We start from the raw sequence: 57671 nt of genomic DNA on the forward strand, positions 1-57671 counted from the left end.
GGGCGGGCTTGGCCGATCGGGCGGATCGGGTGGATCGGGTGGAGGCCCAGCCGGTGGATTAGGCGGCGCGTCGCCGGGCGCGGCCGCGTCCGATCGCTGCGGCCGGGGCGGGGGACCGTCCCATGTCTGCCACGAATCGGTGTCGCCTGCCGCCGGTGGCTGCGCCGGTGCCGACTGCGGCGCAGTGGACGCACCGTTCGCGCGCCGGCGCCTGAAGAGCTTGAACATGGCGATCTCCGCTAGGCTAGGCCGGGTGCATCAAGGCGTCGTGCTGGCCGGTTGCGGCTGTGCGCCGGCTGCTCCCTGGGCCGCGGTGTCGCTCTTCTGGCCGACGAGGGTGCCGTCGGTCGGCGTCGGCGGGAGCGGCTTGGGATTCTTCGATTTGTCTTCGGTCACGACGGGCTTGGTGGCGGCATCGGTCAAAAAATCGATGACGCGCATCAGCGCCTCGGGCGGCGGCTGCCGGCGCACCTGCGTGTGGATCGAGTATTTGGCGCGCGTATCGGTGCTGCGTGTTTGCTCGGACTTGTGCGAGACGCGCCCGGAAATACTGACGCTTACCGGTCCCCACCCTAGCTTGGCCTGGAATTCGCCGCCGGCTTCCGTCGAGGACGACGATTTCTCCGACTGCGTGATCTCGAGCTCGAAGTCGATCGTGCCTTCTTCGATGGCAATAATCGGGTGAACGATTGCCGCCAATAGTGGGATGCGCATCGTTTTTTGCACGATGCCCTTGGAGACACCATTTTCGTCGACGAGCGATTCGTCGTAATCGAACTGGACCGCAACCGCTTTGCCGTCTTGAATGCACACCTGCATCAGAAAATCGGCGTAGCTTTTGGCCGCCTGAGTTTGCGCCGTAATCATCGCTTTCAAGGGGCCGGCAATCATTTGGTCCATCGGCAATGCATTGATCACCGACCCGATAAAATTTGCATCCATGAGAAAACCCCCTTCGTGTTAGAAATGGCGCAGCGTGGGTACGCTGACGTCGTTCAGATTACGGGGTTCGAGTGGTCGAACGAAGGGGCCGCAGGTCATGGCCGGAGACACAGGACTATTGCGCCGCGCTGGGCCGCGCTGCCACGGGCCTTACGGATTAGTACGTCGGTCATGGACCTTCGGTGCTAGTGCGTACCGACGAAAACGGCGGTAAAAAGCAACCGAATGAGATGTGTTAGGCGTCGTTAATAGAACATCTCGCTACCGAGGGAAGCGCATAAATGAACGTCCTGATGATCGATAGTCTGCCCCTTTTCGTAGCTGGAGTAGCCGATGCACTCCTGAAGCTCGATAAAGATTGGAAAGTCTGGTCCGCGGAAAATCCCGACGATGTTTATCGGGTGCGCGACGAGTTGATTGGAGATGGTATCGATGCCATTACGCTCGAGTGGGATGACGAGGCGGCTCGGGTCGGATGGCCGGAAGTATTGCCGAGCGTTTTCGGCGCGGTGCCATGGCTGTTCGTCGTGCGAAATGGAGGGCGGCATGCTATCGCAGACGCACTATTGGCGGGGGCGGCGGGCGTCGTCGAGCGTCACGCGACGGCCGAGGAATTCGCGCTCGCGCTCAAGCAAGTGGCATCCGGTGCGATCTATGTGCCTTCTCGCTATCGCGACGAGGACGAGCCTTGCGCCCGCACGTTGTCGAGCGTCGGCGAACGGCGGCTCGATCGACTGACGCCGCGTCAACTCGAAGTGCTCCGGCTGCTCGCCGAAGGCAAATCGAACAAGCAGATCTGCCGTGCGCTGAACGTCGCCGAGGGCACGATCAAGAATCATTTATATGCGCTGTTTCGGCAGATCGGCGTCAGCAACCGAACCGAAGCCGCGTTGTGGCTCGCCCGGCGCATCTCGGGCGAAGCGACCCGGCTGCCGTTGCCGCTGCCGCGCGCCGCGTTCGCGGGCGCCGACTGACGGAGATCGAGCCGGCTCACCGCGCCGGTTCATCGCGCCTTGGCCTCGACGGGCGACGACGGATTCGACCGAGCCGCGCCGCCGCGAATGGGCTCGGCGCCGAGCATCGTGCGCGTCAGCGCCGCGAGCCGCCGCTTGACGTCGTCGGTCGAGGCCGTATCGTCGAGCGCCTGCTGCAGCTCGACGAGGCTCGCGGCGATCTCGCTTTGCATCTGTGCGCGAGTTTGCGCGGTTTGGGCGCGCTCGGCGCTGCGCATCGCCGCGATACCGGCCGCCGGATCGCCTTTGACGAGTGCATCGAGCGTATCGACCAATCGTTGCAACAGACGGTGCACTGCCGTGGCCGAGAAGCCGCCGAGCATCGCGAGCGCGGGCTTGCCGAAGCTGCGCATCCCGCCGCTGTCGAATAGATCGCGCGGCAGCATCTCGACGAGGATCAAGCCCGCGATCACACCGAGTATCAGCCGCGCGCCATAGGAGGCGTCGTACCGCGGGTCGTAAGTGGCATCGGCGATGTAGCGATGGGCCTGGAATAGCGCGGCGAACGATGCGCCGAGCCCGGCGCAAAAGATCAGAAACAGCGTGTTCCAGAGCAAACTGGTGCCGCTCGCGGTGAGAAAACCTTGTTCGATGTTTTTGGCCGAAACATCCGGGGAGAGGCCCGTCGCGATGACGGCGACGAGAAACGCGATCGCCGCGATGCTCAGCAAACGGATCAACGGCACGGGGCCGAGCCATGCAAGCGGGTGGGCCTTGCGATAGTGCGAGTCGAGCAGCAAGACGGCATGAGGCGTGGCCGGCGCGATTACGGCGGCCAGTTTGCCGTGCAGGGCCGCCAGTCTATGCCGCGCGTCGGGTTCGTCGGCGGCGGGCGCGGGCGATGGCGTGTCGGCCGAAATCAAACGGGCGAGGTCGGCGATCGATTCGGGTGCGACCGGCAGGCCATGGCGCAGCGCGAAGCGCGCCATGGCGTCGCACTCGTTGCGGAGCTGGGCGTCGAGCGTGTCGTTAGGGTCGGGCGATTCGAGCGCCGCGGGCAACGATGCGCCGCGCTCGCGCGCGCGAAAGAGAAACAAGGGCAGGTGCATGACGATCGTCCTCGAAAGGGAACCGAACGAACCGGCAACGGCCGGCATCGGCTGCACTGTGCGCCGAGGGCAAGGGCGCGAACAATGCAGCGGAAGTCATGCAAGCAGGAAGGGGAGAAACGTTCCGTGACGGGGCTGCCCCGTGACAGGAACTCTGCAGTCGGACGGGCCTGCACGCGAACGAGGTGCCCTCGCGCGCGCAGCCCCAGTCGATTACGCTTGGTTGCGGCGTTTCACCGGCCGCCAAGCCACGCGGCGGAAGCGCTCGCGCTTTTGTTCTTCCTCGAAGTGCATGCGCGAGGGCTTGACGAGATCGCTGCGCGAGACGATCCCGGCAAGCGTCATCGAATCGCGATCGGTCACGACCGGCACGCGCTCGAGCCCGTGCACGGCAAGCCGGGCCGCAACCAGCCGGCACGTTTCGCCGGGCAGGGCCACCGTGACCGACTTCGCGGCAAGCGCGTCGCCGATTTTCGTCAGCGCGGGGGCGCCGCTTTCGGCACCGGCCAACGCGGCGAGCGTCGCGCGATCGGCGATGCCGACGAGTCGATCGCCGCGCACGACCGGATAGGCGCGATGTGTCTGGCTGGGCCCGAAGAAAGTGGCCAGGGCCTCGCCTACCGACAACTGCGCATCGATGGTTTCGACGGCGCGCGTCATGACTTCGTCGACGTGATGGCGCTCGAGCGGATCGACGCCGTATTCGCGATAGATGTGATAGCCGCGCCGCGCGATCTTTTCGGTCATGATCGAGCGGCGCATGACCACCGTCGTGAACCCGTGCGCGACGAGTGTTGCCGCGAGCAACGGCAAGAGCGCGTTGGCGTCGTGCGTGAGACCGAAGGCGAACACGATGGCCGTCAGCGGCGCGCCGAGCGTGGCGCCCAGCGTAGCGGCCATGGCCACGAGCGGCCACAGCGCCGTGTCATGCCCGGGCAGAATCGGTCCCATCACGATACCAAGCCCCGCGCCGAGCATGAGCAGCGGCGCGAGCACGCCGCCGGACGTACCGGAGCCGAGCGCGATCACCCAAATGATGGCCTTCACGACCAGAATGGCGACGGCCACCTTGATCGCGAGTTGCTGATGCAGCAAGTCGCCGATGACGTCGTAACCCACGCCGAGTACGCGCGGTTCGATCAACCCGCCGAGGCCGACGGCGAGGCCGCCGATAGCGGGCCACCACATCCAGTGCAGCGGCAACTTGCCGAACAGATCCTCGGTGGCGTAAAGCGCGATCGACAATCCGGACGCCAACGCGCCGCAAGCCACGCCCAGGATCAAGCACGAGAGGAGCGAGATCGCGCCGGGCGGGGCGGTTTCGAGCGGAAACAGCGGACCGACGCCGAACCACGACGCGCGCAAGAACCCCGCGACGGCGCAGGCGAGCGCCACGGGCAGGAAGCTGCGCGGGCGCCATTCGAACAGCAGCAATTCGACGGCCAGCAGCACGGCCGCCACGGGGGTGCCGAAGACGGCGGTCATGCCGGCGGCGGCGCCCGCGACGAGCAGCGTTTTACGCTCGGCGGCCGTGACCCGCACGCACTGCGCGAGTAGCGAGCCCAACGCGCCGCCGGTCATGATGATCGGACCTTCCGCGCCGAACGGCCCGCCGCTGCCGATGACGATGCCCGACGACAGCGGCTTGAGAATGGCGACTTTCGGCGACATACGGCTCTTGCCGAACAAGATGGCCTCGATCGCTTCAGGGATACCGTGACCGCGAATCTTCTCGGAGCCGAAGCGGGCGATCAAGCCGACGATGAGCCCGCCAATCGCGGGAACGAGCACGACCCAGACGCCGAGCTTGTTCTCGGCCGGCGAGTGATTGACGAACGAAAACGTGCCGAAAAAGAACACGTTCGTGAACAAATAGATGAGCTTGAGCAGCACGACAGCCGCGATGGTGCCCATTACGCCGATGACGGCGGCCAATGCGCAGATGCCGGGTAACCGGGCGTTGGCGGAAAAGTCCCGCTTGTTTGGATCGATGTGGTCGGTGCTCATAGCTCTATCAAGGTCATAAATCGATTTGCGGCACGGTGAACGCGCCCTTGAGCGACTTCAGCTCGGCGCGGTGCAATGCCGCCAGTCTTGCCAATACCGTTTCGCCTGCTTTGAGCAAGTGGACTTCCACTTGCCGTCTATCCGTCTCGCTCACCTTGCGTTTGACAAGCTCGAGCGCTTCGCAGCGCGAGACGAGCGCGACGACGCCGTGATGCTGTGCTTGCAAACGTTCGGCCAACTCGCCGATCGTGGCCCATTCGCGGCCGGGGTATCCTTTCACGTGCAACAGCAGCAGGTACTGCAGCGGCGTGATGCCTTCGCCTTGCGCGGCGCGCTCGGAGAAGCGTTCGAAGCGCCGCATCTGATAGCGGAACTCCGACAGTTGCTCGAAATCGCTTTTGGCGAGCATGCTTGCGGCGGCTGTTTTCATGGGAAAGGCGAGGGTAGGATGAAATCGTAAATTATATCACATTGTGATATAAATGGCCGCGTAGCCTTTTGGGTCAAGGATTTCGAGGTTAGCACTGCTTACCGAAGCGGTAGGCCGGGTAAGCGGGCGACACGCGAAGCGCGGCGATGCGCGTTTCGTCTTTTGGACCTACGCCGTGCGAAGCTGGCGCGTTTGCGTTTGCCGATGCAACCCGCCGATCAAATCCGACTGCGTAATCATGCCGATCAAACGCTTGGCGCCGTCCACGACCGGAATGTGGTGGTGTCCGTAATGGGCGAATACCGGAATCAGTTCGGCGACGGGCAAGTGCGGATCGACGGTGCGCACATTGGGCGTCATCAGATCCTCGACGCGGTACGACTCGGAGGGATTGCGCCACAGCGGCCAGCGTTTGCCGCGCGGGCCGCGCAGCCCGAATGCGGTGCGGCCGACGAAATCGGTGCGCGTGACGATGCCGACGACGCGCTTCGCTTCGTCGATGACGGGCAATGCCTTGATGCGATGACGCTCGAGCAGTCGCCACGCGGCGGCGGCCGACGTTTCGCTGGACACGCTGACGGCGTCGCGCGACATGATGCCGGCGCAAGTCAGCTCACGAAAGCTGCGGGCGTAGGCGAGGAGTTGCGCTTCGTGCACGAGCGATTCGAGGTCGTCTGCGGCCACGTCGATCAATTCGCCGCGCTCGCGCACGATCGCTACGAGATCGGCGCGCGTCACGCCGGCGATACCCTGCGCGGCGGGGCGGCTCACGTGCGGATAGCGATGGCCCGTGGCGGTGTGATAGACGATCGCCGAGACGAGCAGCACGACCGATTGCAGGGCCACCGGTTCGATGACGAAGCGCAGGCCGAGCGCATGAATGGCGGGACCGCCGAGCACAGCCGTGAGCGCGACGGCACCCGAGGGCGGGTGGATGCAGCGCAGCGCGAACATGACGCCGATGGCGGCCGCGAGCGCAACAGCGGCCGCGACGACGGGATTGCCGATCCACATGGCGCAGAGCACACCGACCGTAGCCGCGACGAGGTTGCCGCCGACGAACGACCAAGGCTGCGCAAGCGGGCTGGCGGGCACGGCGAACAGCAGCACGGCCGACGCGCCCATCGGCGCGATCAGAAACGGGACTTGCGCTTGCGGGCCGAGCAGCCAATGCATCGACGCGCCGGTTGCCGCGATGCCGAGCAGCGCGCCGAGGCAAGCACGCAGACGTTCGCGCGACGAGACGGCGATGGGCTGTGGGGCGAAGCTGGCGAACCAACGTAAGGCGGCTTGACTAGGCACGGCGTATTTCTTCGGATCACATGACGAAAGCGCGGCGAAAGGTCGCATCGCCGCCTCGGGAGCCCGAGATTGTATCTCAATGTGATATATCCGTGCCAACCCTTATCGGGCCATAGCGTTGCGGCGACGCCGCATAGGCTCGGCGGCTCACTCGCGCAACGCTACGCCGCTCCCGTCGCATCCCCCTTTTCCACCTTGACCTTCAGACTGTTCAAGCCCTTGTCGAACTCGCCGCCCACCATCTTTTCCATGTTGAAGCAGACGCCGAATAACTTTTGCATATAGCTCGAGACGCCGCTCATTTCCCACGAAACGTCGGTGGCGGCGTCTTGCGGTTTCAAGGTGAACAAGACCGTGTTGTTCGCCTTCATGGGTTTTTCGAATTGGAGACTCATTGCGATGCGTTGCGGGGGAACGGTCTCCGTGATTTGCATGCGGCCTTTGCCGCTTCGGCCCGAGCCGTTCCAAACGTAGCTCCCGTCGCGTCCTTCCGACGATGCGCCGTAGGTGAGGTTGATCGTCGGGTCGCTTTTCGCAAAGGGGTTCCATTCGTTGAATCGGCGAAGGTCGTTGATCAAGGGATAGATGGCTTCGGGCGGGGCCTCGATCGTGACCGAACGAGCGATGTGGAACTCGTTCGGTCGCGTGGCGGTATAGACGAGCAGACACGCTGCCGCTGCGATGATTAGGAGTCCGACAATGAGAAATGCGCTGAACATGATGCATACCTCCTGTGGGAGATGTCTCGTGCTCAATCAGTTTTCCGGATGGCCGCGGGCTGTCGATCTGCCGTCGACATATCGCCCGCCGCGAAAACTAAGATAGACGCTAGGCGGGAAGATTGCTCCTACGAATAACCTCGAAGACGACCGATGCCGGTTCATGCACCGGCAAACCGTCCGGCATCACGCATCGTCGATGCCGGGTTGCGCTTCGGCGGGTGACGGCACGCCGGATAGGGCAGCGGCTTCCCGATAAAGCCGCGTTTGGTTGACGCGCGCAGCGATCGCTTCGTCATCGGATGCCGAGACGTTGGACTCGCGCAACAGTCCCCAGCGGCGATACTGCGCGAGGAACCAGCGGCCCTCGGCGACGTGCGGATAATTGACGGAGCCGCCGTCGAAAAACGCGACCGGTAGCGGTGCCCGGGAGTAGCGTTTTCCGCCTTCACGCCCCGTGAGCCGCGGCGCGATGAGTTCGCGCGGCACGTCGAGCGCATCGGGCTTGGCGAGCCACGCCGAGATTTCCTCGCGATGCTCGGGCGCATCGACCCATCGGCACGCTTCGAGCATGGTGCGCACGAGCGCGCGCGCCGTCGCCGGATAGCGCTTAACGAACTCGCGCCGGCAGGCGAGGACTTTCTCGGGATGATTCGGCCAGATCTCGCTCGTCGTGACGACCGTTTCACCGGCACCGCGCGCTTCGGCCACCGCATGCCACGGCTCGCCCGCGCAAAAACCGTCCAACGTGCCGCGCTCGAGCGCATCGACCATGCGCGGCGGCGGAATGACGACGCTTTCGATATCGTCGCGCGGATGCACGCCGTGCGTGGCGAGCCAATAGTAGAGCCAGAGCGCGTGCGTGCCGGTGGGGAACGTCTGCGCGAAGACGGGTGTTCGCCCTAGCGTCGCGAGCGCGGCTTTTAAGTTGCCCTCCCGATCGAGCGCCCGCGCGAGCGGCGTGGATACGGTGATGGCTTGTCCGTTGCGATTGAGCACCATCAAGATCGCCATCTCGTCGCGCGGCCCGCCGATGCCGAGCTCGATCCCGTACACGAGGCCGTACAACGCGTGCGCGCAGTCGATTTCGCCCGCGAGCAGTTTGTCGCGCACGGCCGCCCAAGACGGCTGACGGCATAGCTCGAGCGTGAGCCCGTGGCGATGTCCGAATTCGAGTACCTTGGCCGCGACGAGCGGCGCGGCGTCGGAAAGCGCGACGAAACCGATGCGCAGATGGGTTTTCTCAAGGGCGCCGTCGCTCGGCGTTGCGATATCCATGGCGTTGCTACCTCGAAGAGTCGGCCGCTTCGAGCACGCGGCGTGCGATTTCGGCCAGACGTACGCCCGCATCCATCGCGCGCTTGCGCAATGACGCGTAGGCGTCGTGTTCGGAGAGTTTGCCGCGCTCCATGAGCAGCCGCTTCGCCCGATCGATCGTCTTGCGGTCTTCGAGTTCGCTTTCCGCTTTGGCGAGCCGCTGGCGCAGCTTTTCCTCATGCGCGAAACGCGCGAGCGCGACTTCCAGAATCGGCGCGAGCTTATCGGCGGTCAGCCCCTCGGCCATGTAGGCGGTCACGCCGGCATCGACGGCGGAGCGGATCAACTGCTGATTGGCGTCGTGGCTGAACATGAGCACCGGTCGCGGCGCGGTTTCGTTCATGACCGCCAAGTGCTCGAGCGTATCGCGCGACGGCGATTCGGTATCGATGATGACGACGTCGGGCCGCTCGCGCTCGACGACTTTGGGCAGCGCATGCGGCGCGGCGGCTTCGGGCAGCATGTCGTAGCCGAGGCGAGCGAGCGCCTCGCGCAATTCGCCGATGGGTTTTTCGGTGTCGGTGACGAGCAAAATACGCAACATCTAAGCCGGTGTCGTCGCGGTCAGCAATCGCTTGATTTCAGGGACGCAGGAGCCGCAGACAGTGCCACAGCCCAGCGTCGATTTCAACTCGTCCAGCGCCGCGCCTTTGGCCACCGCTTGCTCGATCTGCGATTGCTTCACTTGCTTGCAGTTGCAGATCACGCGATCGCGCGGCGCGCGAACGCGCTGTTGCGGGGTATCGCCGCCAAGCAGAACGATCGCGTGGCGCGGGCCCTCCCACGGCGTCTCGCCGCGGATCTGCTCGATCAGCGCCGCGGCGGGGCTCGTGTCGCCCGTCAGCAAAAAGCCATCGACGAAATGCGCATCCCAGGCGATGCGTTGCGTGCGGCCCCGGCGCGGGTCGCGATATTCGAGCAGGTCGTCGCCACGCGCCAATCCTAGCGCATCGTGCAAGCGCTCGGTCCAAGCCGCGTCGGCATCGATGTCGGCGGCGGTGACGACGATCAATTCGTCGGCCTCCACGCGAATCGACGCATAACGGCGTTCGGCGAGCAGGGGCTGCACGGCGGCTCGCAACGCGAGCACATCGCCGCGCTTTGCGGCGGTCAGGCGCCACGGCAGTTTGGCCGGCTCGATGCGCACGGCCGCATGCTTCAGTTCAGGCTGCTTCGAATCGGGATCGACGGCCCCGATCGTCGTTTCGTTGATACCGCCGCTAGCCAGGAATTGCCCGCTCCAATGCATGGCCGCGAAAACCGTGCCGGGCGCGAGGTCGTCGCTCGTCTCGAGCGGCAGCACGAGGCGGCCGCGGCGGCTGGCGATCGTGACGAGCTCGCCTTCCTTCAAGCCGCGGCGTGCCGCGTCTTCCCGGCGCATGGAGAGTGTGGCCTGCGGGGCATGATTGAACAGCACGCCCGCACGGCCCGTCCGGCTCATGCCGTGCCATTGATCGCGCAGGCGTCCGGTGAGTAGGCGGAAGGGGTAGCGCGCATCGACGCTCTCGGCCACGGGCAAGTAGCTCGGCGCATGAAAGCGGGCCCGCCCGTCGGCCGTGGCGAACGTTCCGTCGACATAGCGCCGCGCGGCGCCGCGCTCGCGGCCCGCCGGAAACGGCCATTGCTGCGGGCCGTCTCGTTCGAGAACATCGTAAGAGAGGGCGCCGATGTCGAGATCGCGGCCGATCGTGAGCGAGCGGTGTTCGTCGAATACCGCTTGCGGCGATTCGAACGGGAACAAGCCAGCGTCATTATGCGTGTTCGGTGCTTCTTCGCTTTGCCGAGCGGATAGCCGTGCTTCGAGCCTGCGCGCGACTTCGTTGACGATCCACCAATCGGCCCGCGCCTCGCCGGGCGGCTCGACCGCCGCGCGCACGCGCGAGATGCGTCGCTCGGAGTTCGTGACGGTGCCCGACTTCTCGCCCCAACTGGCGGCGGGCAGCAATACGTCGGCGTAGGGCACCGTGTCCGTTTGTTCGAACGCTTCTTGTACGACGACGAATTCGGCCGTGCGCAGCGCCCGGCGAACGCGTTCGATATCGGGCATCGAGTGGACCGGGTTCGTGCAAGCGATCCAAACGGCCTTGATCTTGCCCTCGGCGAGCGCATCGAACATATCCACGGCCGGCAAGCCCGGACGCGCGGATAGCCCGTTCACACCCCATAGCGCCTCGACTTGGGCTCGATGCTCTGCATTGGCGATGTCGCGGTGCGCGGCCAGCATCGTCGCCATGCCGCCCACCTCGCGCCCGCCCATCGCATTGGGCTGGCCCGTCAGGGAAAACGGCCCCGCGCCGGGCTTGCCGATTTGTCCCGTGGCGAGGTGTAGGTTGATCAACGCCAGGTTCTTATCGGTGCCGTGGCTCGACTGGTTCAGGCCCATGCAATAGAGCGAGAGCGCGGCCGGGCTCGCGGCGAACCATTGCGCCGCCACCAGCAAATCCGATTCGGCGATGCCGCAAATCTCGGCGGCCATGCTCGGCGTATAGCCGCGCACGAGCGACTTGAGCTCATTGAATCCGCTCGTATGAGCCGCGATGTAAGCCGGATCGATCGAGCCTTCCCAAATCATGTGATGCAGCATGCCGTTGAACAGCGCCACATCGGTGCCCGGCGTGATCGCCAGGTGCAGATCGGCCAGCGCGGCCAGATCCGTGCGACGCGGATCGACCACGATCCATTTGATCGACGGGTCTCTCGCCTTCGCTTCCTCGAGGCGCCGGAACAAGACCGGATGCGCGTAGGGCATGTTGCTGCCCGCGAACAGGACCGTTTGCGCGAGTTCGAGGTCTTCGTAGCAAGTCGGCGGGCCATCGGCGCCGAGCGCTTTCTTGTACGCGCTCACGGCACTCGACATGCACAGCCGCGAATTCGTATCGATATTGTTCGTGCGGATCAGTCCCTTCGCGAGCTTATTGAAGACGTAATAGTCTTCCGTCAGAAGCTGCCCCGAGATATAGAAAGCGACGGCATCGGGACCGTCGCGCTCGATGATGTCGGCAAAGCGTGCCGCGACATGATCGAGCGCGACGGTCCAATCGGCCGGCTCGCGCACCGCGTCGCGCGTGAGCCGCAACTCGGGACGCAGCGCCCGGCCGGCGTGATCCGCCACGGTCAGGGGCAGCGTGCGCCCCTTCGTGCAGAGCCTGCCGAAGTTGGCCGGGTGATCGGGATCGCCGGCGATGCCCGTGATCCGGCCGTGCTCGGCTTCGATGAGCACGCCGCATCCTACGCCGCAGTAGCAACAGGTGGAGCGTGTGACGGTCTTCATCGCGGCGGCGTCCTCATCAAGCGAAGCGAACGAACACGGCTTCGCCATCCACCTTCACGGCGAAACGCAGCGTGCAGCCTTCGTCGGGCGCGCACGCTTCACCCGTCTCCAGCGCGATGTTCCAGCTATGCAGCGGGCACGTGACCGTCTTGCCGTGCACGATGCCTTGCGAGAGCGCGCCGCCCTTGTGCGGGCAGCGATCGTGCAGTGCGAAGACTTCGTCGTCGGCCGTGCGAAAGAGCGCGATGTCGCCGTCCTCGCGCTTCAGGACGCGGCTACCCAGTCGCGGAATGTCGGCCACGCTGCACACGTGGGTCCAGGTCGAGGAGATCGTCGTATCCATATCCAAATCCATGTCCATATCCATCTCGTTCGTTCCGCGCGCTTAGGCGATGACTTTCAAAGGAATGTATTCACGTTCCTGATGTCCCTTGATACGCGCCTGCCACGGATCGGGCAGACCATCGAGCGCGTACAGCAGACGTTCGAAAAGCGCGCGGCGATTGGCGGCGTCGTCCACGACTTTTTGCTTGATGTAGTCGAGGCCCACGCGAGCGATGTAATGGACCGTGCGGTCGAGGTAGTGCGCTTCTTCGCGATACAGCTGCAAAAACGCGCCCGTGTATTCCTTCACTTCCTCGGCCGTCTTCACCTTGGCGAGGAACTGCGCGACTTCCGTCTTGATCCCGCCGTTCCCGCCCACGTACAGCTCCCAGCCGCTATCGACGGCGATCACGCCGACGTCCTTGATCCCCGCCTCGGCGCAATTGCGCGGGCAGCCCGAGACGGCCAGCTTGACCTTGTGCGGCGACCACATGTTGGCGAGCATGGTTTCCAGATCGATGCCCATTTGCGTGCTGTTTTGCGTGCCGAAGCGGCAGAACTCGCTGCCCACGCAGGTCTTCACGGTACGGATGGATTTACCGTAAGCATGGCCGGACTGCATGCCGAGGTCCTTCCATACGTCGACGAGATCCTCCTTCTTCACGCCGAGCAAATCGATGCGCTGGCCGCCGGTGACCTTGACCATCGGGATGTTGTACTTGTCCGCGACGTCGGCGATGCGGCGCAATTCGTCCGGCGTCGTGACGCCGCCCTTCATTTGCGGCACGACGGAGAACGTGTTGTCCTTTTGAATGTTCGCGTGTACGCGTTCGTTGACGAAGCGGCTTTGCGGGTCGTCCACGGCATCGCGCGGCCAAGTGGAGACCAGGTAATAGTTGACGGCGGGGCGGCACGTGGCGCATCCGTTCGGCGTGCGCCATTCGAGAAACTCGTAGACGGCCCGATGCGTGAGCAGCTTGTGCTCGCGCACGGCTTTGCGCACTTCGTCGTGCGTGCGATCCGTACAACCGCACATCGCCTTCGTCTTCGGCGTTTCTTGGAAGCTCGTGCCGACGGTGCTCATCAAGATTTGTTCGACGAGGCCCGAGCACGAGCCGCACGAACTCGCCGCCTTCGTGTGCTTCTTGACTTCGTCGAGCGTGAAGAGCCCCTTCTCGGTGATGGCCTTGACGATCGTGCCCTTGCATACGCCGTTGCAGCCGCATACTTCATCCGAATCGGCGAGGGAGGCGGCGCGATTGTGGCCTTGCACCCCGGCGTCGCCGATGCTCGATTCGCCGAACATCAAGCGGTCGCGCAATTCGCCGAGCTTGCGGCCTTCGCGCAGCAGTTTGAAGTACCAGGCGCCATCGGCCGTGTCGCCATATAGGCAAGCGCCGACCAAGCGGTCGTCCTCGATGACGAGCTTCTTGTAGACGCCGCTCGCCGGGTCCGACAATACGATTTGCTCGGTGTTTTCGCCGCCGACGAAGTCGCCCGCCGAGAACAGATCGATGCCGGTGACCTTGAGCTTGGTCGAGAGTACGGAGCCCTTGTAGCTGCCGATGCCCATCAACGCGAGATGGTTGGCGCAGACTTTGGCCTGCTCGAACAGCGGCGCGACGAGCCCGTAGGCAACGCCGCGATGGCTCACGCATTCGCCCACGGCGTAGACGCGCGGATCGTACGTTTGCAACGTATCGTTGACGACGACGCCCCGATCGCAGTGCAAACCGGCCGCCTCGGCCAGCGCCGTATTCGGGCGAATGCCGGCCGCCATGACCACGAGGTCGGCTTCGATTTCGTCGCCGTCCTTGAAGCGCACGCCGGCCACTTCGCCGGCTTCGTTGCCAATGATTTCGCTCGTTGCTTTGGCGAGCAGGAACTGCAGACCGCGCGCTTCCAGTGAGCGTTGCAGCAAGCGGCCGGCGTTTTCGTCGAGTTGCCGCTCCAGCAGCGTCGAGGCCAGGTGCACCACCGTGACGTCCATGCCGCGCAGTTTCAAGCCGTTGGCCGCCTCTAACCCGAGCAGGCCGCCGCCGATCACGATGGCGCGCCGCTTGACCGAGGCCGCGTCGATCATCGCTTGCGTGTCGCCGATATCGCGGTAGGTGATCACGCCTTTGAGCTTGGCGCCGGGCACGGGCAGGATGAACGGTTGCGAACCCGTCGCGATGAGCAGACGATCATAGGGTGCTTCGGTGCCGTCGTCGGCCACGACGATGCGGCGTTTGCGGTCGATGTGCGACACGCTCTTGCCCAGATGAAGGCGAATGCCGTTTTCCTGGTACCACTCGAGCGGGTTCAGGACGATGTCTTTGAACGTCTGCTCGCCGGCCAGCACCGGCGAGAGCAAGATCCGGTTGTAGTTCGGGTGCGGCTCGGCGCCGAAGACCGTGATCTCGTAATGATTCGGCGCGAGCGCGAGCAGTTCTTCGATCGTACGGATGCCGGCCATGCCATTGCCGATTACGACGAGTCGGGGCGCGTTCATCGTTGCATACTCCTTGAATCGTTGAGGTCGCAGCGTCATTGCACGACGGGATACAAAAAATGAGCTTTCATGGCATGCGCCAACGAAAACGGCGTCCGCTCGTGCCGTTGCACGAGGGGACGCCGTTGTCCTTGAAGCGTGAGCGATGCGCCTGGGAGGGTGTGCTTGCTTGAGTGCTTGCCGCCGTCGCCGTGCAATCGCGTTGCGTTGCATGCATCCCGGCGCCGTTGCCGGGTACGCGCGACAACTAAGCAAAGGCTATGCCAAGTGATTGAAACGTACTACCCACAAGGCTTTGCGGGTATTTTCGCCCGACGCGGGGGAAGCGCCGCACCAACTTGCCGCACTGCAGCAGTGCAGCGCACGCGGTGTGCCGCACCCGTTCGGCGCGGGCGTGTCCGCTTCGGTGCGTCGTTGGCGGATGATGTCACGCATCGGGGTCTATAATTCGGAGCCTTGATCGAAACTCATCCCGCCAGGCCCACGTGGGTCATGCAGTGAGCGTGAGCGGGTTTTCAGTGCTTGCCAACGTAACTAAACGAGGAGGTTCGATATGACCATCCGCATCGGCGACGTCGCACCCGATTTCACTGCTGAAACCACGGAAGGCACCATCAAGTTTCATGACTGGATCGGCGATCACTGGGCGATCCTGTTTTCGCATCCGAAGGATTTCACGCCCGTTTGTACGACCGAACTCGGTACCGTCGCGCGCTTGAAGCCGGAATTCGACAAGCGCAACACGAAGGTGATCGGTCTGAGCGTCGATCCCGTCAGCGATCACGAAAAGTGGGTCGGCGATATCGCGGAGACGCAAGGACACGCGGTCAATTTTCCGGTCATCGGCGACCATGATCTGACCGTATCCAAGCTGTACGACATGATTCACCCGAACGCCAGCGGCGGCGCGCGCACGGCTAACGACAATGCCACGATCCGATCGATCTTTATCGTCGGCCCGGATAAGAAAGTGAAGGCGATGCTCGTTTATCCGATGAGCGCCGGCCGCAATTTCGACGAAGTGCTGCGCTTGCTCGATGCTTTGCAGGTCAACGCACAGCACGCAGTGGCGACGCCCGCGAATTGGCGTCCGGGCGACGACGTGATCATTCCTACGTCGGTGTCGGACGAGGAAGCAAAGAAGAAATACCCGCAAGGGTTCAAGACGCTCAAGCCGTATCTGCGCACGGTCGCGCAGCCGAAGTAACGTAACGGCTCCGGCAGAGCCGATACCGGCGCGTCATCGCCGCTCGTGCAGCGGGGCGCGCCGGTTCCCTTTTAGGCCATCCAAACGGCAGTGCCGATCCCTGCCGCCGCGCAGAGCGCCACGACTGCCAGCGGCGGCGTTTTCCATCTGACCAACAAGAGCAATCCGGCCGCGGCGATCGCGAAGTCGGCCGGCCCGTGCACGGCACTCGTCCATACCGGCGAATAGAGCGCGGCGGCGAGCAAACCGACGACCGCTGCGTTCACGCCGGCGAACATCGCGGCTGTCGAACGGCGCGCGCGCAAGCCTTGCCAATGCGGCAGCGCGGCAACGACGAGCAGCAGCCCCGGTAGAAAGATCGCGACCGTGGCGAGTACGGCACCCGCGAGACGACCGCCCGCGCCGGCGATCATCCACCCCAGATACGCGGCGAAGCTGAATAGCGGTCCAGGCACCGCTTGTGCGGCCCCATATCCGGCCAGCAATTCGTTCTGGCCGACCGTGGCGTGAATGAGCGGCTGTTGTTGCAGCAAAGGCAGGACGACATGGCCGCCGCCGAAGACTAGGGCACCCGAGCGGAAGAAAGCGTCGAACGATGCGAGCGCCTGCTCGGCTAGGCCACCGCCCAGCATCGGCGAAAAACGCAGCATCGCCGGGAGCCCGGCCAACAGCACGCCAAATAGGACGAGGGCGACGATTCCGGCCGAATGGGAAACGCGCCGGTCGAGCGTTGCCATGTGGCCGGGGACGCCGCGCACATCGAATGCGGGATCGCGCCCGTATAGCGCCAGGCCTGCCAGTGCGCCCAATGCAATGACGATCAATTGCGCGTAGACGGTATGCAGGGCGCTGAGCAGTGCGATCGCGGCAATGGCGACCGCGGTGCGCCGCCGGTCGGGGCACAGCCGCCGCCCCATGTCCCACACCGCCTGCGCGACGACGGCCACGGCCGTCAGTTTCAAGCCGTGCACGAGCCCTTGGCCGATCGTGCCTTTCAAGTCGGGCGCAAAGGCGGCGAACGCCAGCAGCAGCGCCACGGACGGCAACGTAAAGCCGCACCAGGCCGCGAGCGCGCCAAGCCAGCCGCCGCGTAGCAGGCCGACGGAGAATCCGACTTGGCTGCTGGCCGGGCCGGGCAGGAATTGGCAGAGGGCGACCAGATCGCCGTAGGTGGCTTCGTCGAGCCAGCGGCGGCGTTCCACGAATTCGCGGCGGAAGTAACCCAAGTGCGCGACGGGCCCGCCGAAAGAGGTCAGCCCGAGCTTCAGAAAAACACCGAGGATTTCGAGCGCGCCGCGCCCGCGCACGGGCGTGGCGGAGGAAACGGTAAGCGGTTTAATGATCTAGCCTTTTCATCGTTTCGGATTCCATCGCAGCGTGCCATTCCTCAGAGGCTTCGAACGGGTTCGTTTCGTCTTCGACCGAAAATTGCGCGCGTTCGGCCGCGGTGCGTGCGCTGCCGAAGCCGGTGTCGAAATCGTCTCCGATCTCGTCCTCGCCGGGCGGCTCGAGCATATCGCGCAACATCGCGTCGAGCTCCGGCGTGTCCCAAGGCTTGCCATGCTGTTTGCAGACCTTGATGTAATGCCGGATTTCCGCATCTTGCTCCGGAGTGAGCGGCAGCCCACGGAAGGTCCGCTGGGGATCGAGTTCGGTCATGATGGCGCTCCGCGGGAGAGATGTCCGAGTTTAGCGCCGTTGCATGACAGTGCGCTATACGGGTGCATCCGATTCAACGTGGCCCTCCGCGCGCTTCGCATCATAGGCGGGTGCGGCGCTGTGCATGGCGGCGCGGCGCTCTTGCCTCGCTTCAGACGTCGAATCGATCAGACGCCGGGCCGATGCGTAGATGTTGCGCGCGTGCCGTTCGGGGTCGTTGAAGCGGCTCATCGGTACGTCGAGCGAAATCGTCGTGCGTTCCGGCAACTCATGCAGTAGTTCACCGAGGGGCAGCGTGCCGATCCCGGGCATGAGCCGCCCTGAGCGGTTTTCCGTGATGCGCGCGTGCATGGACGCCGGGGCGATCGGACCCGCGTCGCAGAGCCGCAACGTGCGGATGGCGCCGGGCGGAGCGATGCATAGGTCGAGCGCGCAGCCGCCGGAGCGCCATAAGTGCAGTGCGTCGATGAGGACCGAACCATTCGGCTGTCCCGCCGCAACGACGATATCGAGCGCGTCGTCGAACGAAGCCACGTGACGCCAGGCCATGAATTGAAGCTCGATCCCGGTACGCCGGGATGTAGGCGAAGGTCGATGCCGGCGTAACCGATCGTCGAGGCAATGGTCGCCACCTCGAGCGGTGCTGTTTCCAAAATCGTCGAATGCGCTAGCGTCAATTTCGGCGCGGTCGAGAAATCCATAGTTTCATCACCCGATTCGTTCGATGTTCGAGTAACAACCAGCGCTACCGCGGAAAGCCTAGCATTCGAATTAATTGCATTTCAACGCATGTTCGATTCTTTATTTGAAAGACCGGGGTGTTTAATGGACTGTTGGAGATGAAAATATCAGAGTGTGGGAATTCAAGAGGCGAATCGCATTTTCGCGATAGGGACTGGCGGGGTTCGAGTGGCGCATGTCTACTGACAAAACGTTGGCAGTAGACGCTGAGTAGGATTCGTCGGCCGTGGCGCTCGTCGTCAAACCGACCGATCGGCACGGCACCCATTCAAGGTATTCAACAACGACTCTCGGACACGACTATGAATTTTGTTTCCACGCGCATCATCACCGACGACATCGAGCGGCTCGTGCGTTTCTATGAGCAGCTTGGGCTTGCGGCCACTTGGTACACGAGCGAATTCGCCGAGCTTTCGACGGCCACGGCCACGTTGGCGATCGGCAGCACGCGCACGATGACGTTGTTCGGTGCGGGGGCGGCAGAGGGTGGGCACAACCGGTCGGTCATCATCGAGTTCCGAGTGCCGGACGTCGATCGGTATTTCGACAATCTGAAAAGCGTCGTCACGCAGGTCGTACAGCAGCCCACCACGCAACCGTGGGGCAACCGTTCCGTCTTGTTCCGCGATCCCGATGGCAACCTCGTGAATGTGTTCACGCCAGTTACCGCCCAGGCGATAGAAAAGCACGACCGGGCTGCCGGTGTACAAGCGTCTAGCCAGTAGAGAGAAGCGGTATAATCGTTGGCTCGATTTTCTCGAGGACTCGTGTGGCGGCCGAAGCGAATTGTGTCGCTGTCGGGTCGCCGCACTTCGAGCGTGGTCGAATGCCGCTCGTCCTCGATGAAACATACTGGTCAATGAAAAATAACGAAGGAGTGGCGAATGAGTTGGCTCGATAAACTGTTGCCACCGAAGATCAAACAGACTGATCCGAAAACGCGTGGCAAGACGATTCCTGAAGGGTTGTGGGTCAAGTGTCCGTCGTGCGAGGCCGTGCTGTACCGCAACGACGTAGAGGCGAACTTGAACGTGTGCCCCAAGTGTGACCATCACATGCGGATCGGCGCGCGTGCCCGCCTGGATGGGCTGCTCGATAAGGAAGGCCGTTACGAGCTTGGCCAGGAAGTCGTTCCCGTCGACGCACTCAAGTTCAAAGACAGCCGCAAATATCCCGAGCGCATTCAGCAAGCCATGAACGAAACGGGCGAAACCGATGCGCTCGTGGTGATGGGCGGGGCGATTCATACGTTGCCCGTGGTGGTGGCGGTATTCGAGTTCGCTTTCATGGCCGGAACGATGGGCTCGGTGGTTGGCGAGCGTTTTGTGCGTGGGGTGCAAAATGCGCTCGAAGAGAAGGTGCCGTTCATTTGCGTGGCCTCTTCGGGCGGCGCACGCATGCAGGAAAGTCTGCTTTCGTTGATGCAGATGGCGAAAACCACCATGATGCTGACGAAGCTCTCGGACGCGAAGCTGCCTTTCATCTCGGTCTTGGCTGATCCGACCACGGGTGGCGTGTCGGCCAGCTTCGCGTTCCTGGGGGATGTGGTGATGGCGGAACCGAAGGCGCTCGTGGGCTTCGCCGGGCCGCGCGTCATCGAGCAAACCGTTCGCGAGAAATTGCCGGAAGGCTTCCAGCGTTCCGAGTTCCTGCAGCAAAAGGGTGCGGTTGACATGATCGTCGATCGCCGCAAGATGCGCGACGAGATCGCCGGCCTGCTGGCGTTGCTGCAACGTCAACCCGCCGATGTGGTAACGGGGGCGTAAATCTCCATGCTGCTCTATGGGAACTCGGAATCCGGTCACTCCTATAAAGTCAGGTCGTTCTTGTTACTGGCGAACGTGGAGCACGAATATCGGTGGATCGACCTAAACACGCCGAGGAGTAAGCGCCCCGCGGACTTCGTCGCCGCGAGCAAGTTCGGCGAGGTTCCCGTGCTCGTCGATGAAGGGCGGGCGATGTGCCAGTCAAACGCGATCCTCGTTTATCTGGCGCAAAAGTTCGGCGTGTTCGGCGGCGGGTCTTCGCAGTGGCAGTCCGTACTCGAATGGCTGTCGTGGGAAACGAACCGGATTGGCTTCAGCGTTCCTAATCTGCGCTTTTCCCTGCGGTGGGACGAGCAGCCGCCTGATGTCATGTCTTATCTGCGAGGTCGGGCAATGGCGGATTTGCGCACGCTCGACCAGTTTCTGTCGTCTTCCGAATACCTATTGCAGGCGGGACCGACCATCGCCGATATCAGTTGCTCGGCGTATCTCTTCTGGCTTTCACAGGCCGGTATCGCAGAAGCGGAGTTTCCGCACGTTCAGCGTTGGCTCTCGTCGTTGAGCCGGTTGCGAGGTTGGCAGCATCCGGACGAGGCGCTTGCACGCCCCACTGAATAGGTCTCGCTGGACCTTTGCAAGATGTTCCCGCGCGTGTCGCAATGAGCGCTTACGGTCTCTACAATGTGGGCCAAGGCAAAACCAACGACGAGCGTTCGCCAGGGGGATAGCACGGGATGGACACGAGGCAAAGGGCCGGCTTGATGGTCGAGCGGATCCGCGCGTTGATGCGTCAGCAAGGCATGAACGACGCGGATTTGGCGCGTAGGACCGGCGTGTCGCCCGGGACGCTGAGCCGCGTGCTGTCGATGGAAACCGAGGATCCTCGCATCAGCACCATCCTCGCGATCGCCGATGCGCTCGGATCCACTGTCGGTTATTTACTGCAGAGCGAGCGCGCCTATCCCATTCCGATTCTCGGTTGGGACGAAGTGGTGGAATTCGCGCGCGGTCAGCGCGACGTTGCGCGCAAAACGCAATGGCTCACCGTCGATACGCCGCGCAGACCCGGGACGTTCGCCGTACGAACGAGGCCCTCCATGGCGCCGCGCTTTCGCGAGGGATCGATCGTGGTGGTCGAGCCCGGCATCGGCCTTCGCGACGCGCAGGTCGCCGCCGCCGTCGTACATGGCGGCGAGCCCGCGCTACATCGCGTGGTGGTGGACGGCGAGTTCGCCTGGCTCAAGAGCCTGAACCCGAAGCGCTCCGAGATGGTCAATGCATTGAGCGAAGACGTGGCTTTGCTCGGCATCGTCACCGAGTCGCGCTTGATCAATCCCTGAACGAGAACGGGTTGAAGTTCGTGTGATAGTCGTAGTAGTCGATCTTATCGATTCGCTTCAACCGTACGGACGCGGTCGCCACCGCCGGTAGCAGCACGAGTTCGTAAATCAACTTCACGAAGATTTGAATGCCGATCATCGTGAATACCACTTCGCGCGGCAGCCTACCCCAGAACAGGATCGTGCAGAACAAGATGCTGTCGATCACGATGGCGACGAACGTGCTACATACGACGCGTGCCCATAAATAGCTGCCCGAGGTCGCGATTTTCAGCTTGGCGAGGAAGGTCGTGTTGATGAATTCGCCGCAGAAATAAGCGACCGTCGAGGCCACGAACGTGCGGGCGAATTCCAGCGCGAGCGCCGGATAGGCCGCGGCGAGCGTCGGGTTTTGCGCTTCCCAACTGGGAAGCCCCGGCGGCAACGATAAGAGCCAGGTGCCGACCACGAACATGAAATTGACGGCGAGGCCGCCCCAAATCACCATGCGGCTCACACGAAATCCATAGACTTCGGTGATGATCGTGCTGAACGCGTAGGTCATGGGAAACGCGATCAAGGCGGCCGGAATGCCGACCACCGTGGGCCCGAACACGGGAAGCCAACCGAGTTTCACTTCGATGACGCGCGCGCCGGTAACGTTCGATAGCATCAAGAAGCCGACGTAGACGAGCGCGAGCAGCAGCACGGCGGGCGTCAACTGGTGCTTTCGCGTCGGGAAATACGACAGCGGCACGAGTTGATCGGTGTAGGTTGCCGCGTTCAGAAAGCCGATGTGCGCGACGTCTTCCCGCGAGAACTTGTCGAGCCACGTCTTCTTATTGAGTTCGCGCGGCGACATCTTGAAGGTCGTGCCCGAATCGCGCACGCGCACGAGGACCAGCGGTTCAGCATTTTCCGACGAGGGCTCGATCACGGCCTCGATTTCGTGAGAAGCGTTTTCCATGTTCGGTTCGCTCGCAGGGGTCATTGACGAATCAAGCGGATGTTCGAAACGTGTTGCACGGGCTCGCTGCCGCGGATCGGATTGATGTCGATTCCGCCGCGGCGCGTATAACGCGCGGAAACGGTTAGCCGTGCCGGCGCGCAGTGCGCTTGAATGTCCTTGAAGATGCGCTCGACGCACTGTTCGTGAAATTCCTCATGGTCGCGGAACGATACGACGTACTTGAGCAGCCCCGCGCGATCGATACGCGGGCCTTCGTAGGCGATGCTCACGGTGCCCCAATCGGGCTGGCCGGTCACCAGGCAATTCGATTTCAACAGATTCGAGTACAGCGTCTCGCTGACGTGCTCGTCGTGCGTCGTCAGCACCTGCGGATCGACGGTGAAATGGTCGATGACGACGTCTTGCTCGTCGATCGACGTGCCTTCCGGCATGCCGATCCGTAGCGCCGAGGCGCGCTCGAGCGGCTCGAGTGTGACGGCAACGGCGGCACCCGCGCAACGGGACAAATCGAGCGCGGCGATGCGTTCGACTTCGGCTTGTTCTTCGAAACGCGTGTTGTTGAACGTGTTGAAGTACAGCTTCATCGACTTCGATTCGATTACGTTCGGCGAAGCGCACGGCACGACGATCGTGGCCATCGCGACGCGCGGGACCCCGCGCGGCGTGAGCCAGGACACCTCGTAGTGATTCCATACGTCGACGCCAAAAAACGGCAACGCACCGGTAATCCCAATTTCCGCGCGCTTGATCGAACGGGGAATGGCGAACAACTTGTCGGGATTGTAGGTGGATTCGTACTTGGATTGTTTGCCCAATTCCATTGGGGCTTGGTTCGATATCGAGTTCATATTTTGAATTTGAGACTTTTGGTATTTACTGTTCGAACGAAGGAGATCGAATGAGCGAGCGGAGCGGACGCCACCGGCCGAATGAATGACGCGCCGCCGGAAGCAGCCTAGGGATGATACTTGATACCGGCGCGCTCTCAACCCCCTACGGTCGGGTAAAGTGAAAATACGGACACGTTTGTCTATTTCGCCGAGATCGTTTCTACGACACCTATTAACTTTGATAGTTTCTGCAGGTCCTATCTTTCGGTAATCTACGTAGTAATGTTGATCGTTGCATTTTTGCAATACATCGACTGGCTCTATTTTGTCGCTTTCGGCACCGAAAGCACACGAGCTCTCACGACACGGATCGCCCAACGCCGTGTCGCCGCCTGCTTGGTATTGAATTCGTCCTCGGATGCAGGCGGCTTCGCCGCGCCCCATCGCCTTCTCGTCGGGGCGCGGCTTCTTTCTCATTCGCAAAACGCGACCGCGCTTCGCTAGTTGCTTCAGGAGGTCATACTCGGATTTGAAACTGCCCTGACGTCAACCGCTCGGAGAGCGAACGCCATGGACAGGACGACTGGGGCGCGCAGCAGGTCGCCGGCACATGAACTGAGGGAATTGCAGCGAGCCGGGGAGACGACCGGCGAGACCACGCCTGCAGTCACGGTCCGGGCGAGAGCGGCGCATTTCGGCGATGGTCTCAAGCGGCTACCCGCGAAGCTGCGCGATCTCGGGACGCGCGATTTCGAAGTCAGCAGCCCCTTTTACAGCGGCCGCCGCTTCGGCAAGGCATTCGCGACACCGATCTCGAAGGAGACGAGTTCGCTGAGTTCGTCGAGCTCGACTAGCTTGATTAGCTCGACCGGTTCGACGCCGCCCGTGTCGCCGCCTCCCGGCCGCGAAACGTTTCTCAGCGCCGCGACTTCCTCGCATCGTACCGATGCGGATATGGGTCGTGTCATGGAGTCGTTCGCTCCATCCGGCCCGGCTCCGGCCGCGGACGCGGCGCATACGCGCGCGCGCCGGGCATTGAGCGATGAGGCGGCCTTTCTGGCCGAAGCATCGAAGCGCTTTCGTGCCGCCGGGTCGAATCCGGCCGCATCGCCCGATGCGCCGACGCCCGATACGCCGACGGACCCCCGAGCGCTATGCGCGCGGATCGCCGAACTCTTTGGCGGACCCGTTGCGGCGGCGAGCGAACTCCCCTATGCCGACGCAATGACTTGCGCCGATGCGATCGCATCGGCAACGGGAGGGGACGCCGCCTTGGCGGACGCCGTACTCGATCGCCTCCAGCTAGGTCTGGATTTTTCCAGGCCGGCACCAGCGACGACGACGATGGCACGGAACGCGGAGCGCTGCGCATGGCGTGCGGCCCAGCTCATGGCGGGAACGAGCAGCGGCTACGAGGCGTTGCGCCGCGTAGCGGGCTCGAGCTGGCCACAGGGCGACGGTGTGCGATACGCCCCGCGCGTATTGTTGCGCGCGGGCGATGCGATCGTTCGCGCGTCGCACGGCGATCCAAGCCCGAGTGAGATTACACGGCAAGCTCAGCGCTGGCTCGTCGATCCCGCCGCCGATCCCACTCAACGCCATCTGGCCACGATGGCCCTGGGCGCGAGCAGACTGTGGCGGACGGGCAACTTGGCGGCGCTGACGCCGGAAGAGACGGGCGCGGTCTTCGCCGGACGCAACGGCTATATGACGGATGGCCCCGGCACCGCGTTCGCCAAGGTCAAGTCCCGCTTGTTCAAGACGATCGATACGTCGATCCCGCGCGCATCGGACTCGCGTTGGAAGAGCGCGCTGCCGCGCGTCGTCGGCAAGCAAAAGAGTGCGTTTGCCGTCTTGGGCAAGGGCATTCATAGCGCGCACCTCGACATCGTCGAAAAAGAGCGCGCGGCCTTGCAAGCGTCTACGCAGTCCGCGGTCGAGGCCCTTGCGACCGAGCGCGGCGCCGACGGCTCCGACGCCGATGCTACGCGCTCACTCGAGGCGATCGTCCGTCGAATGACGCAGACGGGCACAGATGCGGTCTCGGTTTTGGTCGAGCGGGCGGAGATTGCCCATTGGGCAAGTCGCCCAAGCCTCGCATACGGCGAGAAACTCGGCGATGAAGACTTCGATGCGATCGCGAGGAACGTCAGGGAGACGTTCGCGCGGTTGCCGATTCCGTCGGCTGCGGCGCCGCCCGCGCAGCGGGAAGCATGGATGGCGCTGCGCCGGTTCACGACGACGCTCAGACGCGCCTCGCAAACCGGCGGCAAGCGTGCATGGGCGCCGTTGCGCGCGCAGTTGGCGAAGGGCGGCGCGACGCTCGACATCGACAAACTCGACGCTTTGGCCAAGCGCTATCCAGGCGCGAAGGAGGCCGCCGCCGCGGACTGGAAGACGATCGAGCGCATCGCCCGTGCGGCGCCCATCAAGCCCAAGGGCCTTTCGGCCGAAGCGCAGAAAGCGGCGCTCGACGAATTGGCCGACACGATGAAATCAGGGGGAAAGGTCGTACTCGTCGACGGCGGGCAAGTAGGGATCAGTACCGCGGGCCTTTCATCCAACGTGGGCAAGCTACTGCACGCGGGCGGCATCGTGGTTTCGCCGCGCTTGAACCTGCGTGTGCGCGGCGGGCGGCAAGCGTTCGCCGAATACGGCCGTCGTACCGCTTGCTTCTATTTTTCGGCCGGCTCGCAAGACCGGGTTGCGTTCGATGCGGGGGCGGGCGTTCAGGTGGGCGGCGATTATCTTATCGTTCGCGCCGGGGTGACGGCCAACGTCGTTGCCTATCAGACCGATCGATTGAACCGCAATGCGTTTTCCCTGATCGTCGCGCGCCGCATGAAAGCCGATGGCAGCGGGTTCGACGATAAACGTCTGCAAAGAGGCATGGTTGCGGTCAACGCATTCATGTTCGACCATGCGCGCGATCGCGACCTCACCGACGATGAAACGGCATGGCAAGCGTTGGCCCAACGCTTCATCGAAAACGACGATTTCTCCGTGGTCTGGAACGAACAACATCAGAACGAGCGACGACACGGCGTGAACGTTTCGGGCGGTGTCAGCTTCAAAGCCTCGGTTGGCGAGGTGTCGGCGCGCCTGGGACCGCAATTCGGCTATGCCTATGACTACGCCTCCAAAAACGTCGCCGACAGTGTGGACACGGGCGGTACGACAGCGGTGGAGAGTCATCGCAGCGGCCGTGGCGGGCGGCACATCGCGAGCGCGGGGCTCAGCACGAGCCTAGGCGATTCGCCGCATGCCACGGAGGGCCTCGTCAATTTCGGTTTGCTCTCGAGCGACTTCCCGATGGTGCGCTACCGCATCCGCGATCGCCAGCATGTCGCCAAGATGTCGCTCGTAAGGGAAGAGGGAAAGCTCGTGCATCGCGTGTCATATGCCGATACCGAGTTTGCGCATTTCGACGACTACGCGCACGCCATTCGCAACGACGAGCGCTGGGCGCTGATGTTCGGTCTAGACCCCGACAATCCGGCGATGCCTTCAGGCGCCAATCGCGATGCCTTGCTGGCCCGCGGCCGCGAGCGAATCGAATCGCACTTGGCGCAGGTCAAGGCCGATCATAAGGACAACCAAATATTGTTTCACCGCTTTCGTTTGCGCGAGCATGCGGCGAAGGGGCTCGATGCCTATGCCGAGCGTGCTGCCGCACTGCGTGCGAACGGTGCCGGCGAGCAAGAGATCACGCAGTGGGAGCAAGACTACGCCGAACTACTCGCTCGGCCCGATTCGTGGCTGCCCGTCGAATTCAAGGTCTACGAGCGGGTGGGGCGGCAGAGTAGCCCCGGCATCAACTTCGGGCTGCGCGCGACGCTCGAACAAAGCGCGACGGGCGAGCGCGAATTGATTTCGATGATCCATAAGCCGCCTCAGATCGACGCCATCGACCGGATTTGGCCGCGCGACGAGCCCGATCGTTCTTGACGATACTGCAACGCGCGAGGCGATCGATTCATCGAAAGCGCGGACCGGAACGCAGGCAACGCCGAGCGGGGCATGTTGCGTGCCCGGTGCTCCGCCGCGCTGTCTTACGTTCGGGTGTCAGTGATGCGCGAACATCGAACGCCATTTCCTACTGTTCGGCTGCATGGTTGAGCCCGACTGCATCGTCGAGCCCGACTGCATCGCCCCGTCCGTTGTGCCCCCGAACCCGCTGGCCGACGTGGCCGTGGTGCCGCCTTGCGCCGCAACGCGTGCCTGTGCCGCTTGGATGTCGGCGGGGTAGTGGATCTTGCTCGGTTTGTATCCGGCTTGCCTGAGTTGCGTCAGTTGGTTCATGACCTGCGCGTGCGTCGGCGGCTCGTTCGATGTTTGGGATTGAGCAAACGCCGCGGCGGGCAGCAGCATCACGGTGACAGCAAGCGCTCTAAACGGGGACTTCATGATCGGTACCTCCTCTTACATGAGTAGCCGTGGGCACTGATTGGCCACAGCCTGTATGAGCAGTTTGGTCGATCAAGCTTAAGGATCGGTTAACGCGCCCGCACGATCGACGTTACGCGATGTAACGCCGGTAACCGGCAGCGCGGCCTCGAATACGGCAACGGCCGCAGCTTCGCAATCCACTACCCAAGTACGCATCGCTCGCTCCCCATTGTCCGCACGACGATAACCTTCACTGCAGCCATTAGGCCGAAGTCATTAACGGTATTAATCGATCGAAGGAGAAATCCGATGCTTAACGGACTCAGAGCAGCAGCAGCGCGCACTAATGCCTCGGCGGCAACCACGACCGCCGCAAACGCGGCAAAAACCGCCGCAAGCACGTCGCCGACGACTCAAAGTCCCGCCATGCCGTCCGACCCGCGCTTGGTAGGTCTAGGCCGTCGCCCTCTTAGTACGGTCGTGGCTCCGACGCAAATGAAGGACGGAAAAGTGACCGACCCCGGTCATATCCAATACCAAACGACAGAAGAAGAGCGAGCGGCGACGCCCGGATTGCAAGAATCGTACGGACATTCGCGCCGCACCGATTTGCCGGCAACGGAGCGTACTCGGGTCAAAGGAACGCTTCCCGACGGTACACCGTTTAACGTACCCGGTTTGAAGGGCCCCGCTATCGACTATGGGAGCGACAAGACGCTTCCGCGCAATGCGTCGACCAAGATAATCGATCACGGTACGCTATCGCCGGAGCAAGCCGCCATCCTTCGCGATGCGGGACAGCAGCCGATGATGCCCCACTATGAGACGAGCGGCGCGGATGAAGCGAACTGCGTCCATGCGCATGCGGAAATGGCTCGGAAGCTCGGTATGGACCCGGGCGCCGTGCATAAGCATGCCCGCCCGCAGGACCTCGGACAACAAATGGAGGGATTGAAGCTCGACGATTCCGCCGGCGATAAGAAATAACGAAGTAACGCAATCGACAATCGACTCGACGGGGCAATAAGGTAAGCGTTGATGCGCTGCAGCGCATCGACGCTTACCTCGTTTCTCAATAAATTGGTATGCTTCCACGGCGGTACTTTCGGCGCCTGCAGTGCCGAAAGTTTTTACGGGGCCGCATATGCCGAGTAGGTAATACCATCGAACGTTACCTATCGAGGCAGCGCGGGCTTATAAACGCGATGGAGACATTCCGAGGAAAACATGGAGAAGAACAAAAACGTCATTCCCCCCTGTTTTACCCAGCGCAATCAAAGCGCGGATCGCCTGACTGAACTTTTCGTGGATGTGGCGCAGGAGCGCCGCATTAAGAATGGTCAACGGCCGGCCGAGCGAGCGGTATTCCGCAAATTGCATGGGGTCGCTCACGGCCGGCTCGAAATGCTCGAGCGGATTCCCAAGGATTTGAAAGTCGGTGTTTTCTCTCGCGATCGACTCGATGCGTGGGTGCGATTCTCCAGCGACACCGCGCCCAATTTGCCGGATCTGGCTTCGACGCTTGGTATCGGCATCAAGTTGTTTGGTGTGCCAGGTCCGAAGGCTCTGGGCGACGACGGCGACACCTGCGACTTCATCATGCAGAACCACCCCGTGTTCTTCGTCGATACCGCGGAGGAAATGGTGGCGTTCACCTACGCGGGCGTTGTCGCCAACGATTATCCGGGGTACCTGAAGCAGCACCCCGAAACGAATCGGATTTTAAAGGCGATGGCCAAGGTGGAGGGCAGCGTGCTCACCGCCAATTACTGGGCGATTCTGCCGTTCCACGCGGGCGAGAAGCAGTACGTAAAGTACCGGCTAGAACCGGAAACGCCGCCGGAGAACGTGGCCAATAACGAAAGCGATTATCTTGCGGTGGATATGCGCCGGCGTCTCGCGGAGCGCGAGTACCGCTTCCGCTTCATGGTCCAGGTGCGAACGAATGCGAAGTCGATGCCGCTCGATAAGGCAACCGTGGAGTGGCCCGAATCGCAAAGTCCGTATGTTCAGGTGGGCACGCTGATCCTGCCGCGTCAGGATATCTGCGCTCGTGGGCAGGCGGAATACGGCCAAGGATTGAGTTTCAATATTTGGCGAGTGCCCGAATCGCAGCGGCCTGTCGGCTCGATCGCCGAAGCGCGCAAAATCGTCTACGCGGCGGGGGCACGTGCTCGGCATGAGGCGAATGGACAGCCGCTCGAGGATCCTTCGGCACCGCGCCCCGCATCCGCTTCATCCGCGCCGCTCGACACCTGCATCGTCAAGGCAGTGATCTATCCGTCGATCGGCGTGGCCCGTGTCGGCACCAGCCCCGACGAATGGTTCGTCGGGCCCGAGGTGCCGAACCCGCCTGCTCGTCCCCTAGGCTTTTATCGCGACAAGAAGAAGCGGCTCAAGCGCGAGGCAGCGCGTTTTCACGTTTACGGTGTGAACGCGAAGGGCGAAATCGTCAAAGAACTCGATGCATCGAACGCCAAGATCGAATGGCAAGTGCAACTCGCGAACACGAAGGCGGCTTGGTATGGGTTTCAACTGGCCCAGGATATTCCCGAGGCCGCCTCGGCGCCGCCTACGACGCTGCGCAATCCGGGCGTGAAGGATCGTGCTTCGCTCGCCATCACACCGAAACCGTGCAAGGTGCAGGGTAAGTCGGCCAAGCCCCAACGTTTCGACGACGGCCAATTCATGGGCAAGCGCGTTTATCTCGGCGAGATCAGGACGGACGAGCAGGGGAATCTGATCGTTTTGGGTGGCCATGGCGTATCGGCGTCTTACGACGGGAGTCGAGCGATCACGTTTGCCAACAACGAAGGATGGCACGACGATGTTTCCGACGGCCCGGTCACGGCAAGCGTCGAATACGACGGGCAGTCGCTGCTGGTGACTCCTGCGTGGGTAGTGGTGGCACCTCCGAACTACGGTCCGCAGCGCAAGTCCGTTCGCACGATGTGGGACTTGATGCGCGACGTCGCCATCACGAATGGCTCGCTGCCCATGCCCGATCGGCCGAGCTTCACGAAAGAGATTTTGCCTATCTTCGAGCGGCTCAATGGATTGCAGTGGGTCAACGCCGGTTTTGCCGCGGGCTTTGGGTGGAAAGGCGCGGTGGATTTGACGAGCCCCGAAACGCTGGCTCGCCTGTCGAGCGCGAGCGGAGCGTACGTTGAACTGAGACGTACGGTGGCTTTGCAGTTCCGCAACTACGAGGTCGACGCCTGGTCGCCCAAGCCTTGGCCTTGGCTGTACGGGGATGCCATGGCGATACCGGCCGCTAAAACGCCGCGACAAAACGCAATGCTTACGGAGACTCAGCTGGCGTTGCTGGAGGAGTGGGCCGAAGGCAATTTCATCGAGGACTACGATCCGAATAGCCGCCCACCGGCGGATCTGTCGGAAGTGCCGCTCGGGCAGCGCGGCGATGTGTTGACGCAAGCGGCGCTCGAATTCTGTCTGGCCGACGCTTTCCACCCCGGCTGCGAGATGACTTGGCCGGTAAGGTCGGCGAGCATGTATATGGCGCCGTTTCGCTTCTTGCACGCCCCGGACGGTTGGATTGCCCCGAATCCGAGCGAGGTATTCACGAGCGACGCATTAGGTCTTCCCAACGGTCCTTTGGCCGGCCAACAGGCGGGCGGAATCACGCGGTGGATGGCCGTTCCATGGCAGACCGATACGGCGAGTTGCCGTTCCGGCTACGACAAGTCCTACGATCCGTACGTCCCGTCGTTTTGGCCGGCGCGAGTGCCGAATCAGGTGCTGACCAAGGAGAACTACGAGGTCGTGATGGACGAGAATCGTGCCCTGGGAGAACGGCTCGCTGCGTTCGCCAACAGGGCCGCATGGATCGAGCCGCTCGGTTCGACGAGCTACACGCATCAGATCAACAATATGATCGCCCACTTCGATCACCTCGGTGTAGTGGAAGTGCGTGAAGGGCCGTCCGATCGAGCGCATTTTCCGGCAGTCGTCGAAGTGGAGGATCAGCACATCCCCATTCATGACGTCGCTCTGACGGGCCATGTCGCTCATCGCAAACACCATCTGCACGACACGCCGGTTCAGGTGGGGGCAACGCCATACGCCAGCGCGGAATCGGTGGACATCATGACGATCGAGAAAGTGCGGCGCTTCCCCCGCGGGCTGCAAAGTTGAGCGTTCTGCCCGAATTGAAGGCGGATGTGGTGGTGATCGGCGCCGGTCCCGCCGGCTCGATCGCCGCTCTCAATCTGGCACCGTTCATGCGCGTGCTCGTCGTCGAAAAAGGCGGCGAGCACGCAGCGCGCATCGGCGAGAACTTGCCGGCCGCGGCGAATCGCCTGTTGCGCGACATGGGCCTCTACGAGGACTTCGTCGCGCAAGGTCATTTGCCGTCCCGGCATATGCGTAGCGCATGGGGCGATTCGGCGATTTGGGAGACGGACGAGATCCGCAATCTCGACGGCCCAGGTTGGCACCTGGATCGTCGACGGTTCGATGCGTGGTTGCGTGCCGTGGCTCGGCGGCGCGGGGCGGCGATCGTCGACGATACGACGGTGCGAGAGATCGGCCGCGAGCAGCACGAGACCTGGCGTATCGAGTTGATGCGAGGCGGCCGTAAGCTCGAGGTCGCGGCGCGATGGATCATCGACGCCAGCGGGCGGCGTGCCGTGCTCGATCGCCGATTGGGTGGCGGGCGAGAGCCGCGTGATCGTCTGGTGTGTGGTTGGATATTCGGGAAGGACACGGCCGAGGTTTCGGAAGACGGCGACGCGAACGAGTTGCATGCCGAGCGCGGGGGCTGGTGGTACACGTCCTGTCTGCCGGATCGTGGCCGTGTGCTCGCCTTCTATACGGATGCCGACCTCCAAGATGCATCCAGCGCGCATTCGCGCGAGGCGTTGCTGGCACGGGTCGAGAGCATTCCCGAACTGGCCGGCCATCTTGCCGATCGCGGCTTTCGGCCGGACGGCGCGTACGGATTTTGCGCAGCGCATACGGCGACGCAGGATGCGGTTGCCGGTGCCGGGTGGCTCGCCGTGGGCGACGCGGCGCTGGCGTTCGACCCACTGTCGTCGCAGGGCCTGTTCAATGCGCTCTACACCGGGCTTGCCGCAGCCGACGCGCTCTATCGGCGCGCGATCGAAGCCAGTCCGTCCGCCTTCGAGGAGTATCAGCGGCAAATCGAAGGGATTCGGGATGCGTACGTCAAAAATCTGCATGCCTGTTATCAGCTCGAATCCCGATGGGCTGATATGCCGTTCTGGCGGCGTAGGAGAGTGGCATAGCATGCTGCACGATGCGCTAGCATCTCCGAACGATTCGAACGCAACGACAACGCAGACATGACGCATCCGAATACGGCAGCGCAGGCCTTGAGAGTGAAGGTGCGTTGTTGGGTTGTACAGGCATAACTACATAGGATTATCGGGGATGAATACGCTAAAGGATTGTATCGACAGGGTTTTGACCAAAGCCACGCATAGCAGGCCTTATCTCTTTCCCGAGAACACGCTCGTCGATGCCAAGCTCAGAGTAACCGGAAAGACGATAACGGTAACGAACCTCGGGCCGTTGAACATTCCCCCTTTCGATGTCGCGGTAGGGGGCGTCAGGGCCAACATGCCGCAACTCTACGCCGCGGCGGGGATGATCAGCAGTATAGGTTTCGCGGCGACGCAATACGGAAACTCAGCCGATCACGTTATATTCCGCACGCTCTATAACGTTGCAGAGCGAGACCTGGTTTATTACCAAGGCGGGAATCAAGGAACCAAGAGGGTACTGAGTGCGCCCTGCATGATTTGCGGATTGGTGTTGCCGCTCGCCAATTTGACGATCGATCATCAAAGGCCGCAGTCGGGCGGCGAACTCGAGGCGGTCGCCAAGGTATTCAGAACCTTCGGGCTGACCAAAGAGGGGCCAAAAGGGCCAAAGGGGCTGCTGATTCAGGCTCACCTTCGATCGGTGAACCCGAGCTTGGCTACGTTCGGAAGCGTGGCCCCGCAGCCCGGACGTGCAGCCGCAGCGGGTACATCGCTGAGCGAGCGTTACACCCTCAACGATCAAGGCGCGTTGCTGCTGAGCTTCGTGTTAGCGGCAGGCGAAATTCAGAAACTGAAGACGAGTTGCATGAACAGCATTGTCAACTTGCGACCTGCCTGCGGCGTCTGCAATTCCTCGCGCGGCAACCCCTTGAAATTTTCGCCGTAGCCGAGCGGACCTGCAACCGGGCCGGCTCGGCTACATGCAATGCGTCCGTGTCTTTACGCCGGCGTCAGCGATTCTCCAACGACGCGCACGTGCTCACCGGGCTCGAACTGGGGCTGGGTCGCGTACGTGAAGTTGCGATAGCTGCCGTCTTGCATGCGCACTTGTACTTGATACGACGTCGCTTTGCGCACTTCGTGCTCGATGCCGTTGCCCGCAAGACCGCCGCCGATGGCGCCCGCGATGGTCGCGAGGGTGCGGCCCCTGCCATTGCCGACCTGAGTGCCGAGCAAGCCCCCGGCGATTGCGCCGCCGACCGCGCCGATACCGGTGGTGGGTTCAGGCGCCTGCACCGCATTGACCGCTACGATCTCTCCGGCGTTCGGATCATAGGCGGGCGTGCGCGAAGCCGTCGAACGGTAGGGTTCGTCACGGTAGCCGGGCTGCTGCGCGGGCACCACGTGATGGTGCGGGCGTACATCGTTGGCGAGCCGGTCGCTTTCGACATGCGGCGCACGATTGGCCGCAGCGGCACTTACCGGAGCACTGGCCACCAGCCCGCTTTGCATCACGGCCGACGCGCTCTGCTCGGGCGGCGCCGAAACCGCGCGGGAACTCGGCAGCCATCCCGCGATGGCAGCGACGCCCGTCGCGCTAACGAGGATGACCGCCACGGCCGCGGCGGCGATCAAAGGGTGGATGCGGTTGCTTTGCGGATTCGACGGCAGGTTGGCATTCATGGCGAACTCCTTGTGAGGATGTCCCCAATAACGTGGCGCCGCGCTTCCCCGTGCACGGCCAATTGGTGACATTTGTAAGGAGATGTAGCGTCAAACGGTAAAGCGGTGGGAGCAGAGCCACCGATGCCGGCCAGCCGAAACGCGGTCAATAGCGCAGGTAGCGCGCACGTATCGGTGCGAAGCGCGCGTTGGTTTCGCTTTCGATCTTGTCGATTGCCTCGACGCCGCTGCCCGTGTTCAACGCTTGCCAAACGGCATCCGAGCCGATCGATGAACGTGTCGCGGCCAGATCGAACTGGTCGGGATACAACGCATGCAGCGTCACGAGCAACGCCAATCCGAGCTTTGCGGGCTCCGGCCGCACCGCGCCGAGCGATATGGCAACGCCATGGCATTGCTGCCCTCGATAGGTCGATTCAGTCGGGACGAAATCGACGGGCGCGACGCGCGCATCCAGATGTAACGCGTCGATAGCCGCGGCGAGCAGATTGCCGTCGATCCAAGGCGCGCCGATCCATTCGAACGGATGCGGCGTCCCGCGTCCGACGCTCACATTGGCGCCTTCGATCATGCCGACGTCGGGGTACAGGTCGAGTTGGGCCTCGGTCCTCAAGTTCGGCGACGGCGGCACCCATCCTAGCCCGGTGTCCGCGAAGCGCATCGTGCGCGCGTAACCTTGCATCGATATGACGCGCAAATCGGCATGTAGACCACGCTCGCCGTTGAACAGCGACGCCAACTCGCCAACGGTCATCCCCGGCATCAACGGCAATGGAAAATACCCCGTGAACGATTGGCGATTCCGATCGAGAAACGGCCCGCCGAATACATCGGCGCCAAGCGGATCGGGTCGATCGAGGACGAAGAGCGGAATGCCTTTATCCGCCGCTGCCTCGAGCGCATAGCCCAACGTCGTTTCGTACGTGAAGAAGCGCACGCCGGCGTCTTGGATATCGAACACGAGGGCGTCGAGCCCTTCGAGCGAATCCCGCACAAAGCGCTGTGTCGCTCCGTAAAGGCTGCGCACGGGGATACCGGTTGCGACGTCGAGCGTATCGCCGAGCGGCTCGTCGCGGTCGGTGCCGAGCCCGTGTTCGGGGGCGAAGATTCTGACGAGTCGAACCTCGGGGGCGCCGGCCAATACATCGATCGTGCGGCGGCCATGCGCATCGAACCCCGAGCGATTCGTGACGAGCCCCACGCGGAGCCCGGCGATCGGCGCGAATCCCTGCGCCTCCAGCACATCGATACCTGCCCTCACGGAGCCCTTGGCAAGCGGTAGACGAAGCGCCGCCGAGACAGCCGGCTCGAGCCTAGGTACCGCGCGAGCGATGTCACCCGTAGATAGCGCGGCATGCTGGCTCGCGAACCACGCGACGATTTGCGAGCGCAATGGCCTTGCATCGCCGCTATCGTCGGGATGCACGCGATTCGTGAGGACGATGACGAATCGCTTCGATACGAGATCCACCCAAAGCGCGGTTCCCGTATAGCCCGTGTGGGTCAACGTACCCAGCGGCGGCAGACGATCGCGGTTCGGTACGAGCGGTGCATCGAGTGCCCAACCCAGTCCCCGTCCGGACCGAGTATCCATGCCGGGCGCGCGAGTCGCGTCGGGCACGACCGCGGGCAGCGCAAGCGAAGCGACCGTGCCCGGCTTCAATATGCGTTTGCCCTGCAGGCGGCCATCGTCGATCAGCATGCGCGCGAAGCGGGCGAGATCGTCCGCGGTCGAAAAGAGCCCAGCATTGCCCGACACTCCGCCCATACGTTCGGCTGTCGGGTCGTGCACGCGACCGGTTCGCATGCCGTTTCGGTCGGGCGTCGTCGGCGCGCTGCGTGCGATGCGCGGGAGGTCGAGCCGAAAGTGCGTGTCATGCATGTCGAGCGGAGCGAACACGTGTGCTTCGCAGTAGTCGTCGAGCGAGTGGTGCGAGACGCGGCGGACCAATTCGCCGAGCACGACGAAGTTGATGTCGCTGTATATGACGCGCTGCCCGGGCGCCGCGCGCAAAGGCTCGGCGACGACCTCCGCCAAGACGCCGGCGCGATTGCGCGCGCGCGTTCCGAGCGGAAGATCGGGCGCGAAGCCCGAGGTATGCGTGAGAAGCTCGCGCACCGTCACGGCGGTTTTGCCGTTCGCCGCAAACGCGGGCCAATAGCGCGCGACCGGTGCATCGAGCTCGATGCGGTGCGTCTCCACGAGTTGCATGACAGCGGTCGTCGTGGCGACGACCTTGGTCAACGAGGCGAGGTCGAACTCGGTATCGACCGTCATCGGTTCGGCCGCGGGTGCGATCGACCGACGCCCGAATGCCTGTCGATACGAAATGCCGTTCGCATCGCCCGCGACGATGACGGCGCCTACGATTCGTCCGGCGGCGATTTCCCCTTCGACGATATGCGCGGCTTCCAGGTTTGCCGATAGACGGGCGGCGCTCGCGGATTCGGCGCCCGCGCAGATTCCGCTGCTCGACCAAAGCGCGGCGGCGAAGCTACAAACGACGATTAGCGCGGCAAGTCGGCCGGATCGTATCGGTTGCGCGGATTCCATAGCATCCACCCATCGGTGCCTGCGTCCTCGGCTGCCTTCGTCTGTGCGCGAATGGCGGTCGCATCGAACTCGCGCCGGTCGAAGGCGTAATCGCGGAACGCCTGCAACCAGGGGCGAAAACGCACGCCCGGCAAGCCCGTCCTCTGCTTCGCTTCATGCAGCGAACGGCGCACGATTTGTTCGGGATCGGCCACCGGGTTCGTGCATCCCGGCAGTCCCCACGTGAAGCCGGAGGGGTAAAGCATCGGCGAAATATAGTCCAACGGCGCACCGAGCGTTTCGAGTTGTTGTCCGATTGCCGTGTCGTCGAGATTCCAGCAGACGTAGCCGAAGATATCGGCGGAGATGAATACATTAAACGGCGCGAGCCGCGCGCGGGCCGTATCGAGGAAGCCGACGATGGCGCTCGTGCGATTCTCGCGCGTGTTCGGCTGCGAAAAACGCAGGCCGCCGGCGTCGGGGAATCGAACGTAATCGAACTGGATTTCGTCGAAACCGGCACGCGCCGCCTCTTGGGCGACGTCGATGTTGTGCCGCCAAACTTCTTGCGAGAACGGGTCCATCCATTGCAGGTTTTCTCGGTCGCGCCACGGTTGACCGGCGGCGTCGCGGACGGTCCACTCGGGATGCGCCGAGGCGAGCGGGTCGTCCTTGAAGACGACGATGCGCGCGATCAAATACAAGTGGCGGCTATGAAGCGCGTCGATGACCGCCTGAAAATCCTTCATCGACGGCGCGTGATCGCCGACGTACGCGGATGCGCCGATCTGATCGCGCGCCGCGCTTCGATAGGGCGTCATGCCGCGGTCGCCTTTCATGTCGATGACGAGCGCATTGACGGCCGTATGATCGGTCAGCGCGACGGCGGCGTCGCGCAGCGCCGCGTTCGTCACTCCATAGGCGGAAAGATAAACGGCGCGTGGCCGAAACGGTGTCAACGCGATCTTCATCGGCGCATCGGGCGTGACTGTTACGGTAGCACGCAAATAGCCGGGTGCCCGGACCGCGATCGTCGCGGCGCCGGCGTCGAGCGAGAATCGGCCCGTTTGATCGGCGTGCCGCACGCCGCGTGCGTCGGTCATGATCGCGTTCGGAATGGGCGCCTGAGTGTCGGCATCGATGACCACGCCGGATATCGATTGGGCCGACAGTGCGGACGTGCATACGAGCAGCATCCCCAAAGTCAGGATGAAACGGCGACCGACTATCACGGTTGCTTCTCCGGCAAGGGGGTGTTGTGTTGATCGGCGTCGGCAGGCTCGCCGAGCAATCGAGCCAGCACGAGCGGCGTATCGCTATCGACGACCAGCAGACGCGACAGCTTGAAGCGGGGCGAATCGCGATCGATCGTGCGGCCGCCCAGTTCGAACGCGGCGCGGTATCCGGCTACGCGCGCCCACTGAACGAGTTCGTCGTCGACGATTCCGAACGGCCAGGCGAGAAGATCGACGTGGGTTTGCAGATGCGCCTCGAGGCTCGCGCGCGACTTTTGAAGCTGCATGGTGGCGAACGCTTCGAAGGCCTCGTGCGGGAGGCGGGCGCGTTCGACGTTGAAATTCGGATGCCAATAGGTATGCGATTGGACGTCGAACAATCCTGTTGCCTGCAGCGCTCGCAACTGATCCCAAGTCAACGCGTATGAAGCGTTGGAAATCGCCGACGGATAGATGAACAGGGTAATCGGCAGATGCTCGCGCAAGGCGATCGGGCGAAGCGTATCGAATACGCTGCGGTGCCCGTCATCCACCGTCAACGCGATCGCCTTGGGCGGCAAGCCGGCTCGCTGGTCCTCGAGCCAAGCGACGACGTCATGCAAAGGGACGAAGCGATACCCGAGGGCGCGCAGCATCCGCAATTGCGCCTCGAACGTTTGAACGCGAACCGTCATCGAGTCGGCGGCGGTTTGTCCGAAACGGTGATAAACGAGCACTGCGACACGCGCGGCGGCGTCATTCGCCATGGCCGGCATCGTCAATGCGTTGCCGCACAAGATAGCGAAGACGAGCGCCATGCGACGCAACGCCTGCAGAGAAGTTTTAGAGCGCATGTTGTTGGGGCAGACAGCTCCGTCGCAACGTGGGCGGCGTACCCATCTTCTCGCACCCGGCCGAGGTCTCGCATGACATCGATCAAATCCGGCGGCCGTAGGCGCACCGTTGATGTGCATCAATCGATGAGAGCCCGGGCAGTGCTCTACTGCGACGAATTACGCCAGCCAGCAAATCTTTCCGGCCATGACCCGCATCGTGACGCTCACCTTGAATCCGGCCGTCGATCTTTCGTTTTCCGTCGATCGCCTGGTGCCGACGCGTAAGCTGCGCTGCAGCGGAGTGCGCCGGGACCCGGGTGGAGGTGGGATCAACGTCGCTCGTGTGCTGCGCCGCTTGGGCGCCGACTGTACGGCACTGTATTTGGCGGGTGGACGAGCGGGCCGAGCGCTCGCGGAACTCTTGAACATGGAGCGCGTCGCGATCGATTGCGTGCCGATCGCGCAGGAAACGCGCGAAAACTTCGCGGTGCGGGAGACGTCGACGGGACACGAATATCGTTTCGTCGCGCCGGGGCCGCAGGTCACGCCGATGGAGGCACAGGGGTGTTTCGATCGTTGGATGGCGTTCGATCCGGCTCCGCACTTCTTAGTGGTCAGCGGCAGCTTGCCGCCGGGTGTCCCTGTCGATTTCTACGCCCGTATCGCGCGGGCGGCGAGAGCGAAGGGCACGCGCGTCGTGCTCGACACGTCGGGCGATGCGTTGGCGGCCGCCCTCGACGAAGGCGTCTACGCGGTGAAGCCGAGTATCGATGAGTTGCGCGAGTTGACGGGGCGGCCGCTCGAGGCGCAAGCCGAGTGGATCGAGCAAGCGCAGCGGCTCGTTACGCGCGGACACGCCCGGATCGTCTTGCTGACGCTAGGCGAGCGGGGCGCATTGATGGCCACCGAGGATGGCATCGACCATGTGGGTGGGGTACAGGTACCCGTCGTCAGTGCGGTCGGGGCGGGGGACAGCTTCGTTGCCGCGTTCGTGTGGGCGATCGACCGGGGCTTGCCGGCGAAAGAAGCCCTGCGTTACGGCGTGGCCGCGGGCACTTCGGCCGTGCTGCGCGCGGGCACTGTGCTCGCGCAGCCGGACGAAATCGAGCGCTACTACCGCGCGTCGGTCAGTGCCGACGCGGTGCGGACAAGCTAGTTTGCTTAGTCGACGAGGCGAATGCCGAATACCGTCGCTTGCGACAGACGAACGCGCTCGGCTTCGCGATGACGCGCTTCGAACGAGTAGTCGGCGTCGAGCGGCAGGTGCGGCGAAGCGAAGAAGTCGCTGATCTTTTGAACGAGGGCGAAAACGTAGCTCATGGCAACTCCCGGTTGAATGCGTCTTAGGGTTATCCCTTAAGACTGCATTCTAGGGTTTTCCCTAGCGGAAAGCTAGTGCGTTGCACAAAAGTTGTTGCGGAAATGCCGCAGCGCCCAGGAGAGCGTGGATGGTGCATTGCGGCATCTCGTGTTATCGCGCTGATGGTGCGGGCCGCCCAAATCGTGCCAGAGCAGCTGAATAGCAGTCCTTCGTAATACCATGGGAGCGAACGGTATTACGGCGATCTTAGGGGGAGATCTGATGGTCATGGCGCAATCCGCAACGCGCTCGCAGCAAGAGTTTCTTAAGGGTGCGATTCAGCGGCTCGGGATGACTCGCGCGAGTTTTGCCCAGCGTATCAGCGTGCCGGAGAAGACGCTCGATAAGTGGCTTGCTCCTGCGGGGACAAGTGATTTCAGGAAGATGCCTGACATGGTCTGGACGTATGTTATCGAGATTTTGGCGTGGGACGCAAAAATGCCCGATATACCCCCATTGGGGGTATATGATGATGCCAATCAACCGGAGATTCTCGTGAAGCCTTCTGTCGCACTGAACGCGCACCGCGCGGAGATTCGCAGGATCGTGGAGAGCAACCGAGCATCGAATGCACGCGTGTTCGGCTCGGTGCTGCGCGGCGAGGATACCGTCGAAAGCGACTTGGATCTCCTCGTCGAGCCGCAACCTGGCATGACATTGCTTAATGTCGGCGCAATCGAATGCGGTGTGTCCGAGTTGCTGGGCGTAGAGGTCGACGTGCTGACACCGAATGCCCTTCCGGAAAAGTTCCGCGCACGCGTCATGGCCGAGGCTCAACCTGTATGAGCGGCAAGGAACTCCGGGTGCCTGACTATCTCGGTCACATGATTGAAGCGATCGACCGTATCGAAAGCTATATCGGCGATATGGACAGAGACGCGTTTGGCGCGAGCAATCTTGTGGTGGACGCGGTGATCCGGAACATCGAAATTATCGGGGAGGCCAGCAACAAGGTTCTCAAGCACGATCCCGCGTTTGTGAAGCAGCACCCCAACGTGCCGTGGAAGTTCAGCTACAAAATGCGGAGCATCGTGGCACACGATTATTTCAAGGTAGACCTGGACATAGTGTGGGCGACCATCAAAACCGACCTTCCGACGATGCGCCAAGACTTGCAAACGCTGCTCGATGGGTTCGATGAACCGGGCAGGCCTTCGGCGCCGCGCCCCGGCATGTAACGACAAAACCGCGTACGAAAATCACTATCAACCTGGGCGGCGCGTCGATTGACCAGTCAGCACGTTTTCAGGGTGAGGCATTCACGCGGACCATCGCAGCGATCCGGGATGCAGGAGGCGCGTCGGCCACAGACCGCGAAGACCGCGCAATCCAACCAATCTTAGGACCTTCAATGAAATTCGACGCCATCGTATTGGGCGCCGGCATCGTCGGCGTATGCGTCGCCGATCACTTGCAGCAGATGGGTATGGCCGTCGCGCTCGTGGACCGAAACGCGCCGGGCATGGAAACATCGTTCGGCAATGCCGGATTGATTCAGCGAGAGGGTGTCTATCCTTACGCCTTTCCGCGCGCGCTCGGCGATTTGCTGCGTTACGCGGGCAACAAGGCCCTCGACGTGCGCTATCACGCGGATGCGATGGCCGAACTCGCGCCGTTCCTGTGGCGCTACTGGCGCAATTCCCATCCCGCGCGGCATGCGAAGATCGCGCGTTCTTACTCGACCCTCATCGAGCACTGCGTGACCGAGCATCGCGCGCTGGCGGAGCAAGCCGGTGCAAACGATCTGATACGCGCGTCCGGATGGATGAAGGTCTTCAGAACGGATGAGAAGCTAGACCGCGAGATAGCCGTCGTCGAGCGTTGGAGGCGCGAATACGGTGTCGATTTCGAAGCGCTCGATCCTGCTCGTCTGAGGCAACTCGAACCCAGCCTCGATCAATCCTTGGTGGGAGCCGTGCGCTTCACCGAAGCCGAATCGGTGACCGATCCGGGCGCACTCGTGACCGCCTACGCCCGGCATTTCGAGAAGCTAGGCGGCCGTCTCTTTCTTGGCGATGCCGCGACGTTGCGCGAGGGGTGGTCGGTTCAAACCGAACACGGCGCGATCGAATCGAAGCGTATCGTGCTCGCGTTGGGGCCGTGGTCGGCGCCGATTGCGAATCGGTTGGGATATCGATTGCCGCTCGGCATCAAGCGCGGCTACCACATGCATTACGAAGCGCAATCGCAGGCCCGCCTCGATCATCCGGTGCTCGATGTCGAGAGGGGTTACCTGTTGGCACCGATGGCGCGCGGCATTCGTTTGACGACAGGGGCCGAATTGGCACGCTGCGACGCGCCGAAGACTCCGGTGCAACTCGACGCCGTCGAGCCGATCGCGCGCAGCCTGTTTCCGCTCGGCGCGCGTATCGATGCGCAGCCATGGATGGGGCGGCGTCCTTGCACGCCCGATATGCTGCCGATCATCGGCCCCGCGCCGAAACACGAAGGGATGTGGTTCGCCTTCGGGCACGCGCATCACGGCTTGACGCTGGGGCCCGTGACCGGGCGGTTGCTGGCGCAAATGATGTCGGGCAAAGAGACGATCGTCGATCCGAGTCCGTTCCGCGTCGAGCGATTTTGAGGGGAAGGCGTCAACCGGTCGAATACCCGGTCGAGGTCCTGGCGCCCGTAGTACGATCACCCATGCGCGGCCCGTCGCGCCAATACACGTACGCAAAACGCTTTAGGGGGCAAACATGAACCAGCTTCCCACGCTACTGCCGACGAGCGCGGCCGATGAAACCTATGGCGGGGTGACCTACCACATCGGCGGCGAGCTCGTGCCCGTGTTATCGATCGACGTCTCAGGCCAATCGGTCTATTTCGAACACCACATCTTGCTCTGGAAGAACTCCACCGTCCGAATCGGCCTCAAGCCGCTCAAGGGCGCGGTCAAGCGCATGATGGCCGGCATGCAAGTGTTCGTTACCGAGGCGAGCGGGCCAGGCGTCATCGCATTCAGCCGAGACGGCGCGGGGCATATCGTGCCGATTCACCTCGCCGCCGGAGAGGAGCTGCATGTGCGCGAGCATCAATTCCTAGCGGCTACCGCAAGCGTCGATTACACGTTCGAACGCGTCCGCGGCATCAGCAATATGCTCTTCGGGCAAAGCGGGTTCTTTATCGATAAATTCCGCAGCCACGCGGCCGACGGCGTGCTTTGGGTGCACGGCTACGGTAACGTCTTCGAGAAGGTGCTCGGCCCCGGCGAGACGATCGATATCGAGCCGGGCGGCTGGCTCTATAAGACGCCCGAGGTCCGTATGGAAACCGTGGTCGATCGACTCACGAGCGGACTTTTCGGGGCGGGCGTCAACTTCATCGTCAACCGCTTTACCGGGCCCGGCCGCGTCGGCATTCAGTCGATGTACATGAACTACGCCTCCGCCGACAATTGACGCCGTCGGTCTAGCTACCGCGGCCCTGGCGCCGCGGCAACGGGAATCGCCGCGTCAGGCCGACAGCTTGAACGTGGCGACGGCGCCGTCGAGATCGGCCGCGTGCGTCTCCAGTGCGCGCGCCACGTCGGCAGCCGCTTCGACCAGCGCCGCGTTTTGCTGCGTGGCCTCGCCGATCTGAGCGATCGCGATCCCCACTTGTTCGATGCCGACCGATTGCTGCCTCGACGCGACGGCGATCTCCGCGATGATCGAGCGCACCTCGTTCACGCGCGCCGTGATGCCGCGCATGGCTTCGCTCGCTTCTCCGGCCACCCGATATCCGCCTTGGACCATGGTGGTCGACTCGGCGATTACCGCGTCGATCTCCTTCGCTGCCGCTGCGCTGCGCTGAGCGAGCGCTCGCACTTCCGCCGCGACGACGGCGAACCCTTTGCCGTGTTCGCCCGCACGTGCCGCTTCGACGGCGGCGTTCAGCGCCAGGATATTGGTTTGGAAAGCGATGCCTTCGATGACGCTCGTGATATCGGCGATCCGCTGCGACGAACTGTTGATCGTCCCCATCGTCGACACGACCCGCTCCACGGCCTCGCCGCCGCCGGCGGCCGCGACCGCCGCGGCATCGACGACGTTGCTCGCGCGTGCCGCATGATCGGCATTTTGCTGGACGGTGGTGGTGATTTCTTCCATGCTCGCGGCCGTCTGCTCCACGCTGGCCGCTTGCGTCGCGATGCGCGCGGCGATATCGCCGCTGCTCGTGCTGATGCGCGCCGTACCCATGCTTACACCCGCGCACGCCTGCCGCACTTGGGCGACGATACGCGCGAGTCCTTCGCCGACGCCGTCGACCGCGCCCACGAGGCGGCCGATCTCGTCCTCACGGCGTCGAGCATGCCCGCGCGATCGGCTCCCCGCACCGAGGCGAACGCTGAGGTCGCCCGCCGCCAATCGCCCCGCCGCGGCTGCGACGTCATCGAGCGGGCGGCTCACCAGCCGGCGCACGACGATCAAGAAGACGAGGCCGAAGACGGCGAGCAAAACCAATGCGATCACGGCGAAGCGATTGCGGATCGACGTGACTTCCGACATGACTTCGTCGTCTATCGCGATGCCGCCGATCAGCCATTGCCATTCGGGCACCGTCAAAAACGAAACGGTTTTGTTGCGGGCGTCCGTTTCTCCGAGCGTGGCATCGGCCGAGCGGTACTCGATTCGGCCTTCCTTCGCATCGAGCATCTGGGAGTAAGGACCGTTCTTGTCGTCGAAGTGCTCGCCGACGGCGCGCGGCTGCACGACGAATTTGCCGCGGCCGGCACCGCTCGAGGCATCCACGACGAAGTAGTAGCCGCTCTCGCCAACTTTGTCGGCGCGGATCCGATCTTCCAATGCTTGGATTTGCTCGTCGACGTCCACGCCGACGAAGAGCGCCCCGATAACGCGGCCCGATGCATCGCTCACGCTCTTGTATTGCGTGATGTAACGCTTGCCGAACAGTTTGGCGAGGCCCGTATAAGTATGCCCGGCCATGACCGGCCCGTAGGCGGGGCCCTTGCGGTCGAGCAGCGTGCCGATCGCGCGCGAGCCGTCTTGCTTCTTCAGCGAAGTCGTGACGCGCACGAAGTCGTCCCCATTGCGTGCGAACACGGTGGCGATGGCGCCGCTGCGCTCCAGAAACTGATCGGGTGCGGAGAAATCGAGGTTCAGCACATGCTCGCCCGCCTTGAATGTCGGCGTGGCGGTGCCGTTGATATCGACCTTGTTGGTATCGTCGAGCGAGAAGCCGCCGGGAAGGAAGCTTTCGAACAGCGTCATCGTCCGACCGACTTCCGACGACAGCGCATGATCGATGACGGCAATCGTTTGCGCGATCGAACGATTCTTTTCGTCGATTCGCTTCATCACCTGTTCGCGAACTTGCGCGCCGGCCGCCTGCGTCAATGCCCACGAAAACGCGATGAAAATCAACGCGACGAGCACGCAAGAAAAGGCGACGAGCCGCGCGCCGATACTCAGACCACGCTGACGAGCTAAAGTCATTAAAAATCCCAGATATTGAACGAATGGCCTAGGCAATGGCGCGTGACCGCGTTTCAAGCCGATGCGCGCTTGCCCTCGACTGCTGCCCATATGACTGGAGCAGTCATAGTTAACGGCAGCATTTCGTCCAACTTGAGCGCCGGGGGCGGCGCTCGAGTGCCGGGACTTATCGCGTTGGACCGAACAGCAGCACCGCCTCAGTTCACTTTCGCCCACTCCGCGCGGATCAGCGCGCGAAATTCAAGGTATTCCCAGTCTGAGTTCGGCGTGAACTGCTTGATCTGGTCACCGTCGATGTAATCGAAGTACTCCCAGTGAATCGTGTCGTTATCCGGGTACCGATAGCACTGGATCGTCGCCGTCATATTGCCGGGCGGGTTGCGGTTCACGAGCTTGTGGACTTGATAGTACTCGGGCGTCAGGTAAGTGACCTCGCCTTGGTGGAACACGGCCTCGGTGAAGTAGTCGGTCACGCTCGGACTCAACTCGGGATAGAGTTCGACCCAGATGTCACCGTGCAACACCTTGATGACGGCGCACGCCTCCCCATGATCGTGGATAGGCGAGTAATGATTGCCGGGCCAGATTTCCAGCACATACGGCGAACCCGGCGAGTCGCCCTTGTTCGGACCTATCGTGATGCGAAGATAGGTTTCGTCCGGCTCGCTCTTGCCGAATTCGCCGGCTTTTTCCTTCAACTTTTCGTAGCAGATGCAGCCCGGCGTGACGATGCTGTAGTTGATCGCGGCCGAGAAGTCGGGGAACTCGGGCGTGTCGAGTTCGACGGCCGGACCGGCCACGTTGCCGTAAAGCACCTGGCACGCATTGGGCAAGCTCGCGATCGCTGCCGCTTGATTGCGGGCGATCATATCGAGCGTGATTCGATCGCTCGGCACCAACACGGGTGGCGGCGCCAGCACGACGGGAAGCGGCCACAGCAAATGAGCCAACGCGACCGGCAGCGACGTTTCGGTGTGCGCGGCAAGCCCGATATAGCGCAGGTTCTTGTAATCGCCGGCCGCCTCGATGGCCGCTTTCTTGTGAGCCTCGCGGCGCGCTTTGGCCGTTGCGCCGGCGGGCAGCGTGGGGGCGGGCGCGGGCGAGAGCGGTAACGGGGCCTCGAACACCACGAGCTGCGGCAGCATCTCGCCTTTGCCGAATCGCACCCGGGCGTTGAGGTAGTCGAGGCTCAGCCAATACGAAATCGCAACTCCGGGATCGATCAATGCCTTCGGCGCCGTGGTTTCGGCAATCACGCCTGCTTGCCCGGTGCCGTTGTCGCGGCGCAAGGCGGTCTTTTGCAGGCCAACTTCGAGTACGAGCAGCGTGCCGTCCACGTCCTTTTGCGACGCGAGGACGATGCGAAATGGTTGATCGGTCTTGAACGTGAAGGAAATCGTGCCCTGGCCGAGCACGGGGAATTCGTAATTCGTGAAGGCAACGGGCCATTGCGAGCCCGACGATGAGCCGATGGGCTCCGATACTCGGGTGGGAAATAGCTGTTGCAACGGGGCACGCGTTCGCGGAACCAGTTTCATTTTCGTCTCCTCGATTTAATCCGCTCAGCCGGACCAGGATTCGACCGGCGCGAGGGATGCTGTTTGAGACGAGTATGGCAGCGGGCAGGGCGAACCTGTCCTGTCAGAACTACCGGCTGTATCGGGGTGATTCGGCCGCTTCGGCGGCGGCGAGTGCCGAGGCTTGCTCGCACCATATACATCACATTGTGATATATATGGTGCCGTTGGCCGAAGCGGGTTCGGCCGCTCGGAGAGGGGTCTACATGAGCGGGGACAAAGGCGATTTCGCAACGGATGTCCGACTCTTGCGTATCAGCGCGATCGCCGCCGTGGGTGGCGCGTTGAGCACGATCGCCGCGGATTTTCTTTTGCACCTCATTCGGTTCTTCACGAACCTGTTTTTCTTCCATCAGCTATCGGCGGCGAACCGGCCGCCGTCCAGTCACGCGCTCGGCGTCCTCGTCGTGCTGATACCCGTGATCGGGGGCGTGCTCGTGGGACTGATCGCCCGTTTCGGGTCCGAACAAATTCGGGGGCATGGCATTCCCGAGGCGATCGAAGCGATTTTGTTCGGCAAGAGCAAGATGTCGCCGAAAGTCGCCATCCTCAAACCGCTGGCCTCGGCGATCGCGATCGGCAGCGGCGGGCCCTTCGGTGCCGAGGGGCCGATCATCATGACCGGCGGCGCGATCGGTTCGCTCGTCGCGCAATATTTTCATCTGACGAGTGCCGAAAGAAAAGCGCTGCTGGTCGCGGGCGCCGTGGCGGGGATGACGGCGGTTTTCGGCACGCCGGTCGCGGCGGTGCTGCTCGCGATCGAGCTATTGCTGTTCGAGTTGCGGCCGCGCAGTCTGTTGCCGGTGGCGATCGCATGCGCCGTTGCCGGATTCACGCGGCCATTGCTGCTCGGCGCAGGGCCCCTCTTTCCGCTGCATACGGCCGTGCTGGGGCCGATCGGCCTCGTGTCGTCCGCCATCGCGGGCCTGATCGCGGGCGCGCTTTCATGGGGGCTGTCCACGTGGCTGTACAAGGTGGAGGATACGTTCGCCAAACTCCCGATTCATTGGATGTGGTGGCCGGCGCTCGGCGCGATCGCCGTGGGTATCGGCGGCTATTTTCAGCCGAGAGTGCTCGGCGTCGGCTATGACGTGATCGGCGACTTGCTCCAAGGGCATTTGGCGACGCAGGCCGTGATTTCGATCGTGGCGATCAAGGCTGTCGTATGGGTCATTGCACTGGCGTCGGGCACCTCCGGCGGGGTGCTGGCGCCGTTGCTGATGATGGGAGCCGGTGTCGGCGCTCTGGCGGCGCCCTATATGCCGGGCGGCGACCCGACGGTTTGGCCGCTCATCTTCATGGCCGCCGCATTGGGCGGGATGATGCGGGCGCCGATCATGGCCGCCGTCTTCGCATTCGAACTCACGGGCGATGCAAACGCGTTGCTGCCGCTCTTGGCCGCCGCCGCCGTTGCCTACGGCTTTACCGTCTTGCTCATGCGCCGGTCGATCTTGACGGAGAAGATTGCGCGTCGCGGTTATCACATCTATCGCGAGTACAGCATCGATCCGCTGGAACGGCATTACGTCGAGGAAGTCATGACGCGCGCGGTCGCCACGATCGACGCGAAGACACCGATCGCCGATGTGCTGAGAGACTACTTCGGCGCGCGGCAAAAGTTTCGCGCGTATCCCGTGGTGCGGTCGGGTTGTCTCGTGGGCATCGTGGACCGTGCGCGGCTCGGTGGAGCCGGCGCCGCCGACGGCGATGCGCCGGTTGGCTCGCTGTTCGGTGCATCGGCGCCGGATGTCGCGTTGTCCGGCGAGACCTGTCGAAACGTGGCCGCGCGCCTCGCCGTGAAAGGGCTGGATCGGGTGCCCGTGGTGGAGAGCGAGAAGACGTACCGGCTCATCGGCATCGTGTCGCGCTACGACTTGCTCAAGCCCTCGACCGTGGTGTTTGCGGAGGAACGCGAACGAGAACAACTTCGGCACCTCTGGTCGAGCGCGAGGGCGAATGCCGTGTCGCCGCATCGCACCGACGACGCGCGGGAGGAGGGCAACGTCATGCGCCAAAAAATATCCGCGCGAAGCGACGCGGAAGGCGGGTAATAAAATTACTAATGCAGCCGCGCACCGTCCTGCGTCGAGGGCCGGGATCTCCCACGGGGTGCTCCGTTCCGGGCATCACATCTCGCGTGACCCGCGCCGTATACGGGAATGTACTAGGGCCCAGTGTTACTAATAATAAATAATATTATATTCGCTGACACTCGCACTCCGCCGCCGCCGCGACGCGGCAAGCCGCGCCACGGGGCGCGCGGGCCTGAGTTCGGGGCCGGCTTTTCAATGCGCATCGATGTTCGTATCGATCATTCCTAGATGGTCGTGCCTTTCTCGGTAACGGCTACCTGTCTATTGCTTAGTTGTCCTGAATGATTTGCCTGTAATCCGATACTTGCTTATTGGAGGGGTCATGACGCTTAAAGCAGCTGGACTGGTCTCATTGTTGCTGTCGGCCGCTGTCGGTTTGACAGCGTGTAACGGCGATTCTCCGGGCGGCGGCGTACCGGCGAGTGTAGCGAACGCGGCCGTCGCGCCATCGAGCACGGCGCTCTCGAGCGCGAGCACGTTGGCCGAGGTCGGGGCGTCGCAGCCGTTGCCGTGCGATGCGGCCTCCGATGCCGGTACGGCGTGCTCGGCGGCGCACAGCGTGACGCGCCTTTTGACGAAGCATTACACGGGGCCGCTGTTCCGGCTCGTGCGCGCCTCGGATGGCGCCGCGCAGGACATTTATCCGTACACCTCGTTCACCTTGCCGGCCGGTGTGAAGCGCGCCCTGATCGGCACGACCAACGTGAAGAGCGTCCAATCGTTCTGCAATAAGACGTCGTGCGCGGTGTCCTATATCTACGACCAAGTCGATCTCGTCGCCTCGCTCAAGGGTGGCGCGTTCGGCAACGTGCCGGCGACGTTGACGCTCAACCAAGACGGCACGCAATCGTTGACGCTGCCGAGCAGCGGACCCGGCTCGCAACATCCGGTCACCGTCCTCGTGCTCAATGGTTTTGCGACGATCACGCTGCCGGGAACGCAAGGGCAACTGAAAGTGCAGTTGCAGCAGCCGCCCGTCGCGCTGACCGCTCAGTCGCCAACGCTTGCACTCACCGTGGGCAATGACCTGCCTGCTTTGGCCGGTTCATCGGCGAAGCTGACGTTCACCTCTGCCGCCGGCCGTCAGATTCCGGGACTGTCGACGTTGGCGGGTCAGGCGTACCGCAATCGGTTCGGCACGGTCAACCAATCGATCGGCGATACCGACATCGCGGCATACATGGTGGCGGGCGCGCAGTACGATCAGTCCTCGCCGTGCTGCGGGACGTACGGCAACATGGAAAGCAGCGCGAACCCGAGCACCTATGTGCACGGCGAGATCGAAGGCGAGATGTTCGCGTTGGCGTTCTCCGACGGTGCCGCGGCCGTGTTCGGCTATTGCGAGGGGGATTCGAACCAGGCGCCGACGGTGAAAGACCCGGTCTGCAACGGGCTCGACGTGAACTGGCCGGGTGTGGATGCCGAAGCCGGCGTTTATCTGTATGGCCCGCAGCAACCGTCGAATGAACAGTTCGTGACGGTGCTGTCGAAATATTCGCCGGTGACCGGCTCGAATGTATTCGCCGTCAAAGGCGGGGCCGCTTCGCAAAGCGTGCTGACCGCCCTGTACGACGGCGTGCCGCCCGAGGCCTATATCTTCGGCAATAGCGCCGGACACGCGTTCAACGGGCAATGGCAAGGCGGCCTTTCGCTCGGCGAGGGCGGCGACGGCAGCCCGGCGCCCGTTCAGTTCTTCGAAGGCGCGATGATCTCGAAGGCCACGCTGAGTGCCACGGACAATGCGATTCAATCGAGCATCGCGGGATTTTATGGGCCCTCGAAAGATCCGAACGGCGCGGCTTGCTACGCGGGTAATTTGATCAATGCGCCCTTGAGTCTGACGGAACCGGAGGCGTGGAACCAAAGCAACGGCGGCACCGCTCAACCGGCTACGGATATCTACGGAACGAGTCAGCGCGCCGCGTTGGTCACGGCCACGAACGGATCGCCGGTCGCGAACATTCACGAAATCATCCGCGTTCAGGGAGGACAGGCCTATACGTTCAACGACTACGTCCTGGCCACGACTAATGCCACGGCTTTCCCCGGCGGATCGATTCAGACCGACGACCCGAGCGGCACCGAATTCGCGTGGGCGCTCAACACCAATACCGGCGCAATCGTGCGCGGTACGTGGGGAGCGGGACAACCTACCGCGCTCGCGGCGGTTAGAGTCGGCAATTGGTGGAAGGTGACGATGACGTTCACGGCACCCGCGGGCTCGAACAATGCATCGGTCTTCATCGACCCGCCCACGTCGAACGCCACAGGCGACCGTTCCCAGCAAACGCCCTACCTCAGTGCGACGCATTACTGCCCGAGCCTGTCGATGGTGACGGCGTCGAATATGTAGGTTTGTGCGCGTTCACCCTTGCCCTGCGCTTGGGAAGATGCAGGGCGCGCTCGCATCCACGTCCTCGGGAATACGCCGCCATGGTTTGCCATGGCGGCGTTCGCTTTATGCGTGGCGCACTTTCGCTGCGTTTATCGACGCTCATTGCCCGGTCGGGTACCATGTTTCGCCCGTGCCGGACTCGAGAGAAGCGGTACGGCGGTGATCGATGATTTTCAGGGGCCGGGACGGTGTGCTCGGCGCCGCAGCTACATATGGATGAGTCGGAATGGGACAAGCAAAGCAGCGGGGCACGAAAGAGCAACGCGTCGCACAAGCACAGGCCAAGGTGGACGCGCTGCGTCCCGAGAAGCTGACCTGTGGTTCGTGCAAAACCGGATTCACGGATTTTCAGTCGCTGGATACGAGAAAGATGAGCGGAATCCATGCCGCGTTCGGTGGGATCTGTCCGTCGTGCGGAGAAACCGTGCTCGCGTTCAGCGGTGAGCAAGAGGCGGTGGCGAACGCCATGATCGCGTGGCAGGACGCCATGGAAAGCGAAGGCAAGCTCGGCAAGCAATCGCGGGACGGCGAGCACGTATCGTTCGACGAATGAACATTGAACAATGACAGTCCGCTATCGACACTATAAGGGTGGCATCTACGAGATCGTGTGCGAAGCCACGATGGAATCGGATCACACCCCGGTGATCGTCTATCGGTCCGCCGAGGGAAAAGTCTGGTGTCGCCCCAAGAGTTCGTTTTTCGAATCGATAGAAGTCGACGGAGCGCTCATTCGGCGCTTTGAAGAAATCCGTTGACCCGTTGTTACCCCACGAGGGAGCCGCGCGGTCCACGCCAATGACTTTCCACTCGCAACCCTGAACGAGACGAAGCCATGTCATACATCCTTTATTACTCCCCCGGTGCCGCTAGTATGGCGGTGCACTGGATGTTGCTCGAGTTGGGCCTCGAATTCGAAACCAGGCTAATCGATATCGATACGGGCGCTCAACACACCGCGGAGTACTTGAAGCTCAATCCGTCGGGGCGCGTGCCGACGCTCGTGATCGACGGCGTGCCCCGCACGGAGTCTGCTGCGTTGTTGATGTTGCTTGCGGAACGACATCCGGATGGCGGTTTTGCGCCGCGGGCCGATTCGCCCGAACGTGCGGAATGGTTTGAAATGATGATTTATCTAGCCAATTCCGTCTTGCCTGCGATGAGAAATTGGTTTTATGCGGCCGAAGATGGCGACCCGGCCGATGCGGCCTCGGTCAAGGCGTTCTCGCGCCGACAAATCGAAGGGGCGATGGAGCGCCTCGACGAACGACTCGCCGACGGGCGTGCATATTTGGTCGGCGATCGCTTGAGTACAGTCGATTTTCTCGCCATCATGCTGATGCGTTGGACGCGAAACATGCCTCGTCCCGCCATTTCGTGGGCGAACCTTGCGACCTATATTCAAAGGCTACGCGATATGCCCACGTTTCGCGAACTCAATGTTCGGGAAGGATTGACCGAGTGGCAAAACTAGCCGCGCGTGTAGATGCTGTCGAACACACCGCCGTCGGCAAAGTGCCGCTTTTGCGCCGCGCGCCATCCACCGAACTCGGTATCGATCGTATAGAGCTTCAAGTTCGGGAAATTGCGAGTGAGTTCGGCGGGCACGTTCTTCGAACGAGGCCGATAAAAGTGCTGCGCGGCGATTCGCTGCCCCTCGTCGCTGTAGAGCGACTCGAGATACGCTTGAGCCAGCTTTTGCGTACCGTGCTGCTCGACGATCTTGTCGACCCATGCGACCGGCGGTTCGCACAAAATGCTCGACGACGGTACGACGATTTCGAATTGATCGCCGCCCGATTCCTTGAGGGATAAGAACGCTTCGTTTTCCCAAGCGATCAGGACGTCGCCCTGGCCGCGCTGCACGAACGTGAGCGTCGCGCCGCGCGAGCCCGAATTGAGGATCGAGACGTTCTTGAACAGGGCTTCGAGAAAGGCCTTCGCCTTCGCGTCGTTACCGCCTGCCTGATGGGCGGCGTAGCCCCATGCGGCCAGATAGTCCCACCGCGCTCCGCCCGAGGTTTTCGGGTTCGGCGTGATGACGTTGATGCCGGCGCGCGTGAGGTCGTCCCAGTCGCGAATACGTTTCGGGTTGCCCTTGCGCACGAGCGATCGACGAGCGGCGAGGGGGCATCGTGGTCGACGTGCGACGCGTCGTTCCGCTCGGTGCCGACGTGCGTGTCGAGTTGGCGACAAGCGCCGGCCAAGCACTCGAAGCGCAAGTCGAGCGGGACGCGTGGCGCGCGCTGGCGCTCCAAGCCGGCGACCGCGCGGTGGCCGTGCCGCGCGCCGCACGGGTCTTTCCGATCGTCTAAGGAGACGCCGGCGCACCCGCGTGCTCGATCAAATGGGCGATGAAGTGCGTGAGCTTCGGCAGGGGGCGCGTGTCTTGTCGATACACGAGATGAACGGGATGCGATTCGGGCAGATGCGGTTGCAGCACCTCGACCAACCTGCCTCGGGCGAGATCCTCCGCGACTAAAACCTCCGGCTGCAAAAGCAGACCCGCACCCGCGATGGCAGCCATGCGCAGGCCGTTGCCGTCATTGCAGGTGAAATCGGGTTCGGGCCAATGCGACGGCCCTTCCCATCCCTTGACCTTCCAACCGTTCCGGCCGTGCCACGCCGTGTGCGAGAGGCAGCGATGCGAGGCCAGATCCTCGGGCGTTTCGGGGCGTCCGTGCCGGGCGATGTAGTCCGGCGAAGCGCAAATGACCATCCGGTACAGCGTCAACGGTTTGGCGATCAGGTCGGCGTCGCCCAATTGGCCGATACGGACCGCCAAATCGAAACCCTCCTCGACGAGGTCGACGATTCGGTTGCTCAATTCCAATTCGACGCGCACGAGCGGGTGCATCTGTTGAAACGTCGCCGCGAGCGGCGCCACGACGTATGCGCCGAAGGTGGTGGGCGCGCTCACCCGCAACGTACCCGACGGGGAAGAACGCAAGCGTTCGATCGACGTCTCGGCCATGCGCACCTGCTCGAGCGCACGCTTTGCGTCTTCGAAAAAGACGCGGCCCGCCTCGGTCAGCCTCTGCCGCCGAGTGGTGCGCTCGAGTAGGCGCGCGCCGAGACGGTCTTCGAGCTCGCGCACGTACTTGCCGACCATCACCGCCGAGATCTCGAGCCGCTGCGCCGCCTCGGTGAAGTTTCCTCCCTCGACGACTGCAACGAAGGTCTCCATGCCACGCAGTTTGTCCATATTGCGAACCTGGGGTTAGCAGTGCATGAAATTAGACCATATATATCTGCATGACGGTTCGTAGAAGAATAAGGGCTTCTCAACTGAACTCGATCAGGAGCCCTTATGAAGATCGTCGTAATCGGTGCTAGCGGGACTGTGGGCCGCGCCGTCGCGGATGAACTCGGACGCGGCGATACGCACGAAATCGTCCGCGTGGGCCGTACACGAGGCGACTATCAAGTGGACATCACCGACACGGATAGCGTGAGCGCGCTGTTCGAGAAGATTGGCCGCGTGGATGCGATCGTTTCGGCGACGGGCAGTCTGTTCTTCGGTCCGGTCTCGAAGATGACGGCCGCCGATTTCAACGTGGGCCTGCAAGACAAGCTGCTAGGTCAGATTCGGCTGGCGCTGGTTGGGCAGCATTACCTGAACGACGGTGGATCGATCACGCTGACCACGGGCATTCTGGCGGACGAGCCGATCGCGCAGGGCGCGAACGCGACCGCGGTGAATGCCGGGATCGAAGGCTTCGTGCGCGCGGCTGCCTTCGAGTTGGAACGGGGCATTCGGATCAACGTGGTGAGCCCGACGGTACTGACCGAATCGCTCGATGTTTTCGGTTCGTTCTTTGCCGGATTCGAAAGCGTACCGGCCGCGCGTGCCGCGATGGCCTATCGACGCAGCGTGGAGGGCATTCAAAGCGGCCGCGTGTATCGCGTCGGTTACTGAAGACCGAAGCCGCATGCGGCGGCCCCGCGCGCTGCCGATTCCTGCCGGGATCGGTAGCCGCCGGGGCCGCCCGCGGTCGGCATGGTATCCGCTCAACGCGATACCACGCGGATCGCGGTATCCGAGCTCAAGGCGCTTGCGTAAAGTCGAACGCGTTGGTCAGATCGCCAGTGGCCGGACGGAAGCCGGCCAAGGGCTTCAAGTTGAAGCGTTTGGTAATGAATTTGAGGATCGATGCCGTGTCGTAGTACGTGTGATCGACGTAACCCTTCTTCGCGTACGGCGAAATCACGACGGCCGGAATGCGCGAGCCCGGTCCCCAGCGGTCGCCCGCGGGCGGTGCCACATGGTCGAAGAAGCCGCCGAACTCATCGGTCGTGACGACGATCGCCATATGCGCCCATTGCGGACTCTTCTGCAACGCGCCGAGCACATTGGCCAGGTCGGCATCGGCGCTTTCGAGATCCGAGTAGCCCGGGTGCGCGTTCAGATTGCCCGCCGGCTTGTAGAACGCAACCGGCGGCAAGGTGCCGTTCGCCGCATCGCTGAGCAGGTTGGTCGCATCCTGCAAGTGGTTCGCGCGCTCGGCTTGCCCCTGCGTGGTGGTCGGGTCGAACCGGCTGTAATAGTTGAACGGCTGATGATGCGGCTCGAAGTCGGGTTGGCCCGGCGTTTCCGTCCAGATCAGCTTGTAGTTCTTGCTGTCGCGCACGGTGAGACCTTCCACCAGCGCGTTGTTCCATTGGCCCGCATACCATTTCCAGTTGACGCCAGCGGCCGTGAGCGTATCGCCGATCGTCGTGAATTTGCTGGAATCGATCGGAGGCAACACCGCGGAGCCTTCATAGGCATCGCCGGCCGGGTTGGCGAGGCGAACGTCTTGGCCCGCCGCCGAGGGCGCCGCGCTCGGTTGATACGGCGGGAGGATGGTGTTGACCGCGTAGCCGTCGGGCGTCACGTCTCCATCATGAACGAATTTGACTTGCCCTTGGTTGGCGCTCGCCGGCGAGGTCGGATCGATCTGCAGCGCTTTGCCGCTGGCGTCCACGGTGGCGATCTCGCTTGCCGGTGCGTTGGGGTAGGTCGGAGCGCAGGCACAGACGAGGTATTGGTGGTTCAGGAACGAACCGCCAAACGCGCCTTGGAAGAAGTTGTCGGCCAACGTGTACTGTTGGGCGAGCTTATAGAGGTTCAGGCTCGAACCATCGTAGTAGCCCATCACGTAGCCACCGCGATTCGAGTAGGCGGCGAACATATTGTTGGCGCCGCCATTGATCTGCATTTGGTGTTGATAGAAGCGATGCACGAGGTCGGGCCCGACCACCGTCATGGTGCTGTTGACCGGCGCCGCATCCAGACGGAAAGGTGCATTGGGCAGCGTGCTGACGAGGCCCAGCGAAGGATCGGTTTCGCTTCCCCAAACGGCGGGTAGCTTACTCAACACCGTTTTGCCGTCGAAGTTCACCTGAGCGTTCGCCGCCGTGACGTTGGCGATGCCGTTCGCCCCGGGGAAGTTGCCGAACAGGTTGTCGAAAGAGCGGTTTTCCAGATAGATAACGACTACGTTCTGCACCTTGTCGATGCTCGCGGCGGCTGTCGCATTGGCAACCGGGGTGTCATTGCTAGAG

The 57671-nt window shown here is 62.8% G+C and carries 49 protein-coding genes and 3 pseudogenes (1 of these 52 running past the window's edge); 23 read left to right on the forward strand and 29 right to left on the reverse strand.

What is annotated here, in order from left to right; all coding sequences use genetic code 11:
- Positions 1-228: pseudogene (locus tag C0Z18_RS33590) on the reverse strand (hypothetical protein); the annotation flags it as partial.
- Positions 229-258: 30 nt separating this feature from the next.
- A complete protein-coding gene (locus C0Z18_RS22505) occupies positions 259-942 on the reverse strand; it encodes a DUF2589 domain-containing protein (protein ID WP_102647667.1) in 684 nt (227 codons plus the stop codon).
- Between the two features lie 281 nt (positions 943-1223).
- On the opposite strand from C0Z18_RS22505, the gene C0Z18_RS22510 reads away from it, so the two are divergent.
- A complete protein-coding gene (locus C0Z18_RS22510) occupies positions 1224-1916 on the forward strand; it encodes a helix-turn-helix transcriptional regulator (protein WP_102647668.1) in 693 nt (230 codons plus the stop codon).
- A gap of 29 nt (positions 1917-1945) precedes the next feature.
- Here C0Z18_RS22510 and C0Z18_RS22515 read toward each other — a convergent pair whose 3' ends face one another.
- The 10 genes from C0Z18_RS22515 to nirB form a co-directional block, all read right to left on the reverse strand.
- Positions 1946-3004 carry a hypothetical protein gene (locus tag C0Z18_RS22515; RefSeq protein ID WP_102647769.1) on the reverse strand — a complete coding sequence of 353 codons (1059 nt, stop codon included), beginning with the start codon at positions 3002-3004 and terminating at the stop codon, positions 1946-1948.
- 213 nt (positions 3005-3217) lie between these two features.
- Positions 3218-5011 (reverse strand): chloride channel protein, encoded by a 1794-nt coding sequence (locus tag C0Z18_RS22520; protein WP_102647669.1) that lies wholly within the window; start codon positions 5009-5011, stop codon positions 3218-3220.
- A 13-nt stretch (positions 5012-5024) separates the two neighbouring features.
- A complete protein-coding gene (locus C0Z18_RS22525; RefSeq protein WP_199189520.1) occupies positions 5025-5441 on the reverse strand; it encodes a MarR family winged helix-turn-helix transcriptional regulator in 417 nt (138 codons plus the stop codon).
- Between the two features lie 168 nt (positions 5442-5609).
- Positions 5610-6743, reverse strand: a complete 1134-nt coding sequence (locus tag C0Z18_RS22530; RefSeq protein ID WP_233217436.1) for an HPP family protein — start codon at positions 6741-6743, stop codon at positions 5610-5612.
- A gap of 161 nt (positions 6744-6904) precedes the next feature.
- Positions 6905-7462 carry an SRPBCC family protein gene (locus C0Z18_RS22535; RefSeq protein ID WP_102647671.1) on the reverse strand — a complete coding sequence of 186 codons (558 nt, stop codon included), beginning with the start codon at positions 7460-7462 and terminating at the stop codon, positions 6905-6907.
- A gap of 186 nt (positions 7463-7648) precedes the next feature.
- Positions 7649-8740 (reverse strand): CmpA/NrtA family ABC transporter substrate-binding protein, encoded by a 1092-nt coding sequence (locus tag C0Z18_RS22540; RefSeq protein ID WP_102647672.1) that lies wholly within the window; start codon positions 8738-8740, stop codon positions 7649-7651.
- A 7-nt stretch (positions 8741-8747) separates the two neighbouring features.
- The gene (locus C0Z18_RS22545; RefSeq protein WP_102647673.1) at positions 8748-9323 is read right to left on the reverse strand and encodes an ANTAR domain-containing response regulator; all 576 of its coding nucleotides are present in this window, start codon (positions 9321-9323) and stop codon (positions 8748-8750) included.
- Entirely contained in the window at positions 9324-12050 is a 2727-nt protein-coding gene (locus C0Z18_RS22550; RefSeq protein WP_102647771.1) for a nitrate reductase, read from the reverse strand. It abuts the gene before it with no gap.
- Positions 12051-12066: 16 nt separating this feature from the next.
- A complete protein-coding gene (gene nirD, locus C0Z18_RS22555) occupies positions 12067-12393 on the reverse strand; it encodes a nitrite reductase small subunit NirD (RefSeq protein ID WP_102647772.1) in 327 nt (108 codons plus the stop codon).
- Between the two features lie 42 nt (positions 12394-12435).
- On the reverse strand, positions 12436-14868 hold the full coding sequence (nirB, locus tag C0Z18_RS22560) for a nitrite reductase large subunit NirB (RefSeq protein ID WP_102647773.1): 2433 nt from the start codon (positions 14866-14868) through the stop codon (positions 12436-12438).
- A 553-nt stretch (positions 14869-15421) separates the two neighbouring features.
- Between nirB and C0Z18_RS22565 the strand changes: the two genes are divergently transcribed.
- On the forward strand, positions 15422-16075 hold the full coding sequence (locus tag C0Z18_RS22565) for a peroxiredoxin (protein WP_102647674.1): 654 nt from the start codon (positions 15422-15424) through the stop codon (positions 16073-16075).
- Positions 16076-16146: 71 nt separating this feature from the next.
- Here C0Z18_RS22565 and chrA read toward each other — a convergent pair whose 3' ends face one another.
- From chrA to C0Z18_RS22580, 3 genes are read right to left on the reverse strand one after another with little or no spacing between them, the layout of a single operon-like run.
- Positions 16147-17382, reverse strand: coding sequence for a chromate efflux transporter (chrA, locus tag C0Z18_RS22570; RefSeq protein WP_102647675.1), 1236 nt, complete (start codon positions 17380-17382; stop codon positions 16147-16149).
- A 28-nt stretch (positions 17383-17410) separates the two neighbouring features.
- The gene (locus tag C0Z18_RS22575; protein WP_102647676.1) at positions 17411-17734 is read right to left on the reverse strand and encodes a hypothetical protein; all 324 of its coding nucleotides are present in this window, start codon (positions 17732-17734) and stop codon (positions 17411-17413) included.
- 54 nt (positions 17735-17788) lie between these two features.
- Positions 17789-18283, reverse strand: a complete 495-nt coding sequence (locus C0Z18_RS22580) for a sugar phosphate isomerase/epimerase (protein WP_102647677.1) — start codon at positions 18281-18283, stop codon at positions 17789-17791.
- A 494-nt stretch (positions 18284-18777) separates the two neighbouring features.
- Between C0Z18_RS22580 and C0Z18_RS22585 the strand changes: the two genes are divergently transcribed.
- The 4 genes from C0Z18_RS22585 (at position 18778) to C0Z18_RS22600 (ending at position 21581) form a co-directional block, all read left to right on the forward strand.
- Positions 18778-19200, forward strand: coding sequence for a VOC family protein (locus tag C0Z18_RS22585; protein WP_102647678.1), 423 nt, complete (start codon positions 18778-18780; stop codon positions 19198-19200).
- Between the two features lie 159 nt (positions 19201-19359).
- Entirely contained in the window at positions 19360-20241 is an 882-nt protein-coding gene (accD, locus tag C0Z18_RS22590) for an acetyl-CoA carboxylase, carboxyltransferase subunit beta (RefSeq protein ID WP_102647679.1), read from the forward strand.
- A gap of 6 nt (positions 20242-20247) precedes the next feature.
- Positions 20248-20859 (forward strand): glutathione S-transferase family protein, encoded by a 612-nt coding sequence (locus tag C0Z18_RS22595; RefSeq protein ID WP_199189521.1) that lies wholly within the window; start codon positions 20248-20250, stop codon positions 20857-20859.
- Positions 20860-20975: 116 nt separating this feature from the next.
- A complete protein-coding gene (locus tag C0Z18_RS22600) occupies positions 20976-21581 on the forward strand; it encodes a helix-turn-helix domain-containing protein (protein WP_102647681.1) in 606 nt (201 codons plus the stop codon).
- Here C0Z18_RS22600 and C0Z18_RS22605 read toward each other — a convergent pair.
- Both C0Z18_RS22605 and queF read right to left on the reverse strand, forming a co-directional pair.
- Positions 21571-22527 carry a queuosine precursor transporter gene (locus tag C0Z18_RS22605; RefSeq protein ID WP_233217437.1) on the reverse strand — a complete coding sequence of 319 codons (957 nt, stop codon included), beginning with the start codon at positions 22525-22527 and terminating at the stop codon, positions 21571-21573. The two genes, C0Z18_RS22600 and C0Z18_RS22605, sit on opposite strands and share 11 nt — an antisense overlap.
- A 20-nt stretch (positions 22528-22547) precedes the next feature.
- Complete coding sequence (gene queF, locus C0Z18_RS22610; RefSeq protein ID WP_233217438.1) at positions 22548-23351, reverse strand: NADPH-dependent 7-cyano-7-deazaguanine reductase QueF; 804 nt, start codon at positions 23349-23351, stop codon at positions 22548-22550.
- 579 nt (positions 23352-23930) lie between these two features.
- On the opposite strand from queF, the gene C0Z18_RS22620 reads away from it, so the two are divergent.
- Complete coding sequence (locus C0Z18_RS22620) at positions 23931-27308, forward strand: hypothetical protein (RefSeq protein WP_146014073.1); 3378 nt, start codon at positions 23931-23933, stop codon at positions 27306-27308.
- A gap of 117 nt (positions 27309-27425) precedes the next feature.
- Here C0Z18_RS22620 and C0Z18_RS22625 read toward each other — a convergent pair whose 3' ends face one another.
- Positions 27426-27767, reverse strand: a complete 342-nt coding sequence (locus tag C0Z18_RS22625) for a DUF4148 domain-containing protein (protein ID WP_102647686.1) — start codon at positions 27765-27767, stop codon at positions 27426-27428.
- 492 nt (positions 27768-28259) lie between these two features.
- Here C0Z18_RS22625 and C0Z18_RS22630 point away from each other — a divergent pair, with 492 nt between their 5' ends.
- Complete coding sequence (locus C0Z18_RS22630; protein WP_146014074.1) at positions 28260-28736, forward strand: type III effector; 477 nt, start codon at positions 28260-28262, stop codon at positions 28734-28736.
- A gap of 207 nt (positions 28737-28943) precedes the next feature.
- Here the strand turns inward: C0Z18_RS22630 and C0Z18_RS33595 are convergent, their stop codons facing one another.
- The gene (locus C0Z18_RS33595; RefSeq protein WP_233217439.1) at positions 28944-29360 is read right to left on the reverse strand and encodes a hypothetical protein; all 417 of its coding nucleotides are present in this window, start codon (positions 29358-29360) and stop codon (positions 28944-28946) included.
- Between C0Z18_RS33595 and C0Z18_RS22635 the strand changes: the two genes are divergently transcribed.
- From C0Z18_RS22635 to C0Z18_RS22645, 3 genes are all read left to right on the forward strand, one after another.
- Complete coding sequence (locus C0Z18_RS22635) at positions 29349-31904, forward strand: LodA/GoxA family CTQ-dependent oxidase (protein WP_233217440.1); 2556 nt, start codon at positions 29349-29351, stop codon at positions 31902-31904. The genes C0Z18_RS33595 and C0Z18_RS22635 overlap by 12 nt on opposite strands.
- A complete protein-coding gene (locus C0Z18_RS22640) occupies positions 31901-33016 on the forward strand; it encodes an NAD(P)/FAD-dependent oxidoreductase (RefSeq protein WP_102647689.1) in 1116 nt (371 codons plus the stop codon). The genes C0Z18_RS22635 and C0Z18_RS22640 overlap by 4 nt, the downstream gene beginning before the upstream one ends.
- Positions 33017-33161: 145 nt before the next feature.
- The gene (locus C0Z18_RS22645) at positions 33162-33941 is read left to right on the forward strand and encodes a hypothetical protein (protein WP_146014075.1); all 780 of its coding nucleotides are present in this window, start codon (positions 33162-33164) and stop codon (positions 33939-33941) included.
- 53 nt (positions 33942-33994) lie between these two features.
- On the opposite strand, the gene C0Z18_RS22650 is transcribed toward C0Z18_RS22645, so the two are convergent.
- The 4 genes from C0Z18_RS22650 to C0Z18_RS22665 all read right to left on the reverse strand — a co-directional run bounded on the left by C0Z18_RS22650 (position 33995) and on the right by C0Z18_RS22665 (position 39201).
- On the reverse strand, positions 33995-34678 hold the full coding sequence (locus C0Z18_RS22650; RefSeq protein WP_102647691.1) for a glycine zipper 2TM domain-containing protein: 684 nt from the start codon (positions 34676-34678) through the stop codon (positions 33995-33997).
- Positions 34679-34823: 145 nt separating this feature from the next.
- On the reverse strand, positions 34824-37232 hold the full coding sequence (locus C0Z18_RS22655) for an exo-beta-N-acetylmuramidase NamZ domain-containing protein (protein WP_102647692.1): 2409 nt from the start codon (positions 37230-37232) through the stop codon (positions 34824-34826).
- A complete protein-coding gene (locus C0Z18_RS22660; protein WP_102647693.1) occupies positions 37187-38407 on the reverse strand; it encodes a putative glycoside hydrolase in 1221 nt (406 codons plus the stop codon). Before C0Z18_RS22660 ends, C0Z18_RS22655 begins: the two co-directional genes overlap by 46 nt.
- Positions 38408-38439: 32 nt before the next feature.
- Positions 38440-39201 carry a polysaccharide deacetylase family protein gene (locus C0Z18_RS22665; protein WP_233217444.1) on the reverse strand — a complete coding sequence of 254 codons (762 nt, stop codon included), beginning with the start codon at positions 39199-39201 and terminating at the stop codon, positions 38440-38442.
- 265 nt (positions 39202-39466) lie between these two features.
- Between C0Z18_RS22665 and C0Z18_RS22670 the strand changes: the two genes are divergently transcribed.
- Positions 39467-40417 carry a 1-phosphofructokinase family hexose kinase gene (locus C0Z18_RS22670; RefSeq protein ID WP_102647695.1) on the forward strand — a complete coding sequence of 317 codons (951 nt, stop codon included), beginning with the start codon at positions 39467-39469 and terminating at the stop codon, positions 40415-40417.
- Positions 40418-40422: 5 nt separating this feature from the next.
- On the opposite strand, the gene C0Z18_RS33250 is transcribed toward C0Z18_RS22670, so the two are convergent.
- Positions 40423-40581, reverse strand: a complete 159-nt coding sequence (locus C0Z18_RS33250; protein WP_199189523.1) for a hypothetical protein — start codon at positions 40579-40581, stop codon at positions 40423-40425.
- A gap of 535 nt (positions 40582-41116) precedes the next feature.
- Between C0Z18_RS33250 and C0Z18_RS22675 the strand changes: the two genes are divergently transcribed.
- The 4 genes from C0Z18_RS22675 to C0Z18_RS22690 all read left to right on the forward strand — a co-directional run bounded on the left by C0Z18_RS22675 (position 41117) and on the right by C0Z18_RS22690 (position 44022).
- A complete protein-coding gene (locus C0Z18_RS22675) occupies positions 41117-41407 on the forward strand; it encodes a nucleotidyltransferase family protein (protein WP_102647774.1) in 291 nt (96 codons plus the stop codon).
- Positions 41404-41799, forward strand: a complete 396-nt coding sequence (locus C0Z18_RS22680) for a HepT-like ribonuclease domain-containing protein (protein WP_102647696.1) — start codon at positions 41404-41406, stop codon at positions 41797-41799. Before C0Z18_RS22675 ends, C0Z18_RS22680 begins: the two co-directional genes overlap by 4 nt.
- A 173-nt stretch (positions 41800-41972) precedes the next feature.
- Positions 41973-43205: an NAD(P)/FAD-dependent oxidoreductase gene (locus C0Z18_RS22685; RefSeq protein ID WP_102647697.1), complete on the forward strand. Its 1233-nt coding sequence runs from the start codon at positions 41973-41975 to the stop codon at positions 43203-43205.
- Between the two features lie 115 nt (positions 43206-43320).
- The gene (locus C0Z18_RS22690) at positions 43321-44022 is read left to right on the forward strand and encodes an AIM24 family protein (RefSeq protein WP_102647698.1); all 702 of its coding nucleotides are present in this window, start codon (positions 43321-43323) and stop codon (positions 44020-44022) included.
- Positions 44023-44076: 54 nt separating this feature from the next.
- Here C0Z18_RS22690 and C0Z18_RS22695 read toward each other — a convergent pair whose 3' ends face one another.
- Both C0Z18_RS22695 and C0Z18_RS22700 read right to left on the reverse strand, forming a co-directional pair.
- Entirely contained in the window at positions 44077-46059 is a 1983-nt protein-coding gene (locus C0Z18_RS22695) for a methyl-accepting chemotaxis protein (protein WP_102647699.1), read from the reverse strand.
- Positions 46060-46256: 197 nt separating this feature from the next.
- On the reverse strand, positions 46257-47597 hold the full coding sequence (locus C0Z18_RS22700) for a cupin domain-containing protein (protein WP_102647700.1): 1341 nt from the start codon (positions 47595-47597) through the stop codon (positions 46257-46259).
- A 245-nt stretch (positions 47598-47842) separates the two neighbouring features.
- On the opposite strand from C0Z18_RS22700, the gene C0Z18_RS22705 reads away from it, so the two are divergent.
- The 5 genes from C0Z18_RS22705 to C0Z18_RS22725 all read left to right on the forward strand — a co-directional run bounded on the left by C0Z18_RS22705 (position 47843) and on the right by C0Z18_RS22725 (position 53598).
- Entirely contained in the window at positions 47843-49687 is a 1845-nt protein-coding gene (locus tag C0Z18_RS22705) for a chloride channel protein (protein ID WP_102647775.1), read from the forward strand.
- Between the two features lie 364 nt (positions 49688-50051).
- A complete protein-coding gene (locus C0Z18_RS22710) occupies positions 50052-52082 on the forward strand; it encodes an arabinofuranosidase catalytic domain-containing protein (RefSeq protein WP_102647701.1) in 2031 nt (676 codons plus the stop codon).
- Between the two features lie 268 nt (positions 52083-52350).
- Positions 52351-52677, forward strand: coding sequence for a hypothetical protein (locus C0Z18_RS22715; protein WP_102647702.1), 327 nt, complete (start codon positions 52351-52353; stop codon positions 52675-52677).
- Positions 52678-52687: 10 nt separating this feature from the next.
- Positions 52688-52882, forward strand: coding sequence for a DUF1653 domain-containing protein (locus tag C0Z18_RS22720; protein ID WP_102647703.1), 195 nt, complete (start codon positions 52688-52690; stop codon positions 52880-52882).
- A gap of 77 nt (positions 52883-52959) precedes the next feature.
- Positions 52960-53598, forward strand: a complete 639-nt coding sequence (locus C0Z18_RS22725) for a glutathione S-transferase family protein (RefSeq protein WP_102647704.1) — start codon at positions 52960-52962, stop codon at positions 53596-53598.
- Here C0Z18_RS22725 and C0Z18_RS22730 read toward each other — a convergent pair.
- Positions 53595-54233, reverse strand: a pseudogene (locus C0Z18_RS22730) (sulfate ABC transporter substrate-binding protein); the annotation flags it as partial. The gene C0Z18_RS22725 and the pseudogene C0Z18_RS22730 sit on opposite strands and share 4 nt — an antisense overlap.
- A gap of 11 nt (positions 54234-54244) precedes the next feature.
- On the opposite strand from C0Z18_RS22730, the pseudogene C0Z18_RS33600 reads away from it, so the two are divergent.
- Positions 54245-54439 (forward strand): annotated as a pseudogene (locus tag C0Z18_RS33600) (TOBE-like domain-containing protein); the annotation flags it as partial.
- On the opposite strand, the gene C0Z18_RS22735 reads toward C0Z18_RS33600, so the two are convergent.
- The gene (locus tag C0Z18_RS22735; RefSeq protein ID WP_102647706.1) at positions 54436-55329 is read right to left on the reverse strand and encodes a LysR family transcriptional regulator; all 894 of its coding nucleotides are present in this window, start codon (positions 55327-55329) and stop codon (positions 54436-54438) included. The pseudogene C0Z18_RS33600 and the gene C0Z18_RS22735 overlap by 4 nt on opposite strands.
- A 105-nt stretch (positions 55330-55434) precedes the next feature.
- Here C0Z18_RS22735 and C0Z18_RS22740 point away from each other — a divergent pair, with 105 nt between their 5' ends.
- Positions 55435-56043 carry a short chain dehydrogenase gene (locus C0Z18_RS22740; protein WP_102647707.1) on the forward strand — a complete coding sequence of 203 codons (609 nt, stop codon included), beginning with the start codon at positions 55435-55437 and terminating at the stop codon, positions 56041-56043.
- A gap of 127 nt (positions 56044-56170) precedes the next feature.
- Here C0Z18_RS22740 and acpA read toward each other — a convergent pair whose 3' ends face one another.
- Positions 56171-57671: the 3' portion of an acid phosphatase gene (acpA, locus tag C0Z18_RS22745; protein ID WP_102647708.1), read on the reverse strand. The gene runs 92 nt beyond the window's last position; only the last 1501 of its 1593 coding nucleotides appear in the window; its start codon lies off the right edge, out of view; the stop codon is at positions 56171-56173.

The organism is Trinickia dabaoshanensis (genome assembly GCF_002879885.1).
GTDB lineage: Bacteria > Pseudomonadota > Gammaproteobacteria > Burkholderiales > Burkholderiaceae > Trinickia > Trinickia dabaoshanensis.

What these genes read in the sequence shown, in the direction of transcription:
- C0Z18_RS22740 (WP_102647707.1), top strand. Translation starts at nt 55,435, where the DNA reads ATGAAGATCGTCGTAATCGGTGCTAGCGGGACTGTGGGCCGCGCCGTC.
- C0Z18_RS22575 (WP_102647676.1), bottom strand. Translation starts at nt 17,734, where the DNA reads ATGACCGAACTCGATCCCCAGCGGACCTTCCGTGGGCTGCCGCTCACT.
- C0Z18_RS22545 (WP_102647673.1), bottom strand. Translation starts at nt 9,323, where the DNA reads ATGTTGCGTATTTTGCTCGTCACCGACACCGAAAAACCCATCGGCGAA.
- C0Z18_RS22535 (WP_102647671.1), bottom strand. Translation starts at nt 7,462, where the DNA reads ATGTTCAGCGCATTTCTCATTGTCGGACTCCTAATCATCGCAGCGGCA.
- C0Z18_RS22695 (WP_102647699.1), bottom strand. Translation starts at nt 46,059, where the DNA reads ATGACTTTAGCTCGTCAGCGTGGTCTGAGTATCGGCGCGCGGCTCGTC.
- C0Z18_RS22700 (WP_102647700.1), bottom strand. Translation starts at nt 47,597, where the DNA reads ATGAAACTGGTTCCGCGAACGCGTGCCCCGTTGCAACAGCTATTTCCC.
- C0Z18_RS22720 (WP_102647703.1), top strand. Translation starts at nt 52,688, where the DNA reads ATGACAGTCCGCTATCGACACTATAAGGGTGGCATCTACGAGATCGTG.
- C0Z18_RS22605 (WP_233217437.1), bottom strand. Translation starts at nt 22,527, where the DNA reads ATGGAAAACGCTTCTCACGAAATCGAGGCCGTGATCGAGCCCTCGTCG.
- C0Z18_RS22665 (WP_233217444.1), bottom strand. Translation starts at nt 39,201, where the DNA reads ATGCCGGCCATGGCGAATGACGCCGCCGCGCGTGTCGCAGTGCTCGTT.
- C0Z18_RS22725 (WP_102647704.1), top strand. Translation starts at nt 52,960, where the DNA reads ATGTCATACATCCTTTATTACTCCCCCGGTGCCGCTAGTATGGCGGTG.
- C0Z18_RS22705 (WP_102647775.1), top strand. Translation starts at nt 47,843, where the DNA reads ATGAGCGGGGACAAAGGCGATTTCGCAACGGATGTCCGACTCTTGCGT.
- C0Z18_RS22620 (WP_146014073.1), top strand. Translation starts at nt 23,931, where the DNA reads ATGGACAGGACGACTGGGGCGCGCAGCAGGTCGCCGGCACATGAACTG.
- queF (WP_233217438.1), bottom strand. Translation starts at nt 23,351, where the DNA reads ATGGAATTGGGCAAACAATCCAAGTACGAATCCACCTACAATCCCGAC.
- C0Z18_RS22505 (WP_102647667.1), bottom strand. Translation starts at nt 942, where the DNA reads ATGGATGCAAATTTTATCGGGTCGGTGATCAATGCATTGCCGATGGAC.
- C0Z18_RS22565 (WP_102647674.1), top strand. Translation starts at nt 15,422, where the DNA reads ATGACCATCCGCATCGGCGACGTCGCACCCGATTTCACTGCTGAAACC.
- C0Z18_RS22540 (WP_102647672.1), bottom strand. Translation starts at nt 8,740, where the DNA reads ATGGATATCGCAACGCCGAGCGACGGCGCCCTTGAGAAAACCCATCTG.
- C0Z18_RS22510 (WP_102647668.1), top strand. Translation starts at nt 1,224, where the DNA reads ATGAACGTCCTGATGATCGATAGTCTGCCCCTTTTCGTAGCTGGAGTA.
- nirD (WP_102647772.1), bottom strand. Translation starts at nt 12,393, where the DNA reads ATGGATACGACGATCTCCTCGACCTGGACCCACGTGTGCAGCGTGGCC.
- C0Z18_RS22550 (WP_102647771.1), bottom strand. Translation starts at nt 12,050, where the DNA reads ATGAAGACCGTCACACGCTCCACCTGTTGCTACTGCGGCGTAGGATGC.
- C0Z18_RS22710 (WP_102647701.1), top strand. Translation starts at nt 50,052, where the DNA reads ATGACGCTTAAAGCAGCTGGACTGGTCTCATTGTTGCTGTCGGCCGCT.
- C0Z18_RS22715 (WP_102647702.1), top strand. Translation starts at nt 52,351, where the DNA reads ATGGGACAAGCAAAGCAGCGGGGCACGAAAGAGCAACGCGTCGCACAA.
- C0Z18_RS22635 (WP_233217440.1), top strand. Translation starts at nt 29,349, where the DNA reads ATGCAGAACCACCCCGTGTTCTTCGTCGATACCGCGGAGGAAATGGTG.
- C0Z18_RS22680 (WP_102647696.1), top strand. Translation starts at nt 41,404, where the DNA reads ATGAGCGGCAAGGAACTCCGGGTGCCTGACTATCTCGGTCACATGATT.
- C0Z18_RS22645 (WP_146014075.1), top strand. Translation starts at nt 33,162, where the DNA reads ATGAATACGCTAAAGGATTGTATCGACAGGGTTTTGACCAAAGCCACG.
- C0Z18_RS22735 (WP_102647706.1), bottom strand. Translation starts at nt 55,329, where the DNA reads ATGGACAAACTGCGTGGCATGGAGACCTTCGTTGCAGTCGTCGAGGGA.
- C0Z18_RS22525 (WP_199189520.1), bottom strand. Translation starts at nt 5,441, where the DNA reads ATGAAAACAGCCGCCGCAAGCATGCTCGCCAAAAGCGATTTCGAGCAA.
- C0Z18_RS22585 (WP_102647678.1), top strand. Translation starts at nt 18,778, where the DNA reads ATGAATTTTGTTTCCACGCGCATCATCACCGACGACATCGAGCGGCTC.
- nirB (WP_102647773.1), bottom strand. Translation starts at nt 14,868, where the DNA reads ATGAACGCGCCCCGACTCGTCGTAATCGGCAATGGCATGGCCGGCATC.
- C0Z18_RS22595 (WP_199189521.1), top strand. Translation starts at nt 20,248, where the DNA reads ATGCTGCTCTATGGGAACTCGGAATCCGGTCACTCCTATAAAGTCAGG.
- C0Z18_RS22670 (WP_102647695.1), top strand. Translation starts at nt 39,467, where the DNA reads ATGACCCGCATCGTGACGCTCACCTTGAATCCGGCCGTCGATCTTTCG.
- C0Z18_RS22685 (WP_102647697.1), top strand. Translation starts at nt 41,973, where the DNA reads ATGAAATTCGACGCCATCGTATTGGGCGCCGGCATCGTCGGCGTATGC.
- C0Z18_RS22655 (WP_102647692.1), bottom strand. Translation starts at nt 37,232, where the DNA reads ATGGAATCCGCGCAACCGATACGATCCGGCCGACTTGCCGCGCTAATC.
- C0Z18_RS22660 (WP_102647693.1), bottom strand. Translation starts at nt 38,407, where the DNA reads ATGCTGCTCGTATGCACGTCCGCACTGTCGGCCCAATCGATATCCGGC.
- C0Z18_RS22580 (WP_102647677.1), bottom strand. Translation starts at nt 18,283, where the DNA reads ATGGCCTGGCGTCACGTGGCTTCGTTCGACGACGCGCTCGATATCGTC.
- C0Z18_RS22515 (WP_102647769.1), bottom strand. Translation starts at nt 3,004, where the DNA reads ATGCACCTGCCCTTGTTTCTCTTTCGCGCGCGCGAGCGCGGCGCATCG.
- C0Z18_RS22650 (WP_102647691.1), bottom strand. Translation starts at nt 34,678, where the DNA reads ATGAATGCCAACCTGCCGTCGAATCCGCAAAGCAACCGCATCCACCCT.
- C0Z18_RS22520 (WP_102647669.1), bottom strand. Translation starts at nt 5,011, where the DNA reads ATGAGCACCGACCACATCGATCCAAACAAGCGGGACTTTTCCGCCAAC.
- C0Z18_RS22690 (WP_102647698.1), top strand. Translation starts at nt 43,321, where the DNA reads ATGAACCAGCTTCCCACGCTACTGCCGACGAGCGCGGCCGATGAAACC.
- C0Z18_RS22600 (WP_102647681.1), top strand. Translation starts at nt 20,976, where the DNA reads ATGGACACGAGGCAAAGGGCCGGCTTGATGGTCGAGCGGATCCGCGCG.
- C0Z18_RS22625 (WP_102647686.1), bottom strand. Translation starts at nt 27,767, where the DNA reads ATGAAGTCCCCGTTTAGAGCGCTTGCTGTCACCGTGATGCTGCTGCCC.
- accD (WP_102647679.1), top strand. Translation starts at nt 19,360, where the DNA reads ATGAGTTGGCTCGATAAACTGTTGCCACCGAAGATCAAACAGACTGAT.
- C0Z18_RS33250 (WP_199189523.1), bottom strand. Translation starts at nt 40,581, where the DNA reads ATGAGCTACGTTTTCGCCCTCGTTCAAAAGATCAGCGACTTCTTCGCT.